Genomic DNA, 57,671 nt, shown 5'->3' with positions numbered 1-57,671 from the left:
GGCTGGTCGCTGCTGGGCGGCGGCATCCTGGATAACAACTACCGTGCCGTGTCTGCCGGTGTAGGGCGTGACCTGCTGGCGTTTGGGGCACTTTCTCTGGACGTGACAGAGTCCCGTGCGCACCTGTGGAACGAGACACTCAAGGGCAAATCCTACCGTCTTCAATACTCGAAAAACTTTGAGCAGTACGACAGCCAGGTGACCTTCGCCGGCTACCGGTTCTCCGAGAAAAACTACTTGAGCATGAGTGAGTACCTGGATGCCAAGCATTACGGGATGAACAACGAACTCGGTGGACGCGGCGTGTACGACCGTGACGACGAGTTCCATGAACACTGGCGGCCGATCGGCGGCAAGAAGGCGCTGTACACGGTAACGGTCAATAAACAGTTTCGTGACCTGGGGGCCACCGTCTACGCCAGCTACAACAAGCAAACCTATTGGAACCGTCCCGATACCCAGCGCTGGAACCTGTCCGCGTCCCGCTACTTCAATGTGGGCTCAGTCAGGAACATGAGCCTGTCCCTGAACCTCTACCGAACCCAGGACTACCAATACAAAGATAACGGCATGGCCGTGACGGTCAGTCTGCCGTTGGGCCCCACCGGCACCTTGTCGCTGGATGCCCAAAGGGCCGGAGGCGACAACAGCTTCTCGACGCGCTTCAACGACCGCATCGATGAGCGCAACAGCTACCAGCTCAGCGCAAGTGACAGCTCCGCCAGTGGCTATCTGAGCCATGTCGGCGACCTGGCGGATATCGACCTCAGTGCCACGCAACAAAGCAATAACCGAACCCTCAGTGCGGCCGTTCGTGGCGGTGCCACGCTCACGCCATACGGTGGGGCGCTGCACCGTACCAACAGTACCGGCGGCACCCGCCTGCTGGTCGACACCGCGGGTGTGCCCGATGTGCCGGTGCGGGGTTATGGCACACCGACCCGCAGTAACGCCTTCGGTAAAGCGGTCATCGCCGATATCAACAGCTATCAGCGCACCGCCGCCAGCGTTGACCTGGAGAACCTGCCGAACAACGTCGAAGCCACTCAATCGGTGACGCAACTGACACTCACCGAAGGCGCTATCGGTTATCGCTCCCTGGAGCTGGTTTCCGGCATGAAAGCCATGGCGGTCCTGCGCCTGCCGGACGGCAGTTCACCGCCCTTCGGTGCGACGGTGAAGAACCTCAAACAGCAGGACACCGGCGTGGTGAATGACGGCGGCGATGTGTACCTCAGTGGCATTCAGCCTGGCGAGCAAATGGTCGTCAGCTGGGGAGGAACCGAGCGCTGCATCCTCACGCTCCCTGTCACGTTGCCAACCGATGGCTTGAGCGATGCCCTGCAACTGCACTGCCAGATGGTAGCCACTGAACAACCTGTGCCCGAGCCAGCTGTGCTGACCGGCAAGCGTAACGATACGGAGAACGTAGCCTCATGAAACTGAACATGCGCCTCGCCGCCCTGCTGATACTGGGTTTGAGCCCGAGCGCCCACGCCGCTGTCGGCCTGGACCGTACCCGCGTGATTTTCGATGGCGGCAAAGAAGCCACCAGCGTGAACATCACCAACAACAATACCCAGTTGCCCTATCTGGCCCAGGGCTGGATCGAGGACGAGGCGGGCAACAAAATCACCTCGCCGCTGATCGTGCTGCCGCCGGTCCAGCGATTGGAGCCGGGCAAACAGAGCCAGGTGAAAATCCAGGCGTTGCCGGCGGCCAAGTCGCTGCCCCAGGATCGGGAGACGGTCTACTACTTCAACCTGCGGGAAATTCCGCCGCGCAGCGACAAGCCCAACACCTTGCAGATTGCGCTGCAAACCCGGATCAAGTTGTTTTACCGACCGTCCGCCATCGCTCCCAGCCAGCAGGACCTGTCCAACCCCTGGCAGGAAAAGCTGACCCTCAACCGTGACGGCGAGGCTTATTGGGTGATCAACCCAACGCCTTACTACGTCACCCTGGTGGATGCGCGCAGCAGCAAGGAGGGCAAGACCCTACCCGGCTTCGAGCCTGTGATGGTCCCACCCAAGGGCTCGCTGTCCCTGGGGCCGATTGCCAAGGCGCTCGGCACCACCCCCTACCTGGCCTACGTGAATGACTACGGCGGCCGCCCGCTGATGGCCTTTTCCTGCAGTGGTGACGTTTGCACCGTCAATGGGCAAGCGTCTGCGGCTAACCAGTAGTGCCAGCGATGGGAGAGCGTCATGAAGTTGCACAAAGTGAAATTCCTGGGCTGCCTGCTGCTGCTCGTGATGGCGCCGGCGCATGCGCTGGATGAGGGCGATATCGAGGGCATGGCGGGCATGCTGAACATCATCGGGTCCATGCATGAAATGCCGTGCAGCCTGGAGATGACCTCCCTGCATCAAACGATTGACCTGGGCGACATATCGGCCAGCCAGTTGCGCCGCCCCGGCGACCAGGCCACTTCCAGGCCCTTTCAACTGCGTTTCCAGGATTGTCAGCGCACCGCCGGGAGCATCGCCAGCGAGCGTACCGGCAACCTGACCTGGAGTGCTCATCAACCCGTGCTGTCGGTGGCGTTTATCGCCCCCGCGGATGCCGATGACCCACGGCTGGTCAAGGTGCAGGGCATCACCGGTATGGGCCTGCGCCTGACCGATGCTGAAGGGCGCGATGTGCAGTTGGGCTCGCGGGGTGAACCGTTGTTTTTGCCCTTGGGCGGCAACACGCAAACCTGGCATGTGCAGCCCACGCGCACCTCTGCGCCGCTGACCAGCGGGGCATTCCGGGCCGTGGTGGATTTCAGGCTCAATTATCAGTGAGGGCAGGACAGTGGCTAGGTTAATCATTTTTATCGGTGCGGGCCTGCTGTGGGCTGTCAGCCAGGGTGTGCAGGCCGACACCAACCTGACCATCCGCGCGGTCATCATCGCGCCCCCGCCGTGTGTCATTAACAGTGGAAGTACGCTCAATGTGCCATTTGGCAATGACCTGCTGACCTCGCGGGTGGATGGGGTCAATTACCGGCGGGACGTGCCTTACACCATCCGGTGCGATCCGCCTGTTTACAGCAATGCGATGACCCTGGAACTCAAGGGCGCAGGGGCCGCGTTTGATAGCGGCGTGCTTTTGACCGGCAAGCCGGACCTGGGGGTAAAGCTGTTCGCCAACGGGGCCGACTGGCCGGTGAATTCGACCGTGCGGTTTACCCACCCCAACTTTCCCGTCGTGCAGGCGGTGCCGGTCAAGCGCGCGGGCAGCACGTTGACGGGCGGCGCATTCAATGCCGCCGCCACCTTGGTGGTCGAGTATCAATGACGAGCGCAAATGAAGAGGAACGATCAATGACATGTTGGCCGCAGCGAGCGTTGCTCGCCCTGTGTTCCATCGGCCTGTGCAGTGGTGCGTCGGCCAACCTGACGTTCAGCGGCACGCTGAACGAGCCTCCACCCTGCACGATTGATTCTGGCAGCACGATTGAAGTCGATTTTGGCGACGTCGGGACAAAGCGCGTCGATGGGGTGAAATACCGCCAGGGGGTTGGCTACACCATCCGGTGCGGCGCCTCCACATTGCCGTGGCTGCTGAAGTTGAGCGTCAGAGGTACGGAAACGACGTTTGACAACGCGGCGCTGCAAACCACCGCGCCTGATCTGGGCATTCGGCTGTATCAGAACAACCTGCCGTTTCGCCTCAACACACCACTGGACATCAGCCTGGCGGCACCGCCGACCCTGGAAGTGGTTCCCGTCAAACGGCCGGGCGCGATTCTGACCGCCGCCAGGTTCACGGCGGTGGCCACGCTGTTGGCCGAATACGAGTAGGAGGCGAGGTTATGCGACATGTAACGGTTCACAAGGGGCTGGCAACTGCCGGGCTGGCCTTGCTGCTGACGTTCAGCCTGGTTTCCCCCGCGCAGGCGGCGGACAACCTGAGGTTCAAGGGCAATCTGGTGGAGCAGGCCTGCGATGTTCGCCCCGGTGACGAGGCAATGACGGTGGAACTCTGGGACCTCACCAGCAAGCACCTCTACATCAACAGGCGTTCAGTGGGTAAACGTTTCACGCTGCACCTGGATGACTGCAACACCACGATCAGCGACTCGGTGACGATCATGTTCGGCGGCGCGGAAAACCGCGCACTGCCCGGATTGTTCGCGCTCGACGGTGGCAGTGGTGCCTCAGGCATCGGGCTGGGGCTGGAGACGCTGAGCGATAAGCCGGTGCCCGTGAACAAAGTCGGCGACGAGCAGATGTTGACCCCTGGCAACAACGTCATCGAGCTCAAAGCCTATGTGCAGGGAGAGCCGGATGCCCTGCGCGATCAGACCATCGGGCATGGCGCCTACCGGGTGACTTCTGTGTTTACCCTGGATTATCCGTAAGAGAACACTATGAAACGACTATATGGAGCCATTGCGCTTCTCGCCCTGATTGGCGTAACGACGACCGCAAGAGCAGCGGACTGCCGCGTAAACGGCGGGCCGTGGCAGACGGTCAACCCCGGCGGGTCCTTCAACCTGCAAGTGCCGGTAACGGTCCGAGTAGGCTCGGACACCACCCGCATCCTCCTTGAAGGGGCGAACATCGAGTGCAGGTTCACCGCCTTTGGGGGGGCACCTTCGTTCGAGGACTACTGGTCAACCTCGACAGCAGTCGGCCCCGCCTGGACGCCTGGTCCAAAGTTCTCCGGCCTTGGCACCGGCTTGCGCATAAACGGTACGTTCTATAACACGCCGGTCCCGAGTAACGTTCGGATAGCAACCATCCCCAATAACGGGAGGGGCGTCCCGATCGCTGTAACGCCCTATATTCTGCTGCGCAACAATCCGGTGACCCCCGTCGACGTTCGAATTGGGGATGTTCTCGGGGTGTTACGTCTGAACCAGACAAACAACTACGATTCGGGTTGGACGCGGCTCATTCTGACGTACACCGCCGCCAACAACTTCTCGATCTCCCCCTCTACCTGCACGATCAACAATAACAACCCGATCGAGATCAACTTCAACGACGTTCACCAAAGGGCAATCGGCAGCGACCCCCTGACCACCTCCATTCGCACCATCCGCAGGCTCACCTACGCCTGCCCGGACCCCGGAATCACCACGCCGATCACCATCACTTACAAAGGCACCCCGTCCTCGTTCAACCCCAACCTGTTGACCATGAGCAACCCGAATGTGGGCACGGCCATGCTTTATGCGGGGTCTGCGGTGCGCGTGAACGGCTCATTCCTGACCCGCATTACCAACAGCAGCGGGAGCGACGACGTGACCTTTGCGCTGGTCTCGCGGCCGGGGTCCCTGCCGGCCGCCGGGCCCGTGAGCGGCAGCGGTGTGTTGGTGATGGGGGTGCCGTAATCCCGGCCAGCACCTGAGCCGAACACGAGTGTCGGTTTCCTCAACCGGGGCTGGCGGTGATTGCCGGCCCCGGCTTTTTCAGGGGTTATTCGTCTGAGTTCGGCTCCCGGTTGCGACGACCTTCATGGCGCTCCAGGGCCTCGCGGGTGAGTTGGCGCAGCCACTCTTTTTGCTGGTAGCCCAGGTCATTGAGCAGTTGCTCGTAGAGGGCGTCGGGCATCGGTTCTTCACCCACGGCGGTCTGCGCCTTGCCCAGTGTTTCCAGCAACTCGCGGGCGGTATCGCGCAGGGCTTGCTGTTCTTGCGCCGGCAGGCCGGGGGCCCATTTGGCCTGGTTTTCCTGGAGCGCTTCGAGGGCGAAGAAGCGTTCATCAAAGCGCAATTCGTTGAGCTGGTCTTCGCGTTGGTGGCTGTCGCGCAGGTAGTGTTCCCAATAAGGTTCCAGCAGCATCTGGTTGACCAGGCCGTCACCGTCTCCCAGGGCCAGCACGCTCCAGTAGGCGTGTTCGATTTGCACCGTGCTGACGTTGGCGGTTTCGCGGTACAGCATGTGGTCAGCCAGCCACGGCAGGTCCAGGCGCTCGGCGAGTGAGGTCTGGTAGGCCAGGTAGATATCCACCTCGTCGACCTCGCCGGGTACGCCGTCCACCATCTGGGAACGCAAGCGCTGGCCCAGGCCGCCCTGGGCCACGGGGTTGAGGCGCTGGCGGATGTCGCTGCGGATCACTTCGCCCAGGTGCTTGAGTCGAGCGGTACCCTTGCTCAAGGTCACCAGGCGCGCCTGGCGTTCAGCATCGTTGAGGCTGTAGCGCTGGGCTTCGCTGGCCAGCACTTCAATGCCCATCTCATTGAAAATCTGCGCGCCGCCGTCGGCGCACAAACCGGGGAAACTGCTGAGTTTGAACAAGTCTTCGCGCAGCTGGCTGTCGGCATGGGTGGCACGCAACAGCCGCCACACCCGCGTGGTCAAGGCCGGGCGATTGAGGGCGTAACGCACCTCATCTTCTTCGGCTTCGAAAAATGCCGGCGCCTCCAGAGACTTGAGTACTTCAAAAAATCCCTGGGAGCCATGCTCGCGCTCCACCGCGTCCCATACCTGTTGTTGTGCCAGGCGCCGGGGGCCTTCGGCTTCCGACAGCCAGAAACTGGCGTCGCCCCGGGGTTCGTAGGTGCGGTTGGGGTCGAGCCCGGCGGCCAGTCGATAGGCTTCATACCGCTGGCGATCCTGGTCGCTCAACAGGCGTCGGTCCAGGCGCGTGCGTGCGATCAGTTCGGCGGCGCTGGAGCCGGGGCGCGCCTCAGGCAGGTGGTCGATCAGCGTGCCGCTGAGGTCCAGCTCAAAGCCACTGCCCCTTGGGTGCAGGAACAGCCCGCTCGGCCAGGCGCGGATCTGGCTGCGGCTCAGATCCAGGATGCGCAGCTCGCGCATCAGGCTGACATTCGGCGTCAGGCTCAGCGGGTTATGGCTCAGGTTGAGCACCGTTAGCCGGCGCATTGCGCCCAAGGTGTTGACATCTGCCGGGCCGAGCACCAGTTGGTTGTTGCTCAGGCCCAGTTCGTACAACTGCAGCATCTGCTCCAGCGCCGGGGGCAGGCGGGTGAGGGTATTGTCATTGAGGTTCAGGCTGCGCAGTTTCGGGAAGTGGCTGAGCAGGTCGCTATGGGCCTGGCTGAAGCCTGTGTCCTGCAGGGTCAAGTGGGTCACGTGTTCAAAACTGGCGTTCAGCGGGGGCAATGTCTCGGGCAGCGGCTGGTGGCTCAAATCCAGGCGTGCGCCACTTTGGGTGTGGCCCCAGCCATCGACATGTTCGGCGAAGCGGTCGGTCCAGCACAGGTTCAGAGCGTCCCCCAGGCGCCGACGGCGGCTGCGCTCCCGACGTTCTTCGGCGCTGCCCTTGGGATGGCGGGTGGGGCCTCTGCGCCAGGTGTCGAGTTCCACATGCAGGCGCTGTTTTTCCAGGGTCAGGTTATTCAGGGTGGCGCGCAGTTGCTGTGGGCGAACGCCCTGGATCACGCGCTCGATTTTTTCCGGTGCCAGGCTGGGGAACAGCAGTTGCAACACTTCCCTGGCATGGCCGATATTTGTCTCTTGCGCGCCCGGGTTGAGCCGGGTCAGCGCCGGGCCGCCCAGCAGGGTCACCGTGTGGCGGTCGGCGACGCTGCGTTCCGGCGCCTGGGCCAGCGCCTTGCGCCGCTCGGCCAGGGGTTCGAGGCTGTCGATCAGCCATTGGCGCAACGCGCCGCCCTGGCCGGGTCGGTAGCCCAGCGGTGTGTTCGGCAGGGCGAGCAGGATGGCTTCGTACAGCGAACCCGGCGGGCTGCCGGTGACCTCATAGCCCAGGCCGGGGCGTTGCACCACGTGGCGCAGGGTGCCGGCCGTGGCGGGGCCGACGCTGCTGCGCAGCGTGCCGAGCGCGTCGCGAATTTCCAGGCGCACGTTGGCGAAGCTGTCCGTGTGCAGCTTGAGGGCGTTGAGCAGCATTTGCTCGGTATCCGGGGTGATGCGCGCGCTGTGATAAAGGCCTTCGAAGGCCAGTGTCGAACGCTCGGCCAGTGCCAGTTCGCGGGCCTGTTCCAGCAAGGCCAGGGACGGAGGTGACGGGTCGAGGCGTTGCAGGTCGGGCTCGCCGACGTGCTCCAGCAGGGTCTGTGCGGTATGTGAACCGAGCCCCGGCACGTGTTGGCGCAGCTGTTGCTGGCGCGGAGAGTCAGCCCGTTGCGCGCGCAGGTCCACAAAGTGGGTAATGGAAGACGTCTGGCTCAACACATAGTCCGCCAGGCGCTCGCGCAAGGCTTGAACACGCTGCTCGGGAGCAACCTCGGTGCCGAGCAATTGATCGATCTGCGCGCTGTCGAGAAACCCCAGTACCCGTTCCGGCAATTGCCCGGACATGACCTCGCCCAGGCTCAGGCGCAGGGTGTCGGCAGGCTTGGCATCGGCGTTGCCGTACTTGTGGGGTTCGCCGCTGAAATCGGATTTGGCGAACACCTCAATCGCCTTGTCGCTGGGCCAGCCCGCCAATTCGGTGACCATCTGTTCGAACCAGTCCGAGGACGGGTCCAGTGGCATGGCCTGGCCATTGCGGATTTTTTCGCTGGCGCGCCGGGGGTACTCATACAGTTCAAAGCGGCGCAGGGTTTCACTCAGCAAGGGCGGCGGCGGTTGGTTGCGTACATACATGCGGCGCAACACACCGTCGTCGGTGCCGCTGATGCGGCGGATGCGCTCCAGTTGCAGCTCGCTCAAGCCTTGCACCGATGGCCCCAGGCGGCGCATCAGGGTGCTGCTGGTCCACGTACGCGGCTGTTCGCCTTCATGCACCCAGGCACCCTGACCGTTGCCGGTGATACGCGGCTGGTAGGCCGAGGCGCGGCGCGGGTGCAGCACGCGATGCTCGCCGGTGTCGGGGCTGTGGCGCAGTACGTAGTGCTGATCGTCGAGGGGCAGAATCAGGCGCTGCTGGTGTTGATGCAGGCCCGACGGCAGAGGTTTGGCCTCGGGCGGCAGGCGTACATCGGCATGGGCGTAGGGGGCCAGGTCGGGGTTCCAGAGACGGGTCTGGCCGTCGGGCAGTTGCACCGGGCGCAGGCGCTCGACAAACGGCGACAGCCCGGTGCGAGCCACCTCACCCACGGCCCCGGCCCCGGCAAACACCCCGGCTTCGACCAGGCTGCGGGCCACGCCGATCAAGTGCCCGACTGCCTCGCGGCCACGGCCCTCGGCCCAGTCGACCACCCCTTCAAACACCTCATCGGCCAACTGGTAAGCGGTGTAAGCCAACATCACCTGGCCCAGCCCCGGCACGAAAGGCGTGGCCACCAACAGCGCGACATTGAGCAGGTCCGAAAGGATTTTTTCCAGGTTGTCCCACCACGCCCAACGCGCCAGGCGATCCACCTGGGCGGTGGACACGGCGATCTGCCGGGCATCGTTGAGCAACTTGTTCAACTTGACCCGGTACAGGTAATTCCACAGGTCGTTTTCGGCCTCCAGCGGGCCGCGATTGGGGTGGTCCTCGCGGATGTCCAGCGTGCTCATCACCAGCCTGGGCCGGGCCTTGAGCGCTGCCAGAAAGGCACCGCGCCGTTCGTGGTCGACGAACTGGCTGAAAAACTGCCGGTAGTCGGCCTCCTGCAACTGGCGGCTGAGTTCCTCGGCGCAGGCCTTGGGCGTGGGGTACTCCTTAAGCGGGTGCTGCGGGTCTTCCGGCACCCAGGCGAGCACCCGGCCTGCCGGCTGGCCGCCAAACAGCACGACACCCGTCAGTGGGCAATCCAGCAGGCTTGTGACGTAGCTATTGAGAGGCTGGCCGTCGAGGCTCGCATGGTGATAACCGCCAGCCAGCAGCAACAGGCTGTCATGGGCGTCCTGGGTGATGTCGCCGCGCAGCAGTGCCTGATGGGTGGCCACCGTCAGCGACGCCTTGAGGTTGGCGAGCACCGCCAGGCGCACATTCCGCGCGGTGACGGCATGGTGATAACCCACCACTTGATTGAGACGTGCCTGATACAGGGCACCGAGGTCCAGTTGGCGGCAGATACCCTTGAAGGCCACGGCGGTCAGCGACGTGTTGAGGGTATCGCGCTGACCCCGCGCGTCTTGCGGGCCAAGAAAAGCAAAATCGATAAACTCATCGCCAGCGGTAAAGTTGTGCAGGGCGGCGTCAAGCAACGACAGCGTGCGGCTCTGCTGGCCGTGTTTGACGCCGATCACCCACCAGGCTTTTTCGGCGTTGGCGTACGTGCGCAGAACGGTGTTGCGCACATCCATCTCGCCGTAGGCGGCGAGGGCTTTTTTCAACAAGGGTTCGGCGAAGGCGTAAACGTCGGTCAGGCCGTGGAATAACACGTCGAGGCGGTTCTGGGTCTGCCATTGCCGGGCAATGGCAGCCTTGAGCCGTTGATGCTGGCCGGGCGTGGCGTTGGGGTAGGGCGCAGGGTCGGTGAGGCCAACGGCGTGCAAGGCATCAATGCGCGCCAGGGTGGTGGTTTTGATCCACGGTGGCAGCGCATTTTCCATCAGTGTTGCGTGGTTTGAATCGAGCATGGGAAGGCCTGAATAGAACACAAGAAACCTTGAGTCTAGGGAGGAACGTCCCAAAAAAAGGCTGAGTAGTTAACACCCTAAGGCGCCTGGCATAGGGTGAGGCTTGCGGGTTGCAAATACGGGGTCAGCATCGGGGCCATGCCCTTGAGCACCTGCACCGGCAGTGCCGAGGTGAATTTGAAATCCTGGGCCGAGGTGCCTGGCACGAAGGCGGTGAGGGCGCCGAAGTGGTGGTCGCCGATGTAGAACACGAACGTCGCCGTACGATTGATCGCCTTGGAGCTGAGAATCCGCCCGCCGGCGCCGATGGCTTCGATCCGGTTGTCGCCGGTACCGGTCTTGCCGCCCATGGCCAACGGTGTACCGTCCGCCAGTTTGAAACTGCCGGACACGCGCCGTGCGGTGCCCGCGTCCACCACTTGGGACAGCGCGCCCTTGAGCGCCGTGGCGACCTCGGAAGGCATCACGCGCTTGCCGCGATTGGGGTCATTGACCAGTCGGGTTTCGTACGGGGTGTCGGCGGCAAAGCGCAGGCTGTCGATACGCAGGGTGGGCTGGCGCACCCCGTCGTTGAGGATAATCCCCACCAGTTCCGCCAGGGCCGCCGGGCGGTCGCCGGAGCTGCCGATGGCCGTGGCGAGCGACGGCACCAGGTGGTCGAAGGGGTAGCCGACTTTTTGCCAGCGCTGATGAATATCCAGGAACGCCTCGATCTCCAGCATGGTGCGGATGCGGCTGTCGCGGGCACTCTTGTGGCGGCTCTTGAACAGCCAGCTGTAAACCTCCTGGCGTTCATGTTCACTGGCGGCGGTGGCCTGGGTAAAGGTGGCGTCGGGGTGTTGCAACAGGTAGCCCATCAACCACAGGTCCAGGGGGTGAACCTTGGCGATATAGCCTTGGTCGGGCAGGTCATAGGCGCCGGGGCCATAGTTCTGGTAGAGCTTGTCGAGGCGCTCGTCGGTGAGTTTCTCAGGGCTTTTCACGCTGCTCAAATGGGCGCGGACAAAGCTGTTGAAACTGGCCTGGCTGGCATTGGGCAGCAGGTAGCGGTGCACGGCGGCCAGGCGAATGGCGGTGGGGTGCATGCCATCGAGAAACGTATCGAGGCGCGCCTGGGTATCTTTGTTGCGGTACTTTTTCCAGAACTTGAGCAGGAACGTAGTGCCCTCGCGGTCGGCAAACTGGGCCAGGTATTCCTGGCGGCGCGGGTCGTTGTCGTCCTTGAGCAACTCGGCGCTGTTGTTCGGACCCTGGTAGGTGGTGTAGCGCACCAGGTCACGCATCAGGCGAATGAACGGCAGGTTGATGGACTCACGCAGGGCTTCGATCAATGTGGGGGTGCGGCCGTTGTCCTGGCTGCGGAAGTTGTGGAAGTGGTGCATACCGCCGCCGGTGAAAAAGCCTTCGCTGGTGTTGGCCGAGTATTGGCGATTGAGGGCGGCGTCGAGCATGGCCGGCAGGTTGCGATCACTGTTCTGGATCAGGTAATCGAGGGCCCAGCGGGTGATGCGGTCCTGGTCGTCCACCGGAATCTTGCGCAATTGGGCAGCGGGCATCGCGCCGTATTTGTCGTGCAACTCGCTGACGATTTGCAGGTAGGTGGTCATCACCCGCAGCTTGGCGGTGGAGCCCAGTTCCAGCTTGCTGCCTTCGTTGATGTCGAACGGCTGGTCGGTGCTGTCGGTCTGCACCCGCACCCGCGCGCCGTCGGGGGTCATTTCGTAGAGGTTGAAACTGTAGCGCACCTGGGCGGTGTTGGCGGGCGTCAGCAACGTTGGGCCGAGCAGGCCGGTCTGCGCGGCGAAGGCCGGGTCGGCGAGGTGCTTGAGGTAGGCGCTGGCCTGGGCTTGCAGGTCCGACTGCAAGGTGCTGGTGGCAGACAGGTCGAGGCGGTCGAGGTCATACAGCGGCTGGTTGAGCAGGGCGGCCAGGCGAGTGCGGGCGACGGTAATGCCCTTGTTGGTTTCGATTGGCTGGATCGTTGGTTGCTGTTGCCAGTCACGGTAGGTGACTTTGCTGGCGAGGGCGGCGTTGGCCAGGGCCGGGTCGATCACGTTGTTCTGTGCGAGCAGGCGGATGTGGCTGTCGGTGAGGTCCGCCAGCTCCTTGTGCCCCTTGGACAAATAGTGAGACGGGCGGCGCTGGGCGATCATCAGTGACAGCACCTCGCGCAACGCCAGGCCTTTTTGCGGCAGTTGTTTGGGGTCGCTGCTGTTGAGCAGGGCGTTGGTCTGGTTGAAGTCAGCGCCGTACCACACGCGCAAGCCTTCGGCCATGCCGTGCACTTCGCCATGGCCGGGCACTGCCGACAGGGGCACGCTGTTGAGGTAGTCGCGCACGATGCCCTGGCGGGCGGGGAGGGTTTGCGGGCCGTCCTGGTATGCGCGCACGCTGGCGGAAATCATCTGGCGAATTTTCTCGCCACCGGACAGGGTCAGGCCGTCGGGCGAGTGGCGGTATTTCTCCAGTTGCGTCGCCAGGGTACTGCCGCCGGCTGTCTGGCCGGGCAGGTGCAAGAGTTTAGCCGCCTGGGACCAGGCCGCCTTGGCAAACCGCGGCCAATCCACGGCCGGGTTGAGTTGAGGGATTTTCGGGTCGAGCAGGTCGCGGTCTTCGATGAACAACAGGCTGCTGACCACCACCGGCGGGATCGCCGCAAAGCTTGGGTACAACTGTTGTGGATACGTGAACTGATACAGCGGCGCGGCCCGGCAATCGGTGATGGTCAGGCCGGCCTGCATCTTTTCCGGGTAGGGCACGAACAGGCCGCGCTGGGCGTAGGCCATCAGGTCGGGGGAGAAGCGCGCCTGTGCCTGGATCAGGTAGTCACGCTTGATCAGGCGCGGCAGGAACTCGCCAAGGGCGCTGTAGCCCAGGCGCTTGTCAAAAGGCCCGGCGCCTGGATAAACCCGTGCATCGCTGGGGCCCGAATGCATTTGGTAGGTGAGGGTTGAGGCGATGTCGGAGAAGGTTTTGGCCTGCAACCTTGAAGTGCGCATTTCCCGCAGGGCGGCAAAACCCAGGGCGATCAGCGCAATTAACAGCACCAACCAGAACAGACGCCACCACAACCGTCGGCGAGGGGGAGGGCTTTGTGGCAACGGCTGTTCATCCGGGCTATCGGTGGATACCGCAGCCTTGGTCGAAGCGTTTTGCCATAAAGCGCCCATAGTCGATTGATCCATTTACGCAGATTGATCGGACTTGGTTGAAGCTTAGACGGTGGTGGGCGAGTGGGAGGGGAATTGTGAGCGTGATGTTGTTTTTGTGGCCAGGGAGCTTGTTGTGGCCAGGGAGCTTGCTGTGGTGAGGGAGCTTGCTGTGGCCAGGGAGCTTGCTGTGGTGAGGGAGCTTGTTGTGGCCAGGGAGCTTGCTGTGGCGAGGGAGCTTGCTCCCGCTGGAGTGCGAAGCACTCCCAAAGAGTCCGCCCCGGTCTAACTGAAAAAACGCATGCCCAGGCTTTGGGTCTGCTACGCAGCCCAGCGGGAGCAAGCTCCCTCGCCACAATGGTTTCCATTTCTGGTTATAGCCAGCAGGCATCCCACAAAGAGTAATCGCCGGCGCGTTCAACCAGTCCCGCTCTGATGGGGTTGGCGATGATGTACCGAGCCAAGTGACGCAAGTCTTCACCGTCCCGGATTCCCCTGTCGTGATAGCCGTTCTGCCAAAAAGCGCCTGTACGGTTCCTCGCCCGGTTGATCGTGTGCGTGCTGCGGGACTTAATCGCCTGCATCAGTTGGGGCAGGCTGCGTTGCTCAAGCTGGACTAGCCAATGAAAGTGGTCGGGCATGATGACCCAGGCGATGGAGTTCCCCCATTTTTGCTCTTGTGCGCGCCTGAACTCTGTTACCAACAGGCGACCCAGACGAAAGTCGGCAAACAGGGGCTGACGATTGTGCACGACCGCCGTCACCAGATAAGCCCTGCCGGGCTCGCTGAATCTGCCGGTCCGCAGGCGATGGGATTGAGGGCGTGCTGGCATTCCATTGCAGTCCTTGTTGCTCCAGATGAATTGACGCTAGCAGCCTGATAGAGGCTTTGATCCCAGAATTGTTGAGTACACATTTCCGTGCCTGGAAACTCACTGTGGTGAGGGAGCTTGCTGTGGTGAGGGGGCTTGCTGTGGCGAGGGAGCTTGCTCCCGCTGGAGTGCGAAGCACTCCCAAAGAACGCCCCCCGGTCTGATTGATAAACCGCATGCCCAGGCTTTGGGTCTGCTACGCAGCCCAGCGGGAGCAAGCTCCCTCGCCACAGCAATCTCCCTCGCCACAAAGTGCCGAGCTAGAGCCTCCCCCGCCGGTAAATCCGCCAAAGGTCGGGGCATGACGTTGCACCATTACCGTGCAATACTCGCGGCCGTTTGTTGGCGAAGGTTCCTACGCTGGCCAGGTAATGCTCCTCCGCAAAAGGCGTGTTTACCGAGAGTTCCCGCTGAATCTTGCCGTTTATAGAGTGAAAACCCCTGGGTTTAGCTTTTTATACTGCACCCCCGCTGATCTGGCCTGGCCAGACCGTTTTACCCAAAAGGTGAACCGGAAACGGTACGCCCTGGCAGACCCGCCACGACGCTCCGGACTCGGTGGCTCATATCCAATAACAAGACGAGGTTGTATCCCTATGCCCGCTGGCAATCACCTGCCCCAAGGCGAGACCGCTCAGGGCGGTCCGCTGAAACGCGAACTTGGCGAACGGCATATTCGCCTGATGGCCCTCGGCGCCTGTATCGGTGTCGGCCTGTTCCTCGGTTCGGCCAAGGCCATTGAAATGGCCGGCCCGGCAATCATGCTGTCCTACATCATCGGCGGCCTGGCGATCCTGGTGATCATGCGCGCCCTCGGCGAGATGGCTGTGCACAACCCGGTGGCCGGCTCCTTCAGCCGCTACGCCCAGGATTACCTCGGCCCGCTGGCGGGCTTTCTCACGGGCTGGAACTACTGGTTCCTGTGGCTGGTAACCTGTGTCGCAGAAATCACCGCCGTCGCCGTGTACATGGGCGTGTGGTTCCCCGATGTGCCACGCTGGATCTGGGCCCTCGGCGCGCTGGTCAGCATGGGCACCATCAACCTGATCGCGGTCAAGGCGTTCGGTGAGTTTGAGTTCTGGTTCGCGCTGATCAAGATCGTCACCATCATTGCCATGGTGATCGGCGGCGTCGGCATCATTGCCTTCGGTTTCGGCAACGATGGCGTGGCCCTGGGGATTTCCAACCTGTGGAGCCACGGCGGCTTTATGCCCAACGGCGTACAGGGCGTGTTGATGTCCTTGCAAATGGTGATGTTCGCCTACCTGGGCGTGGAGATGATCGGCCTCACCGCCGGTGAAGCGAAGAACCCGCAGAAGACTATCCCGAGTGCCATCGGCTCGGTGTTCTGGCGCATCCTGCTGTTCTACGTCGGTGCGTTGTTCGTGATCCTGTCGATCTACCCGTGGAACGAAATCGGCACCCAGGGCAGCCCGTTCGTGATGACCTTCGAGCGTCTTGGCATCAAGACCGCCGCCGGCATCATCAACTTCGTGGTGATCACTGCGGCGCTGTCGTCGTGCAACGGCGGGATCTTCAGCACCGGGCGCATGCTCTACAGCCTGGCGCAGAACGGCCAGGCCCCGGCCACGTTCGGTACGACGTCGAGCAACGGCGTGCCACGCAAGGCGCTGCTGCTGTCGATCTTCGTCTTGTTGTTGGGCGTGTTGCTCAACTATATGGTCCCGGAAAAAGTCTTCGTCTGGGTCACCTCCATCGCCACCTTTGGTGCGATCTGGACCTGGCTGATGATCCTCCTGGCCCAGCTCAAGTTCCGCAAGAGCCTGACCCAGGCCGAACGTGACGGCCTCAAATACCGCATGTGGCTGTACCCGGTCAGTTCCTATCTGGCGCTGGCGTTCCTGGTGTTGGTGGTGGGCTTGATGGCGTACTTCCCGGATACCCGCGTGGCGCTGTATGTCGGCCCGGCGTTCCTGGTGGTGCTGACCGTCTTGTTCTACGTGTTCAAGTTGCAGCCCACCCAAGCTGCGGCACGCACCGCCAGCTGATTGTTCTGCGCTCAACAAAAAGCCCCTTTCGGGGCTTTTTGTTTTTCAGGCGATGGCGATGCGTGCCGGTTGGGTGAGCCGCTTGTTCAAATCCAGCCAGGCCCCCAGCAACGCCATCAGCCCTGCGCCTGCCAGTGCGGTGAAGATTTGCATGGCGAAGGCATCGCCGGTGATCGCATTGATCATGTCCGCCAGGGGCGCCAGCAGCACCCCCAGGCAGAACACTTCCAGGGAGTAACGCCCCATGCGGCAGGTTTGTTGTGCCAGCCAGTTTTGCGTCCAGGCGCGGCCGGGCAACAGTTTGGCGATGACATAGGCCAGGGCCAGGAAGTGCAGCAGACGCACCGGCGACAGGTCGGTCTTGCTGATGGGGTACAGCAGGTCACTGAGTGCCGATGGCATCAGCGCATCGTGGATTTCCGGCCAGCGCCACGAGAGCGTGAGAACCCCCGCCACCAGCGCGTACACCGCCGCAGCCACGAACAGCGGCTGACGCAACAGCCCACGGGTTTCTGCGGGACGTGGCTGCTGCGCATGAATCGCCGCCGCACCGCCCAGCACAAACAGCAACTGCCAGGTCACCGGATTGAAGTACCACACGCCGTCGGCAATCGCCGACAGGTTCCAGCCCAGGTGCGGGGCCAGCAGGTACACCGCCAGCGAAACAGCCACCACTGCCCAGGTCTTGCGCAGCAGCAACGGCAGCACCAGCGGCAAGCAACCCAGCAGCACGATGTACAGCGGCAGCGGGTCCATCAGGTTGGGCTTGAAGCGCAACAGCAACTCATCCACCAACGCTTGCTGGGGATGGGTGACGAAGTGCGTCAGGCCCATCTCTTCAACCAGGTCGCGGGTTTCCACATGGCTGTTGGCGAAGAACACGATGCCCATCAGCATCGCCAGCAAGAAGATATGCACCACGTACAGCACCCAGGTGCGTCGCCAGATTTTTACGCAGGCGATCAAGTAACCGTCGCGCTGCAGGACCTTGCCGTAGGCCAGCACCGCCGCATAACCGGCCAAAAAGACGAAGACTTCCGCCGCGTCGCTGAAACCGACGTTGCGCAGGGTGATCTGGCCCAGGGGGTTGTGGGGCACGTGATCCCAGAAAATGAAGATCAACGCCAGGCCCCGAAAAAAATCGATGCGCGGGTCGCGTCCGTTCAGCATGGCAGCGGGCTCTTGAACAAAGGGTTTAGTAATGACAAGCGGACGACGGCTTTTGCCGAGCCGTACGTCGGGCGGGGCGCAGGTTGGCGGTATTTGTAAGCAATTGCAAAGCCGAGTTTTTTGCTGAATGTCTCATCGCTTCGTTTAAACGTCGATGATCACCAGCGTGCCGTGGCTACCGGCAAGTACCGCATGGGCGATGCCGGCTTCCACCAGGTACATCTGACCGGCGACGACGTCGATGGCCTGCTCGCCGATGGACAGGCGCAAAAGGCCGTCGATCACCAACAGCCCTTCGTTGTAGTCGTGGGTTTCTTCTTCATAAGCCTGCGCGTCCATGCGCAGCACCTTGATCCGCGCCGGGCCGACCTGGCCCAGGCGGGTGGATTTCCAGGTGTCCGGCAGTGGTGCGGCGATGGCGGCAAAGTCCAGTAACGGCATGGTAAAGCTCCTTGTTTCTACGATGCCGTTCGGTGGTCCGGTTCAGCGGGGTTTTTCAGCGGGGTTTATCAGGCAGCGGCGATTTCATTCGGCTCAAAACTATCGGCCCGCGCCATCTGCCACATGCGCGAATAAAACTCGCCGTTCACTTCGCCGGTGAGTAATTCCCCTGGCTTGAGGAACACATGCAACTGCGAGAACAACTTGATCTCGGTGGCCGACATACGTCGCACCAAATGCTTGGCCGACAGTTGCGACGGGTGATCGAGACCGGCGGCGGCGAGCATTTCGGCCAGGGCCTTGAGGGTGTTGCGGTGGAAGTTGAACACGCGCTGGGCCTTGTCCGGCACCACCAGTGCCCGTTGGCGCAGCGGGTCTTGGGTGGCCACGCCGGTGGGGCATTTGTTGGTGTGGCAGCTTTGCGACTGGATGCAGCCAATGGCGAACATGAAGCCCCGCGCCGAGTTGGCCCAGTCGGCACCGATGGCCAGGACGCTGGCGATGTCGAACGCGCTGACGATCTTGCCGCTGGCGCCGAGTTTGATCTTGTCCCGCAGGTTCAAGCCCACCAGGGTGTTGTGCACGAACAACAAGCCTTCACGCAGCGGCACGCCGATATGGTCGGTGAACTCCACCGGCGCGGCGCCGGTGCCGCCTTCCTTGCCGTCCACCACGATAAAGTCCGGGAGGATACCGGTTTCGAGCATGGCCTTGGCGATGCCCATGAATTCCCACGGGTGGCCCAGGCAGAACTTGAAACCCACCGGCTTGCCGCCCGACAGCTCACGCAACTGGGCGATGAAGTGCATCATTTCGATGGGGGTGGAAAACGCACTGTGGCGCGACGGCGAGATGCAGTCTTCGCCCATCATGATGCCGCGAGTCTCGGCGATTTCCTTGGTCACCTTGTGCTTGGGCAGGATCCCGCCGTGGCCTGGTTTGGCGCCTTGGCTCATCTTGATTTCGATCATCCGCACTTGCGGGTTCTGCGCCTGTACGGCGAAGCGCTCCGGGTCGAAAAGGCCGGCGCTGGTCCGGCAGCCGAAGTAGCCGCTGCCCAGTTCCCAGGTCAGGTCGCCGCCGTTTTCCCGGTGATAGGGGCTGATGCTGCCTTCGCCGGTGTCATGGGCGAAATTGCCGAGCTTGGCCCCCTGGTTGAGGGCGCGAATCGCGTTGGCGCTCAACGAGCCGAAACTCATGGCCGAGATGTTGAACACCGAGGCCGAGTACGGCTGCTTGCACTGCGGGCCACCGACCATCACGCGAAACGCGCTGGGGTCACTCAACGGTGCAGGGCGCATGGAGTGGCCGATAAATTCAAAGCCGGACTGGTACACGTCAATCAGCGTACCGAAGGGTTTGTCGGCGCTTTCGTTCTTGGCGCGGGAATAGACCAGCGAGCGCTGGGCCCGGGAAAAGGGCAGGGCGTCGCTGTCGGATTCCAGCAGGTATTGGCGGATTTCCGGACGGATGCCTTCCACCAGGTAACGGATATTGCCCAGGATCGGATAGTTGCGGCGCACCGCGTGGGGGCTTTGCAGCAGGTCGAAAATGCCGATCAGGCTGAGGATGCCGGTGACTGTCGCGATTGGCCACACCCATTCGTGTTCGATAAACGGCATGCTGGCGAGGGTGAAAATGACGCAGGCGGCAAAGAACGCGTAACGGCTTAGTAACGACAGGCTCATACGGTTTTCCTTAGGTTCCACTCATCAGTAATACGATTTTCAGGCGTTTTGCGCCTGCAGAAAAATCGAGAACAGCTCCGACTGGGATTTGATCCCCAGCTTGCTGTACATGTGTTTCTTATGGACTTTCACGGTTTCAACAGAGATTTCCAGCTTACGAGCGATTTCCTTGCTGGAGCAACCACTGAGCATCAAACGGCCCACATCCAGCTCCCGCGCGGTGAGTTGCGCGCCCCAGCCATCGTTGTGGATCGGCGCCTGCGGGGCGCTCACCTGGTTGAGTTCATGGGGCAGGCGTTGGCGCAGCAAGCCCAGCACCCAGGGCTGAATCAGCGACAGCAGGGCAATCTGCTGCGGGTCAAAGCGCTGTTTGGAGCCCAGGGACAGGCATAAGGTTCGCCCGTCCGGTTGCTGGCAGTTGAACTGGATTTCATCGGCCACCACGTTCAGCCGGAAGTAGCGCTGGTAGTACTCGGTCAGCTCGAAATGCTCCGGGGCCACTTCGGCCAGGCGAAACAGCCCGGTGCGCGAGTGTTCGCGGCTGGCGATGTAGAAGGGGTCGAGCAGGTACAAGCCGTTGAGGTAATCCTGGAACAGATGGTCCGGCTCACCGTCCTGGCCCGGGCATTCGGCGAACACCAGGGGCTTGTGCGCGCTGCTGAACAGCAACACCACCCAACTGTCGAACGGCACATATGGGTCCAGCAACCGGACCAGCTGCGTCCAGAAATTCGGCTGGTCCAGGGCGTCTATCATCTGCCCCACCGAACGGTGCCAGGCGATGTCTTCCAGCGACAATGTCATGCATCTACCCCCATAGGGTTAACCCGGCTGCGTAATTTCCCGAGTGTTCGCGGCTGCGCATACTGCGCCACAGATAAAGAACAAGGAATCACCATGAAGGTCGAATTTGCCCAGTTGGCAGGCCGCGATAACGCCACAGCTTACAACCTTGAGCGCGCTTTGGCGGCGATTGCTGCGTGTGCGGCGGATACCCAATTGGTCGTATTCCCGGAAACTCACCTGATGGGCTTCCCGACCGCCGACACCGTGGCCGAGGTGGCCGAGCCGGTGGAGGGCCCGACCGTCCAGGCGATTATCCAGGCGGCGCGCACGCACAATATCGCCGTTGTCATCGGCATGGCCGAGAACGACGCCGGCCAGCTCTACAACACCACCTTGATGGTCACCCCGGACGGCATCGCCCTGCGTTATCGCAAGACCCACCTGTGGGCCTCGGACCGCGGCGTGTTCACCCCCGGCGACCGCTACGCCACCTGCGTGTGGAACGGCGTGCGCGTGGGCCTGCTGATCTGCTACGACATCGAATTCCCGGAAACCGCCCGCGCCCTGGCGCAGTTGGGCGCTGAAGTGTTGATCGTCACCAACGGCAACATGGACCCGTACGGCCCCACCCACCGCACCGCGATCATGGCCCGCGCCCAGGAAAACCAGGCGTTTGCGCTGATGGTCAACCGGGTGGAAGAGGGCGACGACGGCCTGATGTTTGCCGGTGGCAGTGCGCTGGTGGATCCGTTTGGCAGCTTGCTGTTCGAAGCCGGGCGCGCGGAAGGGCAGTTCAGGGTTGAACTGGACCTGGGGCAACTGGCGGCGGCGCGACAGGATTATCGCTACCTGGATGACCAGCGCTTGAAATTGCCGGGGGAGGTGATTGAGCGCAAAGACGGAACGCGGGAGTTGCTGATCCCCAAACCCTGACCCCGATTCTTGTGGCACGGATGCTGTTGTGGCGAGGGAGCTTGCTCCCGCTGGGGCGCGAAGCGGCCCTAAGATTTTGGGACCGCTGCGCAGCCCAGCGGGAGCAAGCTCCCTCGCCACAAAAGGGGTAGTCACCACAACGTGGCACCCGTTCAAAAAGCGGCTTCAACCATAAAAACTATTGTTCCTGCTGCACCGACTTCAGTCCTGCCATAACTCTAATAATTGCGCGGAGAATCGCTCATGGCTCGTTTGCAACGCACCCTGTCGCTAGGGTCGGTGGTGCTGTTTGGCATCGCCTATATGACACCGATCATTGTCCTGGGCACCTTCGGCATCCTGGCGCAATCCACCGCCGGGATGGTCCCGGCCGCTTACCTGGCCGCGCTGGTGGCGATGTTCTTCACCGCCATGAGCTACGGCCGCATGGCCTCGGCGTTCCCGGTGGCCGGTTCCGCCTACAGCTACGTGCGCAAGGCCATCAGCCCCAAGCTCGGGTTTATCGCCGGTTGGGCGGTGTTGCTCGACTACCTGTTCCTGCCCATGGCCATCTGGCTGATCGGCGCGGCCTACCTGCATTCGGCCTTTCCGGCTGTGCCCCAATGGGTCTGGGTACTGGCGTTTATCGGGGTCACCAGCGTGATCAACATCATCGGCCTGAAACTCGCCAACGGCATCAACGCCTTGCTGATGCTGGTGCAGTTCCTGGTGCTGGTCGCCTTCGTCGCGCTGTGCATCCACTACATCGGCGGTGACGCCAGCAAGCCGCTGTGGACCATCACCCCGTTCTTCAACGGCGAGATGCACATGCCGTTGATCATGAGCGGCGCGGCGATCGCCTGCTATTCGTTCCTGGGCTTTGATGCGGTCAGCACCCTGACCGAAGAAACCCGTGACCCGCGCCGCACCATTCCCCGGGCGATCATGCTGATCACCCTGATCGGCGGACTGATCTTTGTCGGGGTGTCGTACTTCGTGCAGATTGCTCACCCATCGTTTGAATTTACCGACGTGGATTCCGCCGCCTACGAGATCGCCCGCAACATTGGCGGCGACCTGTTTGTGTCGATCTTCCTGATCGGCCTGATCGTCGGCCAGTTCGCGTCGGGGCTTTCGGCCCAGGCCAGTGGTTCGCGGTTGCTGTTTGCAATGGGGCGCGACGGGGTGTTGCCCAAGTCGTTCTTCGGTACTTTGCATGCGCGCTTCGGTACGCCGGTCAACAGCATCCTGCTGTGCGCGGTGGTGGCGTTACTGGCGTTGAGACTGGACGTCACCACCTCGACCTCGTTCATCAACTTCGGCGCGTTCCTGGCTTTCAGCCTGGTGAACCTGTCGGTGATCTTCCACTACTGGATCGGCGCGAAGCAGCGCGGGTTGCGGGAGCTGGTGTTGTTCCTGGTGTTCCCGACCATCGGCCTGGTGGCGGATTTGTGGTTGATGGTCAGCCTCGATCACCTGGCGATCTACCTGGGCCTGAGTTGGTTGGCGATTGGCCTGGTGTACCTGGGTTTCCTGACGCGGGGCTTCTCGCAACAGCCGCCGGAAATGGACTTTCAGGAAGCCGCATAGAAGCTCGGGGTCTATTCTTATTGCAATCGGTTCTCGTTTGGGTGCATCATTTGTGTTACTGTATAACACTTGATGTTCACCCAGACGCCCCGGAGGCCTTATGAAACCTGGTATCCACCCCGACTACCGCACTGTCTTGTTCCATGACACCGCCGCCGACGTTTTCTTCTTGATCGGTTCCACCGTGGAAACCGACCGTACGCAAAAACACAGCGACGGCAACACCTACCCTTACGTGCTCCTCGACGTGTCCAGCGCCTCGCACCCGGTGTACACCGGCCAGCAGCGCAAGACCCAGTCCGAAGGCCGCATCGCCGGCTTCAACAAGCGGTTTGCGTCGTTTGGTTCGAGCCCGAAGAACGCCGAAGCCTGAGCCTGTCCCCTGTAGAGGTTTGCCTTTACAGGGGATCTGTCGTCTGGCGAATCGGCAACACCACCCGAAACGTCGTGCCTTTGCCCACTTCGCTGTTCACTGAAATGGTGCCGTGATGCTTCTTCACAATGCCATACGACAGCGACAGCCCCAGGCCTGTCCCTTCGCCCACCGGCTTGGTGGTGAAGAACGGGTCGAAGATCTTCTGCACGGTCTCCGGCGCGATCCCGCAGCCGGTGTCCGCCACTTCCAGCCAGACCTGGTCGCCCTCCACGCCATTGCTGAGGGTGATGGTGCCGCGTTCCGGGCCCATGGCCTGGGCGGCGTTGATCACCAGGTTCATCACCACCTGATTGAGCTGCGAGGCCAGGCATTCAATGTCCGGCAGCACCTGGAAATGCTTGACCACATCGGCCTTGTACTTGAGTTCGCTGGCGACGATATTCAGGGTAGAGTCGATACCCTGTTGCAGGTTTGCCCACTGCCATTTCTCGTCGTTGTCGACCCGCGAGAAATCCTTCAGGTCCTTGACGATCCGGGCCACGCGACCAATGCCGTCCTTGGATTCGTGGATCAGAATCGGAATGTCTTCCTTGAGAAACTCCAGGTCCATGGCGTTGCGCAGGCGTTGCAATTGCGCCAGGCATTCGCCGGGCGCAAGGGCTTCTTCGGCCTGCTGGTAGGCGTCGAGCATCTGCTGCAACTGTTTGAAGTAGCCGTCCAGGGTGCTCAGGTTGGAGGAGATGAACCCCACCGGGTTGTTGATTTCATGGGCCACGCCCGCCGCGAGCTGGCCCAGGGACGCGAGTTTTTCCGACTGCACCAACTGGCTTTCCAGTTGCTTGCGCTCATCGATCTCCAACTGCAGCGCTTGGCTGGCCAAGGTCAATGCCTGGGTACGCTGCTCCACCAGATGTTCCAGGTGACTGGTTTGCAGGGACGCACGCCGGGCCATGTCCCATTTGGCGGCCAGGGTGTTAGCCATCTGTTGGACTTCGATGTTGTCGAAGGGCTTTTTCAGGATCAGCAGGCGGTCATGGCCCTGCAGCCGAAACAGCAGTTCTTCCCAGGAGTAATCGGAGTAGGCGGTGCACACCACCACTTGCAGTTGGGGGGCGACTTTCCATAATTCTTCGATGGTTTGCGCGCCGTCCCAGCCCTGGGGCATGCGCATGTCGACAAAGGCCAAAGCGTAGGGACGCTCCTGTTGCATGGCCTGGCACAGCAACTGCAATCCTTCCTGGCCGCCGTAGGCCGAATCCAGCTCAAAGGCCAGGGCCTGGGGTGTGGCGCTGTCGCCGAAGAGCGCGGTTTCCATCTCATCCAGTTGTTGGTTCGCGTCCACGGGCGGCATCAAAATCTTGCGAAAGTCCTCGTGAATCGACGGGGTGTCGTCGATCAATAAGATTCGCCGGTTCGGTGGTTTATTCATGCTCAGGTCCGTACGGGATCAAGGGGGATGAGCAAGGTGAACAACGCACCTTTGCCCGGCCCATCGCTGTGGGCAGTCAGGCGGCCCTTCATTTCCAGGGCCGCCAGGGCGCAGCTGTGCAGGCCAAAGCCGTGGCCTTCCTTGCGGGTGGTAAAACCGTGGGTGAAGATTCGCGTCATGTTTTCTGCGGGTATGCCTTCGCCTTCGTCCTTGACGCTGATCTGCAAGGTGCCGTCGTTCAGCGGCAGCACCGTCAGGGTCATTTGCCGGGTGCGGTCGGTGAGGTTGGACATGGCGTACTTGGCGTTGCTGATCAGGTTGACCAGGATCAGCAGCAACCGATGCTTGTCGGCCATGATCTCGGGGACGTCGTGGTAGTGCTTGACCACGGTCACATGGTGGCGGCTCAAGGCCCCGGAATTCATGCGCAGCGCATCCTCCATCAAGGCGCTGATATGCACCGGCTCCAGCAGTGTGGATGCGCCGGCGTAGGACTGCTGGGTGGAAACAATGTCCTTGATGTGGTCGACGCTTTTGCTCAGTTGCGCCAGTTCCTCGGTGAGGCTCTGCTGTTCAGTGGCGATGGCCTCGACCAACTGGTTCAGGTAATCGGGCAACAACTTGCCTTTTTCATTCTCGGTGAGAAAGGTCCCCAGGTCGCGGCGGTGCTCGTTGATCAACTGCATGGCCTTGCCCAGCCCCAGCGCCTTGCTGGTGCGCAGCTTGCGCGTCACCAGCTCGGCGGAGATGTTCACGCTGTTGAGTACGTTGCCGACGTTGTGCAGCACGTTGGTCGCAATTTCCGCCATGCCGGCCTGGCGGGCGCTGTCCATGAGTTCACCTTGGGCGTCCTTGAGTTCCCGGGTACGTTCCTCGACGCGTTGCTCAAGGTTTTCGTTGACCACATGCAAGGCCCGGTTGACCCGGTTGATCTCGGCGAAACTGCGCAACAGGCGAATCGCCAGGTACAGCAGCAGCGCCACCAACAAGGTCGAAAACACCAGCAGGTAGCGATGGTATTTCTGGTCGAGCAAGTCGGCGGCCGCCTGGTCCTGGTTGAGCTGGTTGGTCAGGTCGTCCAGGCGTTCGGCCAGCGGCACGGCGGCGATGCGTTCGAGCAGGTCGTTGACCACGGGCTGTTCCCGCAGGATCAGCGAAAGGTGCTTGCTGAGAATATCCACCGGCACCTGGAACGACTCGGGCAGGCTCAGTTTGTTGATCGCCAGTTTGTTCAGGCCCACCAGAATGTCGGCGGCCTTGTCGTCGCTGGTCACCTGGGCGAATTCGAGGCTGCTCAGGAGTACGTCGTAGGTGTCGGTGGCGATGCTTTGCTGAAGCAGCTTGTCGCCGTCGGTGAGTGCCAGGAACTGCGCCTGGATATCGTCTTCGGCGGTAGGCAGGAAGGCCAGGGAATTGCGCAGTACCGCATTGTGGGACTTGAACCGCTCCACCAGCCGGGCCTTTTCCTGGATCGCCTGGCGATAGGCGTCCTGGCTGGATTGCCAGCGGGCCGGGTCTTCGTGAGTGTTCTGCGATTCGCGGCGCTCAAGCTGGGCCCACAGCTCGTTTATCTCTTTGAGGGGGGCGACCAAGGGATCGTAGTTGTGGGTCAGGGCAATCCTGGCCTTGAGCACTTCGCTGTCCCATTGTGAGTTCAGTTGCTTGATTTCGCGGATCAGGTCGCGGGATTCGGAGTAGGTGGTCTGCTCGCTCGATGACTTGAGGTACAGGAATACCAGGATCGAGGCGAGTATCAGGGTCATGGCGCTGAGCATGAGCTGGGTGGCGCGGCGGGAGAGCTTCATAGGGGCTTGCCTGCCCATTCGCCGGTCAGGGTTTTCAGAAACAGCACGATCAGGGTCTTGTCTTCCGCGGAGGGAATGCGCCCCAACTGGTACTTGAACATCACGTCGACGGCTTCTTCGAGGGTCTTGGCCGAGGCGTCGTGAAAGTACGGGGCGGTGACTGCCACGTTGCGCAGGCTGGGCACCTTGAACACGTTGCGGTCTTCCTCGTCCTTGGTCAGCAGGTAGCGTCCCAGGTCGGCTTCGGTGGGGTTGCCACGGGCTTTGAAGTAGTCGTCCATGACGCCGAATTTCTGGTACATGTTGCCGCCGATATTGGCGCCCTGATGGCAGGCGATGCAGCCGTACTCCTTGAAGCGCTGGTAGCCGTATTTTTCTTCAAGGGTGAGGATGTCGGTGTTGCCCTGCAGGTATTGGTCGAAGCGCGAATTGGGAGTGAGCAGCGTTCGTTCATAGGTCGCCAGGGCATTTTGCACCGTGGCAGGCGTAATGCCGTCGGGGTAGACCTGTTGGAAGGTGGCCTGATAGTAGGGCAGGGCCGACAAGGTCCGGATCACGGTTTTCCAGTCGTTGCCCATTTCCAAGGAGCTGGTGACCACTTGTTCGACCTGCGCTTCAAGAGTGTCGACCCGTGCGTTCCAGAATTGTTTGAAGTTCAGGCTGGCGTTGAACACGGTCGGGGTGTTGAGCGCCACGGGCTTGCCGTCGAACCCCAGGGAAAACGGCTGATTGTCGACGCCGCCGGTTTGCAGGTCATGGCAGCTGGCGCAGGACTTGGTGTTGTTGACCGACAGTTGTGTTTCGTTGAACAACTGGCGCCCCAGCTCCACCGTTGCCGGATCCAGTTGCGGTATCGGCGGCAGCGGCTTGAGCGGTTCGTCCAGGGGCGCGGCCATCACGGGCAGGCAGGTCGCCAGCCAAAACAGGATGGCGAGCCCGGGCACCCATGAAGACCGGTGAACATTGCGTGGCGTGGCGTCGCTCAAGCGATGATTCCTTGGGGAAGAAGGTTATTGGCTAGGCATCAGGGTGCGTGGTCCGGCTTGCATGAACTGGGCGAATTCATCGGCTGCCACAGCCTTGCTGAACAGAAAACCCTGGCCTTCTTCACACTGGTGAGCCCTGAGGAAGTCCAGTTGCTCAACCGTCTCCACGCCCTCGGCAATGATGTTCAGGTCCAGGCTTTTACCCAGGCTGATAATCGCGCTGATCAGTTGTGCGTCCTGGGTGTTTTTACTCAAGCCACGAACGAACGATTGATCGATTTTCAGCACATCAATGGGAAAGCGCCGCAGGTAGCTGAGGCTGGAATAGCCGGTGCCGAAATCATCCACGGCCAGGCGCACCCCCATGGTCTTGATCGCCCGTAAGGTAACCAGGGTCTCCTCGACGTTTTGCATCAGCACACTTTCGGTAATCTCCAGCTCCAGCAAGCCCGGCGTGAGGTGGGTGCGCTCGAGGATGGCTGCCAGGTTGGCGACAAAATCCCGCTGGCGAAAATCGATGGCCGAGATGTTCACTGAAATACAGATCGGCGCCATGCCGGCTGCCTGCCAGGCTTTCGCTTGCTCGCAGGCCTGGCCCAGCACCCATTGGCTCAGGAGCACGATCAGGCCGCTGTCCTCGGCCACTGGGATAAAGGCCGACGGGTAGACCCAGCCGTGATCGGGCTGGTACCAGCGAATCAAGGCCTCCGCGCCGACAATTCGGCCGCTGTTCAAGTCCAGTTTCGGTTGGTAGTGCAACACAAACTCGTTGCGTTGCAGGGCCAGCCGAATCGCGGTCTCCAGGCTGTGTTGTTCCTGGGCGTGGCGGTTCATGTCATCGATGAAAAAGCTGAAGTCATTCGGGCCGTGATCCTTGGCGGCGTGCATGGCGGTTTCGGCTTTCTTGATCAATTCCACAGCGCTGAAACTGTCATTGGGGTAAATGCTGATGCCCAGGCTGGCGGTGACGCTCAGGTCGTGGCCGGCCACGTAGCGGATGTGGCTGACCACCTTCAGGACTTTCTCGGCGATGTGCTGGGTTTGCTGGGGATGATGAACGTCGTTGAGGATCAGCACGAACTCGTCGGAGCCGTAGCGAAACACCGAGTCCGACTCGCGCACTGTCGCCACCAGGCTTTGGCTGACTTGCTTGAGCACTTCATCGCCCACTGGGTGGCCCAGGGCGTTATTGATGCGCTTGAAGCGGTCCAGGCCGATAAACATCACCGCCAACTGGGTGTCATGGCGCCGGCAGGCGGCGATGGCCTGGGTCAGCCGGTCTCCCAGCAGCGTGCTGTTGGGCAGGTCGGTGAGGGCGTCGTATTGCAACAGGTGCGAAACCTTGAGCAGTTCCTGCACCCGTTCCTCCACCGTACGCTCCAGGCCCATCAGCTTGAGGGCGGCATCCTGTGCGAGCTGCCATTTCCAGGTCAGGGCACTGGCCATCTGGCGGATTTCGAGGTTGTCGAAAGGCTTTTTCAGGATCAGCAGTTGGTCGTCGTATTTGAGGCGCGCTTCGATGGCTTCGAAGGAATAATCGGAATAGGCCGTGCACAAGGCGATTTGCAGGTGAGGGTCGACAGCCCACAGTTGCTCGATGGTCTCCAGCCCGTCCCAGCCTGGCGGCATGCGCATGTCGATAAAGACCAGGGCGTAGGGGGTGTTGGCAGCCAAGGCCTTGGTCACCAGGGCCAGCGCTTCCTCGCCTTGATAGGCCGAGTCCAGCAGGAACGTCTGGCGCACGGCCGGGGCGGTGCCGAACAGGGTCTCTTCGATGCTGTCCAGGGATTGGCCGCCATTGGCGTCGGCTTCGAGGATCTTGCGGAAGTCTTCGTGGATCGAGGCGGTGTCGTCGACGATCAGGATTCGCCGATTGGCCCGTGCAGAGCGCGGGTTCATGAGCGGTTCCAGGGGGCGCTCAACTGCATATTCTGGCGCATGTGGCTTCCTTACCTTGAGTGCATCGGTAAACAGGGACGGTCATGGGCTTCTTGCCACAAGCATAGTTGGCTCCCTTGAATAAGTCGGCCAGTTGGCGTCAAATCAACGCCAGTTACCCCCGCATTCATCTAGCGCTCAATGCTCCTGCAAGTACAGCGATTGATGACGACGGGCGCGCAATGGTGCAATTTTGTGTCATTGAGAGGAGGTGTCGCCATGGACGAGCAACTAGCAACGACTGCCCCCTACACCCCCACGATTTTGCTGGTCGACGACGAAGAGTCGATTCTCAACAGCCTGCGCCGTTTGCTGCGCGGCCAACCCTACGACGTGCTGCTGGCCGGCAGTGGCGCCCAGGCCCTGGAAATCATGGCCGCGCGGCCCATCGACCTGGTCATGACCGACGCCCGCATGCCGGCCATGGACGGCGCGATGCTGCTGGCCGAGACCCACCGGCTGTACCCCGCTACCACGCGCATCCTGCTGACCGGCTACGCCGACATGAGCATGATGATCAAGGCGATCAACGAAGGGCAGATCCACCGCTACATCAGCAAACCCTGGAATGACGAGGAAATGCTCCTGACCTTGCGCCAGTCCCTCGAGCACCAGCATTCCGAGCGCGAGCGGCTGCGCCTTGAGCAGTTGACCCGGGAGCAGAACGACCAGTTGAAAGTCCTTAATGCCACCCTGGAAAAACGCGTGGTGGCGCGCACTTCCGAGCTGCAGCAGACCGCCGACATGCTCGACCTGGCCTACGATGAGCTCAAGCGCAGCTACGTCACTGGTACCGAGGTGTTTTCGCTGCTGGCCAACCTGCGGCTACCCAAGGAAAAACAGACCAACCGCCAACTGATCGAACTGATCCGCGTGTACTGCAAGTTCCAGCCCATGGATGAAGCCAGCGCGCGCGACCTGACCATGGCCGCTGCGCTCTACAACATCGGCAAGTTAAGCTGGAGCGACAGCATGATGATCTCTCCCAGCGACCTGCTGCACAGCACCGACCGTGAGCGTTACCGGGCGTATCCGACCCAGAGCGAATCGTTGCTGATGACCCTGGAACCGATGAAAGACGCGGCACGCTTGATCCGCCATCACCAGGAACGCTGGGACGGCAGCGGCTTTCCCGACCACCTCAAGGGCGACGCAATTCCGCTGGGCTCGCGGCTGTTGAAACTGGCGGTGGATTTCATCGAACTGCAACGCGGCTTGATCCTTGAGCGGCAGATGAACAGCGACGAAGCGCTGCTTTACATCCGCAAATACGCCGGGCGCCTTTACGACCCGGAGATGGTGGAAGACTTCATCCAGGCCTGCGCGGCGTTTCTCAGTGACGTGACCCTGGGCGATCCGTCGGTCAAGGTCCTGACCACCCGCGAACTCGCCGAAGGCATGGTGCTGGCGCGCAACCTCAACGCCGACAACGGCATGCTGCTGCTCAACGCCGGCAAGGTGTTGAACCTGCCGCTGGTGGACAAGCTGATTGCGTTCGAAGCCATGGAAGGGGCGAAGTACAGCGTCTTCATCAAGGCGCCGGATGAGGCGCTGCTTTCGGGCTGAGGCCGGTTCATGGGATCCTTGCGCCTTTGTATTCAAGGCGACCTTCCCATGACCTCCACCATTCGCATCGCCGCCGCCCTGCTGATCGGCAGCGACGGCCAGACCCTTTTGGTACGCAAGCGCGGCACCCAGGCCTTCATGCAGCCAGGCGGCAAGATCGACGCCGGTGAGCAACCTGCCGAGGCCCTCGCCCGTGAGCTGCACGAAGAACTGGGCCTGCGGATTGACCCGGCGGCGGCTGTTTACCTGGGGCAGTTCTCGGCGCCGGCGGCGAATGAGCCGGGGTTTGTGGTGCAGGCCGAGCTGTTCCAGGTGCACATCGACGTGGCGGTGACACCGGCTGCCGAGATTGAAGAGGTGCGCTGGATCGACCCGGCCGGCGACGGCGGTTTGCAGCTTGCGCCGCTGACTCGGGATTTGATTCTGCCGTTCTATCGCTCGTCGCTGATCCCTGCCTGACCTTGTGGCGAGGGAGCTTGCTCCCGCTGGGGCGCGAAGTGGCCCCAAGATTTCTGGGTCTGCTGCGCAGCCCAGCGGGAGCAAGCTCCCTCGCCACAGGTACCCGCTATTTATCAGCGTACGGCGCTGACCCCGTCCAGGGTCGAAAACGAGGTGTCCTTGGCCGTCAGCAGAAAATCACGCATGTACGGCGCGTCCAGCATGTCGGCGCGAATCCCGGCGTACAGCGTGGCAAACAGGCCTTTTTCCCCCAGCCGCTTGGCTTTCACATAGCCCCGGGAGCTGTATTCATGCAGCGCCCAGTGGGGCATGCCGCACACGCCGCGACCGCTGGCCACCAACTGCATCATCATCACCGTCAGTTCCGAGGTACGCACCTGGGCGGGTTCCACGTCGGCGGGTTCCAGGAAGCGGGTGAAGATGTCCAGGCGATCCCGTTCCACCGGGTAGGTGATCAGGGTTTCGCTGATCAGGTCTTCGGGCACGATGTAAGGCTTGTTCGCCAGCGGGTGCTGGTTGGCCACCGCGAGCATGGCTTCGTAGGTGAACAACGGCACATAAGTGATGCCCGGCAGTTCCAGCGGGTCGGAGGTCACCACCAGGTCCAGGTCGCCACGGGCCAGGGCCGGCAACGGCGCGAAGGCGAAGCCGGAGGCCAGGTCCAGTTCCACTTCGGGCCAGGCGTCGCGGAATTGGTCGATGGTGGGCATCAGCCACTGGAAACAGCTGTGGCATTCGATGGCCATGTGCAAACGCCCGGCCGTGCCGCCGGCCAGGCGTGCGATGTCGCGTTCGGCACCGCGCAGCAAGGGCAAGGTGGCATCCGCCAGTTGCAGCAGGCGCAGGCCGGCACTGGTGAAGCGCAGTGGCTTGGTCTTGCGCACAAATAGCTGCATGCCCAGGCGTTCTTCAAGCTCCTTGAACTGGTGGGAGAGCGCTGATTGCGTCAGGTGCAGGCGCTCAGCGGCCTCCACCAGGCTGTCGGCTTCGCGCAAGGCGTGCAGGGTCTTGAGATGGCGGATTTCGAGCACGGGGTCTCCATGAATATAACTGGTGACAAATTCGGATTGGTTGAGTTTGTCTCATGTTGTTATGCCTGTCGACCGTCGTGCTCAAGTCCCGCCGCCTTCACACCCCGGCAAAGTGCCGGGTGGCCAGCGGTCGCCCGATATTGCCGCGCCAGATCGGATCCACCGTGGCCCCGGCTTGCGCCTGGGCGACTTGCCATTGCAGGCCCAGGTTGCGCTGCTCGGGGATCTTCAAGTGGGCCTTGATGAACTCGTCGAACTGCGCCCCGGCCTTTTCGTAATGAAAATGCGCATACCACAGGGGGACGGGCGGCGTTTGTGTCAGGTCCTGAACCACGTATTCCTGAAGAAAATCCGCCCGTCCTTTCTTGCCTTCATTGAGGTTGCGAGCCGGTTCACCCTTGCGAATATCCACCACCCGTTGTTCGCGAAGGTAGTCCAGATAACCTTCGGTGGGGGTTTTGCTGGCGAGGGTCTGGCGGATGCGCAGGTTGCGGCCCTTGATGGTCAGTTCCGCGGCCTTGGCACGCAGTAGGCGCACGAGTTTTTCGGTGGGGTCCAGGCGTTCCAGGCGATTGGCCCGCAAGTTCAACTCGGCCGCTTCGCTGACCAGCAGGTGCTCCAGGTCCACCGGCAGCATTTTTTGCTCGATATAGGCGATGACGCGGCTTTCGTACTGCGCGACGTTGTCCAGGCGAGCCCTGGCTTCGCTCGCCACGAACTGCTTGACGTTGGATTCCGGCGGCGCGGGCTCCGAGGCGGCACTGTCCTTGAGCCGGGACTTGCCGCCGGGACCCTTGATCCAGGTCTCGGTCGGCCCTCTGGCGTTCTCCACCCGGTAGGTGGTGGCCTGGGTTTGCGGGTCGATGCTTTCGGTACCCACCAGGGAAATATTGTCCTCGGTATCGAATACTCGCCGCACAGGTTGCCCGGCTGCTGGGCGGCTTGCTGGCGACTCCTTGATGGCGCGGCGGGCCAGTTCGATCATCTGGTCAATGTCGACGAAAAACGCGCTGAGTTGCGCCTGATCGAAATGCTGCGGGTAACCGAGATTCCAGGCGCGGATGGTCAGCCGGAATTGTTCATAGGCCTGTATGCAGTCCTCCAGCACCTTGCGCCGCTGTGTGATGTTGGCACTGGCGTTGGGCAGTTCAAAATGCGAGGCCTGGGCCCGGCTGACCTTGGCATAGCTGTCCCGGGCCTGGGCCCGCAGGTACCACCAGGACAGCTCGGTCACTTCGGGGTATACCTCAAGGGTGTCGAAGCGGTGCGCCAACCTCAGGTGCATGCGGTAGCTGTCGTTGAGCACGCGTCGGAACTGTTCCAGCATCGGGCTCAGCCGGCCACGGTGGGCGGTGTCAGTCACTTTTTCGAACCAGCGGTTGAAGTGCGAAAAGTCGGCATCAATGAGGTCCAGGTCGCGCAGAATCTCGCTGCTGATCCTTTTACGTTGCCGCAGGATGTTCAACACGGCGGGAACAAGCTCCGGGGTGTCGAAGACCTCGGGGGCGATGGTGGTCATGTTGTGGGGGCGAAGCTCCAGGACCTGCGCCTCGATGCGCCTGAAATGGTAGCGCGCCCTGTTCAGGGTGGTCAGCGTCAGGCGCGCGGCATTGCGGCTCATGTCCTCTCTGATCGCGCGCTGGCGGTTGCCGCTGGTGAAGGGCGCGAACTCGGTCAGTTCCTGATACTGGCGGCTGTACAGTTCGATGTCCTGTTCGAAGGATCTGCGGATCGCCGGATCTGATGGGTTGGCCCGGGCCATCAGTTCTTCGGTTCGGTTAATGGAGCTCGCAATCAAGTCTTCGCGGCTGTTGATAGTGTTGGCCAGCGCCTGTCGGCGGCGCAGGGCGCGGTCGGTCCACCAGCGCGGCAAGTAATCACGAATCGACTGGGGCCACATCGGATCAAGCACTTCGGCCATATGCCCGAGCACGCTGCCGCCACCCGCCAGGCCACCCTTGAATGCGCTGCCGTAGACGCCGTAGTGGGTGTCCCATTCACCGTTTTCATCCAGGGCAATCGGCTGCTTGTAGGTTTTGCTGCGGGTCGGGCTCAGGCGCCAGTCCAGGGGATCGCCGGCCAGCTCAACTTGGTAGATGCGCCCGCGCCGCACGATGAAGTCGCCTTCGGTATGCCGGTACACGTTGCGATAGAACCCGTGGGTTTGAGGTTGCAGCCCGGCCAGCGAGATCACCCCTTCATATTCATAACCGGCGAAACGCTGTGCCGCCCGTCGAGCCTGGGTGACCGAGGACAGGTGCAGGCTGGCGGCGCTGCTGGCCAGATGGCGCAATTGACGCTGGCGGGTGGCGGCGCGGACGTTGACTGGCAGGGCGAGGGTGCCCGGCAGAATGTCCATGGCGCAGTCGATCAGCGACAACAGCACCGCTTCGACCTCGGCCAGGCCATGGCCGACGTTCCCGCGCAAGAAGGCGGCAGTCGCCAGGTTGGCACTGGACCAGGCGTCATACAACGCGACGACCGAGCCCACGAAAGGCACCAGCCCCAGGGCGATTTTCAAGTAGTTGAAGATCAGCCCGGCGCGCAACGCATTCTGCTCCAGCAACAAGGCCGCGTTGGAGCGCGAGGTCGCGCGATGCGCTTCTATGACCCGTCCCATATGGGCGTTCAGCAAATGGGCGGCCAGCGACGTGGTGGCCGGCCAGGGGGTTCCGACGGCAAAGATCGGATCAAAATTCCGTTGCTGGGCCTGGGCGATCCGGGCGAGGTGGGCGGCGGTGTCGCCTTTGATGGCCAAGCCTGCCAGGTAGGCGCTCATGCCGCTGCCCAGGCTGAGGTCGTAGAGTGCCTTGCGGGCCAGTTCCAGGCTCGGGTAACGCCGCAGGTCCTGGTTATCCGGGCTGTTCGGCAGGTACAGCAGGGTCAGGCCGGAGACTTGTTCCTGAATAAAGGTGACCCCCGACAGGGTGGTCGGACCGAAGTCGGTATCTTCCCCGCCCGCGCTCAGCGTGGCCGGCAGCAGCACGATTTTCTTGCCCTCCACCTGCCAGGCTCCCGCGTTGTCGGCGTCGATGGCGATGTTCAGCAGCCGCAGATCGTTGTCGTCGAATCGCCCCAGGGCCCGGGCGCGTTTGCCTTGCAACATGAGCATCAGGCGCAGGGGCTCGGTCAGGCATTCGCGCCGGTGCTGGTTGGTGAAAGGCGCCGCCGCGGGATCACCGAGGAAGGTACGGGTGATCAAGCTTTCGTAAGCCCCGGCAAGGTCGAGTTCCTTGACCAGGGTTTTCAGGTATTCCAGGGACAGGCCGGTGGTCAGCCGGGTGGTTTCAAGGGCGTCGGGGCCGGTGACATCGAGCTTCATGTAGGTCAGGCGCTGGGCCAGCGTCGGGTCGATGTTTTGCTGGGCCAGTTGCAACAACGACAGCGTGCTGCGGCGTGAACTGGGCACCGTCACATACTTGAACGGTGTACCCGGGCCCGCATACTCGGACAGGTATTCGCGCTCCTGGCTGACCGCGTCAGGCAGGTCCAACTGCACCGACCAGGCGTGTTCAAGTTGGAAGTCTTCGCGCAGGCGCTGATCCAGGCGGCGCTGGCCGAAATCATCGAAGGGCTCAAGCTCACGCTCAAGCAATTGCTGCGAGCGATGCAGGGCGCTGATCTGCGCTTGAACCAGGCGTTTGAGCGCCAGGCGTTCATTCGCCGGCAACTGGCTCAACTCCCCAGGCAGTGCCCCGGCCAGGGTGGCGCTGCGTTGTTGCTCGAGCAGCTGTCCGTAGGCCAGCTCACGCGCCGGGTTCACTGGGGTTTGCAGGGTGAACAGGGTTTGTTCCTTAAGCTTGTCCAGGCCTTCGGCGCGCTCCTGGGCGAACGGTGGCACCGGGAAAAGCGAGATCAGCGCATACGCCTTTTGTTCGCTGGCGTACAGCTGCTGTTGCAACGAGTATTCAATCGGGTCGCCGGTCAGCAGCGACAGTTGCAGGGTGACGTCCTGCGCTTCGCTCGACAGCTTGAACAGGGCGTGTTCCAGGGCTTGGCGGGATTCGAAGCGCTGCAGGCCCCCCGCGTTGCCGGGCCAGTAGAGCAACAGGCTGTGTGGGGCCGAAGCGCTCAAGGCACTGGTCTGGGTGATGAGCAGCAGGCCCGTCAGCTCCTCTGGGCCTTCCTTTGGGGCACGGCCGGAGAGTATCAGGCGGGTAACTGCGACAGCCGGGCGGCGTTCCGGGGCCGCAGGGTGCTCCGCGACAGCCAGGAGCAGGCGATGTTCTTCATCGCTGATCTGTTGGAGCGCGTGCTGGATGGCGCCCTCGGCGCGCAGGGCGGCGATCCGCGCCTGATAGAGCGCGTCATAGTGCGGATTGGGTTTTTGCCGCAGCTCAAGTTGATCGAAGGCGGCTTTTTTTGCCAGCAGGCCGCTGGCGGCATCATTGCCGGCTTGCTCTGCGTCTTTCAGCGCTTGCATCAAACCCTTCAACTGCGCCAGCCGGGCTGGTTGCTCAGGGCCATCGCCCAGGAAGCGTTCCAGTGCGCTGCGTTGTTGCTTGATCGCGGCCCAGCGCTGGTCCAGGGCAATGTCGGCGCTGAGGTGGCCGAAGGGCAGGGCAGGAGGCAGGTCGTCAGCGTCCGGGCCGGGCGTACCTGCCGGTTGAGGCGGTGCGATGAGTATCGGGATTTCCCGGCGCTGGCTGTCCAGGCGGTCGGCATCATCCAGGGCGTGTCTGGCGAAACGAGCCAGGTCGCTGCCATTGCGATGGCGGTTGCGCAGGCTTTCCAGTTGAGCCGCGTGCAAGTGCGACAGCAGGTCCAGAATGCCGTGCTCCAGCGCTTCAGTGCGCGAGCTGTATTCGACGGTGACCGCGTCCGCCGCGACATCCGGCGGTACCAGTTGCTGATCCGCCGCGACCAGCCACCGCTCCATGTCGCTGCGTTGGCTGAACACCATCACGCCGGGTTGCCGGCAGGGCAGGTACAGGGTTTGAGTCAGCAACGGCTCCTGGCGCACGGTGATGACCCAGGCGCCAGGCAGTTTGACCTTGCTCTGGTCGGGCAGCCGCAACGCCAGCTGGCAGGTCTCGACGGGGCGTACGCCATTGGGGGCAGTGATCGGGTTGAGGACTGTCTGCAACGATATCAGTTGTTGGGCACTCAGCTTTCCCTGGGCGTAGGTCAATTGCCCACAGGCTTCGAAATGCTGGCAGTACAGGTGTGCAGCCCGCTCGCGACGGGACAACGGCGTGCCCGGTGCCCGGGTATTCCAGTAGTTCTCCCAGCGCACACTGAGCAATTTCCTCAGGTCCAGTGCCTGGAGCCGCTTGAGTACTTGCACGGGCGTGAGGGCTGACAGGCTGTGGGACGCCAGGCCGACCACGGTGCTGCGGGCATCCAGGGTGGGGGAGATGTCTGGAAACTGGCAGATAAATCCCCAGGCATCCACCAGGCTGACGAAGTGCTCGTCGTGATCTTCAGTCTTGAGAAAACCCAGGCCGACCGGTGCGGCGCCCAGTTGCCAATGCTCTATGAGCAGTTGTTCGATGGAGTCGCGTACGCCCGGCGCCTGGGCGATAAGTGCATGCAGCTCCTGCTGGCTTTCGCGCGAGCGCGCGGAGGCTTGCAGGGACAGGCTTTGGTCCTGGAGGCGGGCCTGGCCTGGAAGCGACGGCGAGGCGAAGTCGCTCAGGGTGGCAGGTAAGGGAAGTAGGGTCAGGTCACTCATGATGGTGTGTTCATGCTCTGGTAAGACCGGGCTTGCCGGTGAATGCACCATTAAAGAGGCGGGGCCGGGGCGTGAGGTGATAGATAGATACGCTGATGACCGTTGGGCGCCCTTCATCAAACTGTCACTGAACTGTGGCAGCGCGCTTGTACAAACTTCATCAGACTCGCGCTCTACTGGGGTTCTGTGTTTCGGTGTTTTTCATGCGCATGTTTTTTTTCATGGCCGCTCTGTTATTCGGCCTGCCGTCCTTTGCGGCTTCTCGATGTGATGTGAATGTTCCGACTGAACGGGTCGATGTGGAACAGGTGAGCCTGGCCTACCAGAGCATTGGTCGCGCCTCCGACCCGGCCTTGCTGCTGGTGATGGGCCTGGGCGGGCAGTTGATTCACTGGCCGGACGAAGTGGTGGTGGCCCTGTGTGAGCAGGGCTTTCGGGTGATTCGTTATGACAACCGTGATGTCGGGCTGTCCACCTGGCGCCAGGCACCGGCCAGTGCCAACCTGACGTTCGAAGTGCTGCGCTACAAACTTGGCCTTCCAGTAGCGGCGCCCTACACCCTGACCGACATGGCGGACGACGCACTGGGCCTGATGGACGGCTTGCACATCCAGCAATTCCACGTCTTGGGCGCAAGCATGGGCGGCATGATCGCCCAGCACCTGGCGGCCATGGCGCCGCAACGGGTGGAAAGCCTGACCCTGATCATGACCAGCTCCGGCGCCGAAGGCCTGCCGGCACCGAGTGCGGCGTTGGTACAACTGTTGTCGCGCCGCAGCGCGCCCAATCGTGAAGTGGCCCTGGAACAACAGGCCGACCTGCTGGCGGCGCTGGGCAGTCCTTATGTGAAGGATGATCGCAAGGTGCTGTTGCAGCAGGCGGCGCAGTCTTACGACCGGGCGTTCAACCCTGACGGTGTGAAGCGCCAGATCATGGCGATCCTTGCCGAACCGAGCCGCGTGCCGTTGCTCAATCAACTGCGGGTGCCGACCCTGGTGGTGCATGGCACGGCCGATCCGTTGTTGCCGGTGATGCACGGGGTTCACCTGGCGGCACATATCCAGGGCAGCCAGTTACGGCTGATCCCGGGGCTGGCCCATCGCTTCCAGGAGGCGTTCAAGGCGCCGTTGCTGGCGGCGGTCTTGCCCTATTTGCAAGAGCATCGGCAGGATGCGGCGCATTGGGCGCAGATCGACACGGTGGTGCCCGCGAAGGTTTTGTAAGGGCTTGACGGGGTGTATCGTGGGACCTTTCCGGCGTTTAATGCCAGCGAGGTTGCCTAGTCATGAGTACTCCCCTGAAAATCGATTTCGTCAGCGACGTGTCGTGTCCCTGGTGCATCATCGGCCTGCGTGGCTTGACCGAGGCCCTGGACCAGCTGGGTCCGGAGGTGCAGGCCGAGATTCATTTCCAGCCTTTCGAGCTGAACCCGAACATGGCTGCTGAAGGCCAGAACATTACCGAGCACATCACTGAAAAGTACGGCTCCACGGCTGAGCAGTCCCAGGCTAACCGGGCGCGGATTCGTGATATGGGCGCGCAGTTGGGGTTTGCGTTTCGCACCGATGGGCAGAGCCGTATCTACAACACGTTTGATGCGCATCGTCTGTTGCATTGGGCGGGGCTTGAGGGGTTGCAGTACAACCTCAAGGAAGCGCTGTTCAAGGCGTACTTTACGGATCAGCAGGACCCGTCGGATCACCGGACGTTGGCGGGGATTGCCGAGGGTGTTGGGCTGGATCGTGTACGGGCGGAGGAAATTCTGGCTTCGGATGAATATGCCGCCGAGGTGCGGGAGCAGGAGCAGTTGTGGGTGTCTCGTGGGGTGACTTCTGTGCCTACGATCGTGTTCAACGATCAGTATGCGGTGAGTGGCGGGCAGCCGGCTGAGGCGTTTGTCGGGGCGATTCGGCAGATTATCAGTGAGGCCAAGGGCTGAACGGCAGTCAGATCAAAAGCAAAAGCACAGCGGCCTACCGACCGGCTTGAGTGTTAAAAGCAAAGGCAAAGGCCAGAGCGAAAGCAAATCTGCTTTTCTGTGGGAGCTGGCTTGCCTGCGATGCAGACACCTCGGTGCATCAGGTGTACCCAGTTGATGCTATCGCAGGCAAGCCAGCTCCCACATTTGGACCGTGCCCGCTTTAGCTTTTGATTTTGCTGTTGCTTCACCACACTCAAGCCGGCCGGTAGGCCGCTGTGCTTTTGATCTGCTTTTGATCTTGATCTTAGGCGCCCCGTTAAACCACGCTGGCCGAACGCAGGCTTTGGAGCGTGGGTAACCTGGCAGGACGCCAGGTTAGCCGTCCTGGGCCATGGATGGCCCATGACGGCGGCCCACGGTCCAAAGCCGGAGTGAGGGCACACCGAGCCTAGGCGAGGTGCCGAGTGGTGGGGCAAGAGCGTTTTGCTTACTTTTGCGCTTTTCAAAAGTGAGCCGCTGTAAGAGCGGAACCGTCAGCAGCCCTTACCGCAGCAACGGATATGCCCCTTCCCCCAGCTCAATCAAACTTATAGCTGATCGCAGTCTGCACCTGCCCCTGATTCACATCCCCGGTCTCCTTGACGATACTGCTATTGGCCGCCGACCCCACCAAGTGAATCCAGCTGGCACTGGTCAACAGCGACCACTTCGCATCCAGGGGAAACTCAAAACTCTGGGTCAACGTCAGGTTCTGAAACCCGGCACTGGCGTTATACGGCCGAAACCCCGAAGCCGCCGCCTCATTGGCATCCACCCCAAAAAACGTCTGTGCCTGCCGAGCATCGGCGAAATGCGCCATCAAGCCCGTGCTGCCAATAATCCCGCCACCCAACGGATACCCCAACTCGCCGCCGAGCTTACCCACCACGCCACTTTGATCATGCCCACCGCCCACGGCCTGACCCACCTGTGCATACACCCGCCAGAACTCGGCCGGAGCGTACTGAATGAAGCCCCCGACCTCCGCCATATCCGGAACGTCCCGCAAACCCCGCAACGAACCGTTCGCCGTCCGCCCCGGCAAGTAGTTGATATAAGGCCCGGCAGTAAAGCCCTGGGTATTGAGGGCGCTCCAGGTCAACCCATCGTCGCTACCCAGGCTGACACTTCCCCAATCCAGGTCGAAATAAGGAATCGGCTGCGTTTCGTAGCGGCTGCCCGTTGGATCATGGGGTTGATAGCTGACGCCCACGCCCGCTTCACCGGTAATCCCGTCCGCCAGCGCGGTGCTCGAAACACCCCACAGTCCAAATAAACCGGCAAATACAGCAAAAGTAACCCTGAACATGAAGCCCTATCCTTTTGTGAACATGCGCGCATGAACGCGCAAACGCCCTGCCTTAGGCAAGCACTCATCTAGGTTGTAGCAAGCTACAAAAATTGTAGCCGGTTTCGACACAACGACACGTCGATACCCGCCAAACCCTTTGAAAACGGGGGATGGTGGCACTTGGCACACTCCATGCTCTATCCCCTGCAAGCGCAACAGCGCGTTCCTACTTAATAGGTAAATGCAGATGATCCAATGGCATATCGTGTGTGACTTCGACGGGACCATCACTCCCACCGACGTCATCGACAACGTCCTCCAACGCTTCGCCGGCCCAGAGTGGGAAACCATCGAGCAGGAATGGCTGGATGGGCACATCGGTTCGCGCGAATGCCTGAGCCGTCAATTGGCGCTGATCAAGGCGACCCCGGCCGAGTTGCTGGCGTATTTCGACAGTGTCGAGATCGACCCGGACTTCCCGGATTTCGTCGACCACGTCATGGGCCTGGGCGCCTCCATTGAAGTGGTCAGTGATGGCATTGAGCAAGGCATCGCGCGGATTCTGTCGCGCAACTACGTGACCTTGTTGCCGATCCTCGCCAACCGCCTGCGCCAGGTCGACCAGAACAGCTGGCGCATCGACTTCCCGTATTCCAGCGACGCCTGCCGCGCCGCTTCCGGCAACTGCAAGTGCAAGTCCACGCCGCGCAACAAGCGCGTGCTGGTGATCGGCGACGGCAAGTCCGACATGTGCGTGGCCTCCACCGCTGACTTCGTCTTCGCCAAAGCCAGCCTGGCCGACTACTGCGAAACCAACAACATCCCTTACGCGCGGTTCGACACCTTCGCCGAACTGCCGGCATTGCTGGCCAAGCTGCCTCAGGGCATCGCCGCCAACGCCAATGCTTTCAGCACCTCTTCCGACAATCAGGAACTCTTCCACCATGTCTGATATCCGCATCGCTACCGCAGAAGACCAGGTTCTTCTGGATAAAGAAGCCAAGTACTGCTCCTACGGCGATACCGTTCACTACATCGACCCGCCACGTATTTTCAGCCGTTGCGAAGGCTCCTACGTGTGGGACACCGAAGACCAGGCTTACCTCGACCTGCAAATGTGGTACTCGGCCGTTAACTTCGGTTACGCCAACCCGCGCCTGAACAACGCGCTGAAACAGCAGATCGACACCCTGCCGCAAATCGCCAGCCAGTACCTGCACAAAGGCAAGATCGAGCTGTCGGAAATGATCGCAGTCGACGCCAAGAAGAAATTCGGCCTCGACGGTCGCGTGCACTTCAACGTGGGCGGTTCGCAGTCCATCGAAGACTCCCTGAAGGTTGTGCGTAACGCCACCAACGGCAAGAGCCTGATGTTCGCCTTCGAAGGCGGCTACCACGGCCGTACCCTCGGCGCTTCGTCGATCACCTCGAGCTACCGCTACCGTCGTCGCTACGGCCACTTCGGCGAGCGCGCCAACTTCATCCCGTTCCCGTACCACTTCCGTGGCCCGAAAGGCATGACCAAGGAAGAATACGGCAGCCACTGCGTGCAGCAGTTCGCCCGTCTGTTCGAAACTGAATACAACGGCGTGTGGGACCCGAAAGTCGGCCAGAGCGAATACGCGGCCTTCTACGTCGAGCCGATCCAGGGCACCGGCGGCTACGTGATCCCGCCGATGAACTTCTACAGCGAGCTCAAGCAGGTCCTCGACCAGCACGGCATCCTGATGGTCGTCGACGAAATCCAGATGGGCTTCTGGCGTACCGGCAAGCTGTGGTCGATCGAACACTTCGACGTCAAGCCGGACGTGATCGTCTTCGGCAAGGCACTGACCAACGGCCTGAACCCGCTGGGTGGCATCTGGGCCAAGGAAGAGTTGATCAACCCTAAGATCTTCCCGCCAGGCTCCACCCACTCCACCTTCGCGTCCAACCCGTTGGGCACCGCGGTAGGCCTGGAAATGTTCAAGATGACCAGCGAAGTCGACTACGGCGCGATGGTCATGGCCAAGGGCAAATACTTCCTGGCCGGTCTGCAAGAGCTGCAGAAGCGCTTCCCGATCATCGGCGACGTCGATGGCCTGGGCCTGGCCCTGCGCTGCGAAATCTGCGGCCCGGACGGCTTCACTCCGGACAAGGCGACCCTGGACTACATGGTCGAGGAAGGCATGAAGGGCGACATGGTGGTTGACGGTCAGAAACTCGGCCTGATCCTCGACGTGGGCGGCTACTACAAAAACGTGATCACCCTGGCTCCATCGCTGGAAATCAGCTACCCGGAAATCGACCTGGGCCTGAAGCTGCTCGAGCAACTGCTTGTGCGAGCGACCAAACGGTGATTAGCCACGAGATCGACCTCGGTGAAGGTGATGCCGGCTTCGTTCTCGGTAGCGGTCCGGTCGGGATCCTGTTGATCCACGGCCTGACGGGCACCCCGACGGAACTCCGTCGGGTGGCCCAGGGTTTGGCCAAGGCCGGGAACTACACGGTGTACGTGCCGACCCTGGCCGGGCACTGCGGGGACAACAGCGACCTGCAAGCCACCGGCTGGCAGGACTGGTACGAAGGCGTGCGCAAGACGTTCGTCGGCGTGAAACAGCGCCACGAGCAGGTGTTTGTCGGCGGTCTGTCGATGGGCGCGGTGATGTCGATGTACGTGGCGTCGCAGTTCCCGGGCCAGGTCGACGGCTTGCTGATGTACTCCACCACCTTGAAGTACGACGGCTGGAGCATCAACAAACTGGCGTTCCTGACGCCGTTGCTGATGAAGATTCCGTTTGGCGTACACATTTGCAGCTTTGAGGAAAAACCTCCCTACGGCATCAAGAACGAGCGCCTGCGGGCTATCGTTGAGCGGCAGATGAAGGAAGGGGAGAGCAGCCAGGCGGGTCTCTTGACCATGGAAGGCATCACCGTGCGCGAGTTGCACCGGATGAATGCCGTGGTGAAGAAGCTCATGCCGTCGATCAAGACCCCGGCGTTGGTCCTGCATTCCATCGAGGATGACATCACCAGCCGCTGGAACGCCGATTACGTGGAACGCCACCTCGGCGGCCCCGTGACCAAGATCCTGCTGGACAACTGCTACCACATGATCACCGTCGACCTGCAATACCGCCGGGTGATTGAGTTGAGTGCCGAGTTTATCGGGCAACACGCACATGCCATTGAGGCACCTGAAGATTATCGACAGTTGGCTTGAACCCTAAGGATCAGACGTGATTACCGCCCAAGCCTTTTCGACCATTCGGGCCATCGAACGCAGTGCCTGGAACGACTGTTTTCCCGATGCCCTGGAGGATTGGGACTATTACGTGGTCGTGGAAAATGCCGCTATCGATGATTTTCAGTGGCGCTATCTTGCGGTGTTTGACGATGCAACGTTGGTAGCGGTCGCGCCGGCGTTCATCACGCGTTATCGCCTCGACACGACAGTGTCGGGCGTAGGTAAGCGCTTTACCGAGCGCCTGGAGCGACTGTGGCCGGGTGTTTTGAAGTTGGGCCTGTATGCCATCGGTTCGCCGGTGGCAGAACAGTGCAATGCGGGTATCGCCAGCCACGTTCCCGAATCAGGGCGCGAGGCGTTGCTTGCGCAATTGCTCGCTGCCGCGCGCCAGGATGCCGATGCATTGGGTGTTGGGCTGGTGGCGGTCAAGGACGCACCGACCAAGGATGAAGCCTGGTCAAACAGCTGCCTTGGCGCGGGCTTCCAGAGCATGCCCAGCCTGCCAACGGCTTTATTGCCGATCCCTTTTGGTTCAGTGGACGCCTACCTGGGTTCCCTGGACAAAGCCACCCGCAAGGACTTGCGCCGCAAACTGCGTGCGCCAAGCCCTCGTGTTGAGTGGCGACGTAATATCGACGACGTACTGCCGCGTATCATGGCGTTGTATGAGGCCACCCTGGAACGCTCCGACCTGCAGTTCGAGCGACTGCCGGCAGGCTATTTCACCGGTATCCTTGAACAGCTGCAAGAACGTGCGGTCTGTGTGCTTTATTGGGTGGACGAGCAACTGGTAGCGTTCAACCTTATCCTGCTCAACCAGGATCGCCTGATTGACAAGTTTTTCGGCGAAGACAGTGATTACAGCCGCGAATACAACCTGGCTGTGCGCAGTTGGCTAACCAATGTCGAGTACTGCATTCGCAACAATATTGCGTTATATGAATGCGGTCAGGCCGGCTATGCCAGCAAGCTGCTGCTGGGCTGCGAGTTCCAGGGCAACAGCATGTTTTTCCGCCACCGTAACTGGCTGGTCAACCGTGCGCTGTTTGTAGCGAAAGTGTTTCTCCGACCGGATCGATCCGACCCTGCCATGGCTGCTGCGATAAGCGAAACCTGATGATCAACAAGACCCGCCCAAAAGCCCGCCCCTTTGCCATTTCGCGTTGGAGCGTCCAGCGCAAGCTGGTGTTGGCGTTCTGGCTGGTCACCGTGATTCCGACGATGATCGCGGCGGAGCTTGCCGCGACGACGTTGTCGCAGATCTTCGACAGCAACGTGCGTATCTGGCTGCAGGAGTCGACCAAGATCGTCAAGGACGAGATCGGCGACATCCTCCACGACAACGCCCGGGTCGCCCAGCTGTTCCTGCGCTACACCAAGCCGCCGTCGTCGCGCCAGGCCGCCAAGCACGACAAGCTGACCGCTGACATTGCCGCCGCCACCGACATCGACGTGGTCGCGTTGATCCGCAGCAGTGACCACAAGATCGTGTTCACCACCGCCGCCGACGACATCGTCAAGCAAATCAACCTGGCGAGTAATGCGGTGTTGCAGACAGTCCAGGTGGCGGGTGTGACCACCGGCGTGGTGGTGTCCACCTTTGAGACCAGCGAGGACGGTGTCGACTATCAGCTGCTGGTGGCCACGTACCTGGACAGCAGTTTCCTGACCAGCGTGGCCGATGTGCATTCCCTCGACCTGCGCCTGTACCTGGCCAATCCCAACGGCTTCTCGGAGATTTTCGCCACCCAGCGCTTCGTTGATCACCCCAGCCGGATTCCTTCGAGTATCGAAGCCGCGCTGCGCAGTACCAAGCAGCCCAGCGAACAGTTCACCAGTAACTACAGCGGTTTGTACTGGCCGATCTTCAATGATGCCGGCGAGCTGCAAGGGGTGATCTTCAGTGGCTTGCTGCGGCACACCAGCCTGGTGGGCCTGGTGAACCAGAGCAATCTGTTCGTGTTGATCTTCCTGCTCAGCTCGGCGTTGTCCCTCGGTGCCGGCATGTTGGTGTCCCAGCGCCTGACCCGGCCGTTGCGGGAACTGTCCGAAGGCGTCAGTGCGGTGATCTCGGGCAACTATCAGCACCGTGTGGCAGTCAGCGGCGGCGACGAACTGGCGCAACTGAGCAGCACCTTCAACCACATGACCGAGCGCCTCGGTGAGTTGCATCACCTGGAAGCGCAGCTGCGCCGCCGTGACCGTTTGCACGCCCTGGGGGAAGTGGCCATGGGCCTGGCCCACGAAATTCGCAACCCGCTGGGCATTATCAAGACCGCCACCCAGTTGCTGCACCGCCGCGCCGATTTGCCGGAAACCGACAAGCGCCACCTCGAATACGTGATCAGTGAGGTCAGCCGGATCAACGACCTGATCACCGAATTCCTCGACTTCGCCAAACCCAGTGCGCCGTTGCGCACGGTGCAAGCGGCACGGCCGGTGGTGGAGGACATCCTGGGCTTCTGCGGGCCAGAGTTGTCGACCCATAACATCGACGCCCATATCGAAGACCAGGCCCCCGGCGCGACGATCTACGCCGATGCCAAGCAACTCAAGCAGGCGTGCCTCAACCTGATTCTCAACGCCATCGATGCCATGCCCGAAGGCGGCCGCCTGACCCTGGGCATCCGCAGTGTGAGTGGCAACACGGTGATCAGCATCGCCGATACCGGCGAGGGCATTCCGTCGGACATGATCGAGCGGATCTTCACGCCATTCGTCACCACCAAGGCCTCGGGTACCGGCTTGGGTCTGGCCAAAGTCTTCTCGATCATGGAAAGTCATGACGGCAGCATCGAATGTGTCAGCGAGAAAGATGCCGGCGCCACCTTCAGCCTGTACATTCCGGCTCAGGGTGCAGACGACGGCGATGATGAGGATGGTGATGACGCATAACGTATTGGTAGTCGATGACGAACCCAAGCTCTGTGACTTGCTGTCGTCGGCCTTGAGCCAGAGCGGGATCCAGGTGTTTACCGCCGGTAACGGCCTGCACGCGCTCAAGGTGCTGGAGCAGGAAGACATCGACCTGGTGATCAGCGACTGGCGCATGCCCGGCATGGACGGGCCGGCGCTGCTGGCGGAAATCAAGGTGCGTTACCCCCACCTGCCGGTGATCGTGATGACCGCCTACAGCACCGTGAAAAACGCGGTGCAGTCGATGCGCAACGGCGCCTACGACTACATCGCCAAGCCGTTCGACATCGACGAGCTGGACATCACCGTGGCCAAGGCCCTGCAGTTTCGCGACATCATGCGCGACAACGCACGCATGCGTGCCGAGCTGGATGAGCAGGCGCAGTTCGACAGCCTGGTGGGCGATAGCCCGGCGTTTCGCCGCGTGCTGCACGCCGTGGACTCGGTGCGCGACAGCAACGCTACGGTGCTGCTGACCGGCGAAAGCGGCACCGGCAAAGAGATGGTCGCCCGTGCCATCCACAAACACGGCAATCGTGCCGACAAGCCGTTTGTGGCGGTCAATTGCGCGGCGATTCCCGAAGGCTTGCTGGAAAGCGAGATGTTCGGCCACCGCAAGGGCGCTTTCACCGGCGCCGTGGCGGACCGGGTCGGGCGCTTCCAGCAGGCGGACAAGGGCACACTGTTTCTGGATGAAGTGGGTGACATGCCGTTGGCGTTGCAGGCGAAAATCCTGCGGGCCTTACAGGAGCGGGTGATCGAGCCGGTGGGCGACCCGCGGGAGCGCAAGGTGGACGTGCGGGTGATCGCCGCCACCAACAAGAATTTGCTGGATGCGGTGGCGAACAAAGAGTTTCGTGAAGACCTTTACTACCGCCTCAATGTGTTCCCGATTCCGCTGCCGGCCCTGCGTGAGCGAGTGGAAGACATCGCGCCGCTGGCTCGGCACTTTGCCCAGACCTTGAGTGCTACGGCGGGTAAACGCATCACCGGTTTCAGCCCTGAGGCATTGCAGGCCATGGCGGCGTATTCCTGGCCGGGCAATATTCGAGAGCTGCAGAACTGCGTGGAGCGGGCAACCATCGTTGCGGCGACGCCGGTGATCGAGGACATTGATTTGCCGGCGTATCTGTTTGCTTCGATGCCAGCTGAAGACGGGGTGGGTGCGATCCTCAGCAACGGGTCGGGTGTGCCGCACGACCTGGATGCGGCGCTGGCGGAGGTGGAGAAGGCTTACATCATGGCGGCGTTGCAGGAGAGCAACGGGGTGCAGGCTGCGGCGGCGCAGAAGATCGGGATTTCCGAGCGCAGTTTTTGGTATCGGTTGAAGAAGCTGGGGATTCAGGTGGACAAGATTGTTCGCTGAGAGTGGTGACACAATCTTCAAGGCAACACCGATCAAATGTGGGAGCGGGCTTGCTCGCGAAAGCGGTGGTTCAGTCAGCACATATATTGACTGGCACGCCGTCTTCGCGAGCAAGCCCGCTCCCACATTTTCGACTGAGGTGTGTCAGGCGTGAATTCTGACCCACACACTCACTAACACCGTAGCCGCCATCAGCCACGCCACCGCCGCCACCGCCAGCGAAGCTTCCAGGCGCATCCGGTCGACCATCACATACAACGTCGCCAGGTACACAAAGTACGGAATGATCGACCACATCCCGAACACGATGGTGGTCTTCAGATCCTCCACCGAGCGGCCCTTGCCGACGATGTAATGCGCAATCAACGCGAACGTGGGAAACAGCGGCACCAACCCTGCAATGTAATAATTTTTGGTCTTGGCCAGCGCCGCCAGAATCAGCACTACCCCTGCGCCCAATGCCGCCTTCAGCAATAAATCCACAATGCGCTCCTAGTGGCTCAGCCCGTATTTCTTGACCTTGTCGAACAGCGTGGTCTTGGCCATCCCCAGTTCCTGGCTGGCCTGGGTCAGATTGCCACCGCTGCGCTGCAACGCGTCATTGAGCAGGTTGCGCTCGAAGGCTTCCACTGCCTCGGTGAAGGCCAGACCGTGGTTGCCGCTGCTGGCGCCGCTCTTTTTAAAGGCCGGCAAACCCAGGGCAAACCGCTCGGCGACGTTGCGCAGTTCACGCACGTTGCCCGGCCAGTCATGGCTCATCAGGCTGGACAGGGTCTGGTTGTCGAGGTCCGGCGCGGTGCGGTCGAAACGCAACGACGACTGCTGCAGGAAGTGTTCGAACAATTGCAGGATGTCTTCCCGGCGTTCCCGCAAGGGCGGCAGTTCCAGGGTTACCACGTTGAGGCGGTAGTACAGGTCGCTGCGGAATTGGTTGGCGCGGCTCAGGTCGTCGAGGTCGGACTTGGTGGCGGCGATCACCCGGCAATCCACGGCCACGCTCTGGTTCGAGCCCAGGCGTTCCAGGGTGCGTTCCTGCAATACCCGCAGCAGTTTGATCTGCAGGTTCATCGGCATGCTTTCCACTTCGTCGAGGAACAGCGTGCCCTCGTGGGCGTGTTCGATCTTGCCGATGCGGCGCTTGCCCGCGCCGGTAAACGCGTTGGCTTCGTGGCCGAAGATTTCGCTTTCGAACAGGTTCTCCGGCAGGCCACCGCAGTTCAAGGCAACGAACTGGTGGGAATGACGTCGGCTGAAATCATGCAGGCAACGGGCGACCAGTTCCTTGCCGGTGCCGGTCTCGCCTTCGATCAGCACGTTGGCCGAAGTGTCGGCGACGTTGGCGATCAACTCCCGCAGGTTTTGCATGGCCGGGGAGCGGCCGATGATTCGGCCTTCGAGGGAGTCGCGCTCGGCCAGTTGCCGACGCAGCGACCAGACTTCCCGGGCCAGCCCGCGTTGCTCCAGGGCGCGACGGGCAACGTCCACCAGACGCTCGGGCGAGAAGGGTTTTTCCATGAAGTCATAGGCGCCGTTGCGCATCGCGCCCACGGCCATGGAAATATCGCCATGGCCGGTGATCAGCACCACCGGCAGGCTTTTATCCAAGGCTTTGAGGCGAGTCAGCAGCTCCAGGCCGTCAATGCCCGGCAGGCGAATATCGCTGATGACGATGCCGGCGAAGTTTTCGCCGACACGGGTCAGGGCTTCTTCGGCACTGGCCACGCCCACGCTGGGAATGTCTTCCAGGGCCAGGGCTTGCTGGCAGCCGAGCAGTACATGGGGGTCGTCTTCGACGATCAGGACGGTCAGGTCGGTGTTTTTTTCTGCGTTCATTTCGACTCGACTTGTTGAGGGCTCGCCAGCGGCAAACTCAGGACAAAGGCAGTACCACCGCTGGCCGGGTGCTCGACGGCAAGGTTGCCGCCGGTGGCGGCCGCGAGGCTGGCCGACAGCGTCAGGCCCAGGCCCAGGCCTTGTTCGCCGGGTTTGGTGGTAAAGAACGGTTCGAACAAATGCTTGCGGGCTTCGGGATCAATACCGTGGCCGTTATCGCGCACCTGCAGGCGGTATTTGCCGTCGACGATGTCGCCTTCCAGCCACAGCTCGGGGGCCGGTTGCGCCTGCATGGCGTCCAGGGCGTTGCCGATCAGGTTGACCAGGATCTGCTCCAGGCGCGTCTGGTCGATCTGCAATTGCGCGCTGGTGAAGTGGCGGTGCACCGTCAGTGGCAAGGTTTCCAGGCGACTGCCGAGGATCTGGAACGTAGCGTCCACCGCCTTGCCCAGGTTGGCTTCGCCCTGATCATCACCGCGCCGGGCAAAGGAGCGCAGGCTGGCGGTGATGCGGCCCATGCGGTCGATCAGTTCGTTGATGGTCTTGAGGTTGGCACTGGCGGTGTCCAGCGCCCCACGCTCAAGGAAACGCACGGTGTTGCCCGACAGGGTGCGCAAGGCGGCCAGTGGCTGGTTCAATTCGTGGGCGATGCTGGTGGACATCTGGCCGATGGCCGCGAGTTTGCCGGCCTGCACCAGTTCGTCCTGGGCCCGGCGCAGGGTTTCCTCGGCCTGGCGCCGCTCGCGAATCTGGCTCTTGAGCCGCTCGTTGCTGGCCCGCAGGTCGGTGGTGCGTTCGGCAATCCGTCGTTCCAGCTGGTTATTGGCTTCCTGCAGGGCTTCCCGGGCGGCGAGGCGGGTGGCAATCACCTTGCGCCGCTCGTTCCAGGCAATCAGCAGAAATGCCACCAGTGCAAAGGCCACTGCCACCAGGATTCCCTGGTTGATGGCGGCCCGGCGCAGATCGTTCAGCGGGGTGAGCAGGGTGAAATTCCAGGGGGTGTCGTTCAGTGGACGGGTCTGTGCCAGGTAGCTGACCTCATGCTCGTCTGCCACCACTTCGCTGTTGGCCGGGAAGGTTAATTTCTCGGTGCCTTCATTGAGACGCTCGCGGGCCAGTGGTTCCAGCTCGTTGAGCGTCGCCCAGTAATATTGCAGGCTGTGGGCGAGGCGGTCCTTGGTGTCATCGCTCAGTGGTCGCACGGACTTGAGGCGACGGGCCGGGTCGCTGGAGAGAATGATGATGCCGTTCTCGTCACTGACGAAGGCCTCCAGGCGCGCCCGCTGCCAGCGCTCTTCCAGCGCTTCCAGGCGGACCTTGACCACGGCAACGCCGATGATCTTGCCGTGCTCTTCCAGGCCATGGGCCAGGTAATAGCCGGGTTCGCCGTTGGTGCTGCCGATGCCGTAGAACCGGCCGGGCTGGCCGCGCACGGCATTCTGGAAATAGGCACGGAATGACAGGTCTTCACCCTGGTAACTGTCGGCGTCGCGCCAGTTACTGGTCGCCAGCACGCGGCCGGTGGTGTCCATCACGTAAATCGCCCGGCTGCGACTGCGCCGGTTCAGGCCTTCGAGGTAGTCGTTGACGGTTTTGCGGGTTTCTTGATTCGGGTCGGCCAACAGCTTGGAGACGCTGGATTCCAGCTCCAGGAGACTGGGCAGGTAGGTGTATTTGCTGAGCTCGCTCTCGACGGTGCGAGCGTGCAATTCCAGCTGGCGTTCGCCGGTATCGCTGAGGGTGCGGATCCCATAGAACTCACTGATCCAGAAGCCGATGTAACCCAGTCCGATCATCAGGGCGATGATCAGCGGCGGCAGGAACAACTGGCGAATCAGACGAGGCTTCACGGCAAGTGATGGCGGCGCGGCGCGAAAGAGGTTGGGGTCGCATTTCATCACAGATGCCTTGGGTCAACCAGAGCTGCCAGCTTGCGCGGTCCCGTGTGGGAGCAGGCTTGTGTGGGAGCCGGGCTTGTCCGCGATGCAGGCGCCTCGATGTGTCAGTCACACCGAGGTGATGCAATCGCAGGCAAGCCAGCTCCCACACAAGCCTGCTCCCACATAAACCCGGTTTTCACTGGGGAGCAGTGGTGCTTTTAGTGCTGCAGGATTTTCTCAAGGAAGTGCTGCGCACGCTCGGAGCGGGCGCTGATGTCGCCGAAGAATTCCTCTTTCGGGCAGTCTTCGATGATCTTGCCGGCGTCCATGAAGATCACCCGGTCGGCTACCTTGCGGGCGAAACCCATTTCGTGGGTCACGCACATCATGGTCATGCCTTCCTGGGCCAACTGCACCATCACGTCGAGTACTTCGTTGACCATTTCCGGGTCGAGGGCCGAGGTGGGTTCGTCGAACAGCATGACGATCGGGTCCATCGCCAGCGCACGGGCAATCGCCACACGCTGCTGCTGGCCGCCGGAAAGCTGGCCCGGGTGCTTGTGGGCGTGAGCCGACAGGCCGACGCGCTCCAGCAGTTGCAGGCCCTTCTGGGTGGCTTCTTCCTTGCTGCGGCCCAGCACCTTGATCTGCGCGATGGTCAGGTTTTCGGTGATGGTCAGGTGCGGAAACAGCTCGAAGTGCTGGAACACCATGCCGACGCGCGAGCGCAGTTTCGGCAGGTTGGTCTTCGGGTCGGCGATGGAGGTGCCGTCGACGACCACGTCGCCTTTCTGGAACGGCTCCAGGGCGTTGACGCACTTGATCAGGGTGGATTTGCCCGAGCCGGACGGCCCGCACACCACGATCACTTCGCCTTTTTTAACCTCGGTGCTGCAATCGGTCAGCACCTGGAAGTCGCCATACCACTTGTTGATATTCTTGATAGAGATCATACGGCAAACCTTTTTTGCAGACGCTTGACCAGCAGCGAGGCGGAAAAGCTGATGATGAAGTAGACGACACCGGCGAAGATCAGGAACTCATTGGAGCGGCCGATGATGTCGCCGTTGGAGCGGGCGGAGTTGAGGAAATCCACCAGGCCCACGGTGTAGACCAGCGAGGTGTCCTGGAACAGGATGATCGACTGTTGCAGCAGCAACGGGGTCATCTTGCGGAACGCCTGGGGCAGGATGATCAGGCGCATGGTCTGGCCGTAGGTCATGCCCATGGCCTGCGCGGCGGCCATCTGGCCCTTGGGGATCGACTGCACGCCGGCCCGCACGATTTCGCAGAAGTACGCCGCCTCGAACATCATGAAGGCCACGACGCAGGAGGTGAACGCACCGATCGGCGTGTCTTCGCCGGTGATCCAGCGCAGCACGAACGGTACCGCCAGGTAGAACCAGGTGATCACCAACAGCAGCGGGATCGAGCGGAAGTAGTTCACATAGGCGCCGGCCAGGCGCGACAGCAGCTTGTTGGAAGACAAGCGCATCAGCGCGAGGATGGTGCCGATGATGATGCCGCCGACCACGCCCATGACCATCAACTGCAAGGTCATGACCATACCGTTCCACAGGCCCGGGATGGCGGGGATGATGCCACTGAAATCGAAGTCCATTATTTACCCCCCACGGAGATCAGGCCGGGCACGGCGACTTTCTTCTCGACCACGCGCATCAGCAGCATCAGGCTCATGTTCAGGGTGAAGTAGATCAGCGTGGCCAGGGTGAAGGCCTCAAACAGGTTGGCCGAGAACTCGGCGGTCTGTTTGGTTTGCGCCAGCAACTCCATCAGGCCGATCAAGGACGCCACGGAGGAGTTCTTGAAGACGTTGAGGAATTCCGAGGTAAGCGGCGGAATGATGATCCGGTAGGCCTGGGGCAGCAGCACGTTCCAGTAGATCTGCGGCAGCTTGAAGCCCATGGCGCGCGCGGCGGATTCCTGGCCCCGTGGCAACGCCTGGATGCCGGTGCGCACTTGCTCGCATACACGGGCGGCGGTGAACAGGCCCAGGCACACGACAACGCTCAGGTAGGCCGAGGTGGTCGGGTTGAGGTCTTGTTTGTACCAGTCTTGCAGGTTCTGCGGCAGCATGTCGGGTATCAGGAAATACCAGATGAACAGCTGAACCAGCAGCGGCACGTTACGAAACAGTTCCACGTAGCAGGTCGCGATGCCCGATACGATGCGGTTTGGCACGGTGCGCATGACGCCGAGTACGGAGCCCAGCAGCAAGGCGATAATCCATGCCACGACGGCGATGGCGATGGTCCAGCCCAATCCGGAGATGTACCAGTCGAGATAAGTCTCGCTGCCAACGCCGGTGGACTTGAAGAATACGCCCCAGTCCCAGTTGTAATTCATTAGGGTCTCCCCTCGAGATCGATCGATGTACAAGCACCCGCTTGGGGAAGATCCTTTCCCGCCCGACGGTGAACGCCAGGCACACGCGATCGGCTCGAAAACCGCCAGGTCGAGTGTTCCAAAATTAAAGCCAGCAGGTAGTAACAGACGCCTGAGGGAGGTTTGGCCCCCTCAGGACATAAGCTTAGTCAGGTATCAGATTTTTACGTCAGGCGCTGGCTTGTCGCTTGGGTTGGCGATCAGATCCTTCACCTTGTCGCTCATCGGGAAGTTGAGGTTCAGGCCTTTTGGTGGAATCGGGCTCTCGAACCACTTGCTGTAGATCTTGTTGATCTCGCCGGATTTGTACAGGCCGACGATGGCGTCATCCACGGCCTTCTTGAAGGCTGGGTCGTCTTTGCGAACCATGCACGCGTAGGCTTCGAAGGACTGTGGAGTACCGGTGATGACCCAGTCGTCCGGCTTCTTGGCCTTGGCTTCTTCACCGGCCAGCAGGGCGTCATCCATCATGAAGGCGACGGCGCGGCCGCTTTCCAGCATCTGGAAGGATTCACCGTGGTCCTTGGCGGAGATGACGTTCATGCCCATCTGCTTGTCGGCGTTCATCGCCTTGATGATGCGCTCGGACGTGGTGCCGGCGGTGGTCACGACGTTCTTGCCTTTCAGGTCAGCGAAATCGCTGTAGGACGGCTTGCCATCCTTGTCTTTCTTGACCAGCAGACGGGTACCGATTTCGAAGATATTGACGGTGAAGTCGACCTGCTGGGCGCGTTCGGCGTTGTTGGTGGTGGAGCCGCACTCGATATCCGCGGTGCCGTTCTGGATCAGCGGGATACGGGTTTGCGAGGTGACCAGGTTGTACTTGGTCTTCAGGTCGGGTTTGTTCAGGTCTTTTTTCAGGGCTTCAACGATAGCCAGCTGAATGTCGTGGGAGTAGCCCACGGGTTTGCCCGAACCATCCGCGATATAGGAAAACGGAATGGAGCTGTCGCGGTGAGCGAGAGTGATCGTGCCGGAGTCGTTGATTTTCTTCAGTGTGCCGGTGAGTTCGGCGGCGAAAACTGGAGTGCTGATCAGAGCAGCAGCGATAGCTGCGCCCAAGATATGGGGAACGATGCGCATCAATACTTCCTCGACATTTGTTTTTTTTATGAGACCGGTTGGTACGGCCACGTTTTTATATAAACAGTGCTGCGAATGCCCATGACGGCTCCTGAGGCGCCTCAGGCAATCGCCTACGAGTGTAGAGCATGAGTCGTGCCAGACCAGTAATAAAAGGTTAACTATATGATTTATATCGAGATTAACTTTTTGTGACGAGGTTTTTGCGCTGCTCTGGTCCGGCAAACCGAATCGGTCGGGGTACGGTGTTCGGAAAACCGAATGGCAGGTTGAGCCTGTATCGCCCATGAAAAAGCCCCGGGCGCGTGGCTCCCGGGGCTTTTTGGTGTGGCTCGGTCAGAACGTATAGTCCGCCGAGACAACCGCTGCGCGGCCATCGCCGGGCACCGCCCAACCGTTGTTACGGATGCGGGTCAGGTACTCCTTGTCGAACAGGTTGTTGATGTTCAACTGAAGGTTCAGCTGTTTGTTGACCTTGTAGCCGAGCATCGCACGTTGCACCGCATAGCCGGGCGAAGTCGGTGCCCCGGCGGCGCTGACCAGGTACTGCTTGGTTTGCGCCGTGATGCCGTAGCCCACCTGGAAGTCGTAAGGCAGGTCGTACACTGTCCAGAGGCTGGCCGCATGTTTGGGGGTGAAGGTCAGCGGCTCACCTTTCTGCACGTCGAGGCCGGTGGTCGCCAGGGTGTAATCGCTGGCGCTGCGCAGCACACGGGTGTTCAGGTAGGTGTAGTTGGCGAAGACCTTCCAGCGGTCAGTCAGCTGGCCGCTCAGGCCCAGGGCCACACCATCGGCACGTGCCTTGCCGTCGAGGGTTTGCGTGCCACTGAGGTTGCTCGGGTCGTTGTCGGCGACTTTGTAGTTTGTACGGTCATTGCGGAAGATCGCGCCCGTCAGCGACAGGGCATTGTCGAGCAGGTCCCATTTGGTGCCGATCTCATAGCTGACGGCGGTTTCCGGGTCGACGTCGCAGTTGTTGGTGGCGATGCTTGAGCTTTTGGCCGGGGTGTAGCAACCCCCGTTGACGCTGGCTTGGGACGGGGTCTTGCTGTTGCCGTAGGCAATATAGAAGCTGCCGTTTTCCACTGGTTTGTAGACCAGCGCCAGGCGGTAGGACGTCAGGTCATCGGCCTGGCCGTAGCGAGTGCCGGGCGTTTCCACGCCGGTGCTGGAGTAGGCGTTGGTCACCGAGCTGCCGGCGTTGTGCTCGTAACGCAGGCCGCCGTTGATTTCCCACTGCGGGTTGAGCTTGAGCGTGTCGAAGGCATAGGCGGCGCGGTTGTTCAGCGCGCCGTCAATGTGGGCGGCCCGGGTGAAGTTGACCGGGCCGGTCCATTCGGAGTTCGGATCGCTGTAGCTGACCGGTGGCGGGACGATCGTGCTGCCGTTGCTGTTGGTCAACCATTTCCCGGTATCCGCCTCGTATTCTTCGCGGCTGATAGCGATACCGGTC

At 61.5% G+C, this 57,671-nt stretch carries 43 protein-coding genes (2 of these 43 cut by a window edge); 21 read left to right on the top strand and 22 right to left on the bottom strand.

Features of this window, described 5'->3' with window-relative positions; genetic code table 11:
• The 7 genes in view from LIY45_RS06205 to LIY45_RS06175 are tightly spaced (at most 26 nt apart) and all read left to right on the top strand, a layout consistent with a single transcriptional unit that may run on beyond the window.
• Nucleotides 1-1,440: the 3' portion of an outer membrane usher protein gene (locus tag LIY45_RS06205; protein ID WP_226475685.1), read on the top strand. The gene continues 1,170 nt to the left of window position 1, outside the view; 1,440 of the gene's 2,610 nt are visible here — the last part of the coding sequence; the start codon falls outside the window, past its left edge; its stop codon occupies nucleotides 1,438-1,440.
• Nucleotides 1,437-2,186 (top strand): fimbria/pilus periplasmic chaperone, encoded by a 750-nt coding sequence (locus LIY45_RS06200; protein ID WP_226475684.1) that lies wholly within the window; start codon nucleotides 1,437-1,439, stop codon nucleotides 2,184-2,186. The genes LIY45_RS06205 and LIY45_RS06200 overlap by 4 nt, the downstream gene beginning before the upstream one ends.
• 21 nt (nucleotides 2,187-2,207) lie before the next feature.
• Nucleotides 2,208-2,789 carry a fimbrial protein gene (locus LIY45_RS06195; protein ID WP_226475683.1) on the top strand — a complete coding sequence of 194 codons (582 nt, stop codon included), beginning with the start codon at nucleotides 2,208-2,210 and terminating at the stop codon, nucleotides 2,787-2,789.
• Between the two features lie 10 nt (nucleotides 2,790-2,799).
• On the top strand, nucleotides 2,800-3,285 hold the full coding sequence (locus LIY45_RS06190; RefSeq protein WP_017480076.1) for a fimbrial protein: 486 nt from the start codon (nucleotides 2,800-2,802) through the stop codon (nucleotides 3,283-3,285).
• Nucleotides 3,286-3,311: 26 nt separating this feature from the next.
• On the top strand, nucleotides 3,312-3,791 hold the full coding sequence (locus tag LIY45_RS06185) for a fimbrial protein (RefSeq protein ID WP_226475682.1): 480 nt from the start codon (nucleotides 3,312-3,314) through the stop codon (nucleotides 3,789-3,791).
• 11 nt (nucleotides 3,792-3,802) lie between these two features.
• Nucleotides 3,803-4,351, top strand: a complete 549-nt coding sequence (locus LIY45_RS06180) for a fimbrial protein (RefSeq protein WP_017480078.1) — start codon at nucleotides 3,803-3,805, stop codon at nucleotides 4,349-4,351.
• 9 nt (nucleotides 4,352-4,360) lie between these two features.
• The gene (locus tag LIY45_RS06175) at nucleotides 4,361-5,329 is read left to right on the top strand and encodes a fimbrial protein (RefSeq protein WP_226475681.1); all 969 of its coding nucleotides are present in this window, start codon (nucleotides 4,361-4,363) and stop codon (nucleotides 5,327-5,329) included.
• 85 nt (nucleotides 5,330-5,414) lie between these two features.
• On the opposite strand, the gene LIY45_RS06170 is transcribed toward LIY45_RS06175, so the two are convergent.
• The 3 genes from LIY45_RS06170 to LIY45_RS06160 all read right to left on the bottom strand — a co-directional run bounded on the left by LIY45_RS06170 (nucleotide 5,415) and on the right by LIY45_RS06160 (nucleotide 14,358).
• Nucleotides 5,415-10,376, bottom strand: coding sequence for a DUF6543 domain-containing protein (locus tag LIY45_RS06170; RefSeq protein ID WP_226475680.1), 4,962 nt, complete (start codon nucleotides 10,374-10,376; stop codon nucleotides 5,415-5,417).
• Nucleotides 10,377-10,453: 77 nt separating this feature from the next.
• A complete protein-coding gene (locus LIY45_RS06165) occupies nucleotides 10,454-13,546 on the bottom strand; it encodes a transglycosylase domain-containing protein (protein ID WP_226475679.1) in 3,093 nt (1,030 codons plus the stop codon).
• 353 nt (nucleotides 13,547-13,899) lie between these two features.
• Entirely contained in the window at nucleotides 13,900-14,358 is a 459-nt protein-coding gene (locus tag LIY45_RS06160; protein WP_226475678.1) for a transposase, read from the bottom strand.
• A 635-nt stretch (nucleotides 14,359-14,993) separates the two neighbouring features.
• Here LIY45_RS06160 and LIY45_RS06155 point away from each other — a divergent pair.
• Nucleotides 14,994-16,406 carry an amino acid permease gene (locus LIY45_RS06155; protein ID WP_017480082.1) on the top strand — a complete coding sequence of 471 codons (1,413 nt, stop codon included), beginning with the start codon at nucleotides 14,994-14,996 and terminating at the stop codon, nucleotides 16,404-16,406.
• Between the two features lie 45 nt (nucleotides 16,407-16,451).
• On the opposite strand, the gene LIY45_RS06150 is transcribed toward LIY45_RS06155, so the two are convergent.
• The 4 genes from LIY45_RS06150 to LIY45_RS06135 all read right to left on the bottom strand — a co-directional run bounded on the left by LIY45_RS06150 (nucleotide 16,452) and on the right by LIY45_RS06135 (nucleotide 20,509).
• Nucleotides 16,452-17,576: an OpgC domain-containing protein gene (locus tag LIY45_RS06150; RefSeq protein WP_226475677.1), complete on the bottom strand. Its 1,125-nt coding sequence runs from the start codon at nucleotides 17,574-17,576 to the stop codon at nucleotides 16,452-16,454.
• 144 nt (nucleotides 17,577-17,720) lie between these two features.
• Nucleotides 17,721-18,017: a cupin domain-containing protein gene (locus LIY45_RS06145; protein ID WP_226475676.1), complete on the bottom strand. Its 297-nt coding sequence runs from the start codon at nucleotides 18,015-18,017 to the stop codon at nucleotides 17,721-17,723.
• 68 nt (nucleotides 18,018-18,085) lie between these two features.
• A complete protein-coding gene (locus LIY45_RS06140; protein WP_063027376.1) occupies nucleotides 18,086-19,705 on the bottom strand; it encodes an FMN-binding glutamate synthase family protein in 1,620 nt (539 codons plus the stop codon).
• Between the two features lie 39 nt (nucleotides 19,706-19,744).
• The gene (locus LIY45_RS06135) at nucleotides 19,745-20,509 is read right to left on the bottom strand and encodes a LuxR C-terminal-related transcriptional regulator (protein ID WP_226475675.1); all 765 of its coding nucleotides are present in this window, start codon (nucleotides 20,507-20,509) and stop codon (nucleotides 19,745-19,747) included.
• A 93-nt stretch (nucleotides 20,510-20,602) separates the two neighbouring features.
• Between LIY45_RS06135 and LIY45_RS06130 the strand changes: the two genes are divergently transcribed.
• The 3 genes from LIY45_RS06130 to LIY45_RS06120 all read left to right on the top strand — a co-directional run bounded on the left by LIY45_RS06130 (nucleotide 20,603) and on the right by LIY45_RS06120 (nucleotide 23,366).
• Nucleotides 20,603-21,424 (top strand): carbon-nitrogen hydrolase family protein, encoded by an 822-nt coding sequence (locus LIY45_RS06130; RefSeq protein WP_226475674.1) that lies wholly within the window; start codon nucleotides 20,603-20,605, stop codon nucleotides 21,422-21,424.
• A 243-nt stretch (nucleotides 21,425-21,667) separates the two neighbouring features.
• Nucleotides 21,668-22,993, top strand: a complete 1,326-nt coding sequence (locus tag LIY45_RS06125) for an APC family permease (protein ID WP_226475673.1) — start codon at nucleotides 21,668-21,670, stop codon at nucleotides 22,991-22,993.
• Between the two features lie 100 nt (nucleotides 22,994-23,093).
• Nucleotides 23,094-23,366, top strand: a complete 273-nt coding sequence (locus LIY45_RS06120; RefSeq protein WP_017480090.1) for a type B 50S ribosomal protein L31 — start codon at nucleotides 23,094-23,096, stop codon at nucleotides 23,364-23,366.
• Nucleotides 23,367-23,391: 25 nt separating this feature from the next.
• On the opposite strand, the gene LIY45_RS06115 is transcribed toward LIY45_RS06120, so the two are convergent.
• From LIY45_RS06115 to LIY45_RS06100, 4 genes are all read right to left on the bottom strand, one after another.
• Entirely contained in the window at nucleotides 23,392-24,798 is a 1,407-nt protein-coding gene (locus tag LIY45_RS06115) for an ATP-binding protein (protein ID WP_026078300.1), read from the bottom strand.
• A gap of 2 nt (nucleotides 24,799-24,800) precedes the next feature.
• Nucleotides 24,801-26,603: a DAHL domain-containing protein gene (locus tag LIY45_RS06110; RefSeq protein ID WP_226475672.1), complete on the bottom strand. Its 1,803-nt coding sequence runs from the start codon at nucleotides 26,601-26,603 to the stop codon at nucleotides 24,801-24,803.
• Entirely contained in the window at nucleotides 26,600-27,547 is a 948-nt protein-coding gene (locus LIY45_RS06105; protein WP_226475727.1) for a cytochrome c peroxidase, read from the bottom strand. Before LIY45_RS06105 ends, LIY45_RS06110 begins: the two co-directional genes overlap by 4 nt.
• Nucleotides 27,548-27,613: 66 nt before the next feature.
• The gene (locus LIY45_RS06100) at nucleotides 27,614-29,488 is read right to left on the bottom strand and encodes a GGDEF and EAL domain-containing protein (protein WP_226475671.1); all 1,875 of its coding nucleotides are present in this window, start codon (nucleotides 29,486-29,488) and stop codon (nucleotides 27,614-27,616) included.
• Nucleotides 29,489-29,746: 258 nt separating this feature from the next.
• On the opposite strand from LIY45_RS06100, the gene LIY45_RS06095 reads away from it, so the two are divergent.
• Nucleotides 29,747-31,093: an HD domain-containing phosphohydrolase gene (locus tag LIY45_RS06095; RefSeq protein ID WP_226475670.1), complete on the top strand. Its 1,347-nt coding sequence runs from the start codon at nucleotides 29,747-29,749 to the stop codon at nucleotides 31,091-31,093.
• 48 nt (nucleotides 31,094-31,141) lie between these two features.
• A complete protein-coding gene (locus tag LIY45_RS06090; RefSeq protein WP_226475669.1) occupies nucleotides 31,142-31,552 on the top strand; it encodes an NUDIX domain-containing protein in 411 nt (136 codons plus the stop codon).
• 113 nt (nucleotides 31,553-31,665) lie between these two features.
• Here LIY45_RS06090 and metR read toward each other — a convergent pair whose 3' ends face one another.
• Nucleotides 31,666-32,583 carry a transcriptional regulator MetR gene (gene metR / locus LIY45_RS06085; RefSeq protein WP_017480097.1) on the bottom strand — a complete coding sequence of 306 codons (918 nt, stop codon included), beginning with the start codon at nucleotides 32,581-32,583 and terminating at the stop codon, nucleotides 31,666-31,668.
• 97 nt (nucleotides 32,584-32,680) lie between these two features.
• Entirely contained in the window at nucleotides 32,681-38,257 is a 5,577-nt protein-coding gene (locus tag LIY45_RS06080) for a DUF6543 domain-containing protein (protein ID WP_226475668.1), read from the bottom strand.
• Nucleotides 38,258-38,460: 203 nt separating this feature from the next.
• Between LIY45_RS06080 and LIY45_RS06075 the strand changes: the two genes are divergently transcribed.
• Nucleotides 38,461-39,480 (top strand): alpha/beta hydrolase, encoded by a 1,020-nt coding sequence (locus LIY45_RS06075; RefSeq protein ID WP_226475667.1) that lies wholly within the window; start codon nucleotides 38,461-38,463, stop codon nucleotides 39,478-39,480.
• Between the two features lie 62 nt (nucleotides 39,481-39,542).
• Nucleotides 39,543-40,196 carry a DsbA family oxidoreductase gene (locus LIY45_RS06070; RefSeq protein WP_226475666.1) on the top strand — a complete coding sequence of 218 codons (654 nt, stop codon included), beginning with the start codon at nucleotides 39,543-39,545 and terminating at the stop codon, nucleotides 40,194-40,196.
• 559 nt (nucleotides 40,197-40,755) lie between these two features.
• On the opposite strand, the gene LIY45_RS06065 is transcribed toward LIY45_RS06070, so the two are convergent.
• On the bottom strand, nucleotides 40,756-41,526 hold the full coding sequence (locus tag LIY45_RS06065; protein WP_226475665.1) for a MipA/OmpV family protein: 771 nt from the start codon (nucleotides 41,524-41,526) through the stop codon (nucleotides 40,756-40,758).
• 229 nt (nucleotides 41,527-41,755) lie between these two features.
• Here LIY45_RS06065 and LIY45_RS06060 point away from each other — a divergent pair, with 229 nt between their 5' ends.
• From LIY45_RS06060 to LIY45_RS06035, 6 genes are read left to right on the top strand one after another with little or no spacing between them, the layout of a single operon-like run.
• The gene (locus LIY45_RS06060) at nucleotides 41,756-42,460 is read left to right on the top strand and encodes an MtnX-like HAD-IB family phosphatase (RefSeq protein ID WP_026078301.1); all 705 of its coding nucleotides are present in this window, start codon (nucleotides 41,756-41,758) and stop codon (nucleotides 42,458-42,460) included.
• Nucleotides 42,453-43,847 (top strand): aminotransferase class III-fold pyridoxal phosphate-dependent enzyme, encoded by a 1,395-nt coding sequence (locus tag LIY45_RS06055; RefSeq protein WP_003216473.1) that lies wholly within the window; start codon nucleotides 42,453-42,455, stop codon nucleotides 43,845-43,847. Before LIY45_RS06060 ends, LIY45_RS06055 begins: the two co-directional genes overlap by 8 nt.
• A complete protein-coding gene (locus tag LIY45_RS06050; RefSeq protein ID WP_226475664.1) occupies nucleotides 43,844-44,710 on the top strand; it encodes an alpha/beta fold hydrolase in 867 nt (288 codons plus the stop codon). Before LIY45_RS06055 ends, LIY45_RS06050 begins: the two co-directional genes overlap by 4 nt.
• 16 nt (nucleotides 44,711-44,726) lie before the next feature.
• Nucleotides 44,727-45,851 carry a GNAT family N-acetyltransferase gene (locus tag LIY45_RS06045; protein ID WP_226475663.1) on the top strand — a complete coding sequence of 375 codons (1,125 nt, stop codon included), beginning with the start codon at nucleotides 44,727-44,729 and terminating at the stop codon, nucleotides 45,849-45,851.
• Nucleotides 45,851-47,629: a HAMP domain-containing sensor histidine kinase gene (locus LIY45_RS06040; protein WP_226475662.1), complete on the top strand. Its 1,779-nt coding sequence runs from the start codon at nucleotides 45,851-45,853 to the stop codon at nucleotides 47,627-47,629. Before LIY45_RS06045 ends, LIY45_RS06040 begins: the two co-directional genes overlap by 1 nt.
• Nucleotides 47,619-49,016 carry a sigma-54 dependent transcriptional regulator gene (locus tag LIY45_RS06035; RefSeq protein WP_226475661.1) on the top strand — a complete coding sequence of 466 codons (1,398 nt, stop codon included), beginning with the start codon at nucleotides 47,619-47,621 and terminating at the stop codon, nucleotides 49,014-49,016. The genes LIY45_RS06040 and LIY45_RS06035 overlap by 11 nt, the downstream gene beginning before the upstream one ends.
• 144 nt (nucleotides 49,017-49,160) lie before the next feature.
• Here the strand turns inward: LIY45_RS06035 and LIY45_RS06030 are convergent, their stop codons facing one another.
• The 8 genes from LIY45_RS06030 to LIY45_RS05995 all read right to left on the bottom strand — a co-directional run.
• On the bottom strand, nucleotides 49,161-49,490 hold the full coding sequence (locus LIY45_RS06030; RefSeq protein WP_177325549.1) for a GlpM family protein: 330 nt from the start codon (nucleotides 49,488-49,490) through the stop codon (nucleotides 49,161-49,163).
• Between the two features lie 18 nt (nucleotides 49,491-49,508).
• Nucleotides 49,509-50,849 (bottom strand): sigma-54 dependent transcriptional regulator, encoded by a 1,341-nt coding sequence (locus tag LIY45_RS06025; protein WP_017480108.1) that lies wholly within the window; start codon nucleotides 50,847-50,849, stop codon nucleotides 49,509-49,511.
• Nucleotides 50,846-52,747: a sensor histidine kinase gene (locus LIY45_RS06020; RefSeq protein WP_226475660.1), complete on the bottom strand. Its 1,902-nt coding sequence runs from the start codon at nucleotides 52,745-52,747 to the stop codon at nucleotides 50,846-50,848. Before LIY45_RS06020 ends, LIY45_RS06025 begins: the two co-directional genes overlap by 4 nt.
• 200 nt (nucleotides 52,748-52,947) lie before the next feature.
• Complete coding sequence (locus tag LIY45_RS06015) at nucleotides 52,948-53,682, bottom strand: amino acid ABC transporter ATP-binding protein (protein ID WP_003231449.1); 735 nt, start codon at nucleotides 53,680-53,682, stop codon at nucleotides 52,948-52,950.
• Nucleotides 53,679-54,350 carry an ABC transporter permease subunit gene (locus tag LIY45_RS06010; RefSeq protein WP_017480111.1) on the bottom strand — a complete coding sequence of 224 codons (672 nt, stop codon included), beginning with the start codon at nucleotides 54,348-54,350 and terminating at the stop codon, nucleotides 53,679-53,681. The genes LIY45_RS06015 and LIY45_RS06010 overlap by 4 nt, the downstream gene beginning before the upstream one ends.
• Nucleotides 54,350-55,096, bottom strand: a complete 747-nt coding sequence (locus tag LIY45_RS06005) for an amino acid ABC transporter permease (RefSeq protein WP_017480112.1) — start codon at nucleotides 55,094-55,096, stop codon at nucleotides 54,350-54,352. The genes LIY45_RS06010 and LIY45_RS06005 overlap by 1 nt, the downstream gene beginning before the upstream one ends.
• Nucleotides 55,097-55,291: 195 nt before the next feature.
• Nucleotides 55,292-56,218: a glutamate/aspartate ABC transporter substrate-binding protein gene (locus LIY45_RS06000; RefSeq protein ID WP_063027416.1), complete on the bottom strand. Its 927-nt coding sequence runs from the start codon at nucleotides 56,216-56,218 to the stop codon at nucleotides 55,292-55,294.
• Nucleotides 56,219-56,554: 336 nt separating this feature from the next.
• A protein-coding gene (locus tag LIY45_RS05995; RefSeq protein ID WP_226475659.1) for a TonB-dependent siderophore receptor crosses the window boundary here: on the bottom strand, nucleotides 56,555-57,671 show its final stretch. The gene runs 1,139 nt beyond the window's last position; only the last 1,117 of its 2,256 coding nucleotides appear in the window; the start codon falls outside the window, past its right edge; its stop codon occupies nucleotides 56,555-56,557.

Source organism: Pseudomonas sp. MWU16-30323 (assembly GCF_020515595.1).
Taxonomy (GTDB): Bacteria; Pseudomonadota; Gammaproteobacteria; order Pseudomonadales; family Pseudomonadaceae; genus Aquipseudomonas; species Aquipseudomonas yamanorum.
Note: the sequence above shows the minus strand (reverse complement) of the source record. Positions and strands in the feature narration are given on the sequence as shown.

Coding starts and splice junctions, on each gene's coding strand:
- LIY45_RS06145 (WP_226475676.1), bottom strand. CDS start 18,017: ATGCCGTTACTGGACTTTGCCGCCATCGCCGCACCACTGCCGGACACC.
- LIY45_RS06180 (WP_017480078.1), top strand. CDS start 3,803: ATGCGACATGTAACGGTTCACAAGGGGCTGGCAACTGCCGGGCTGGCC.
- LIY45_RS06070 (WP_226475666.1), top strand. CDS start 39,543: ATGAGTACTCCCCTGAAAATCGATTTCGTCAGCGACGTGTCGTGTCCC.
- LIY45_RS06160 (WP_226475678.1), bottom strand. CDS start 14,358: ATGCCAGCACGCCCTCAATCCCATCGCCTGCGGACCGGCAGATTCAGC.
- LIY45_RS06075 (WP_226475667.1), top strand. CDS start 38,461: ATGCGCATGTTTTTTTTCATGGCCGCTCTGTTATTCGGCCTGCCGTCC.
- LIY45_RS06100 (WP_226475671.1), bottom strand. CDS start 29,488: ATGAACCCGCGCTCTGCACGGGCCAATCGGCGAATCCTGATCGTCGAC.
- LIY45_RS06170 (WP_226475680.1), bottom strand. CDS start 10,376: ATGCTCGATTCAAACCACGCAACACTGATGGAAAATGCGCTGCCACCG.
- LIY45_RS06040 (WP_226475662.1), top strand. CDS start 45,851: ATGATCAACAAGACCCGCCCAAAAGCCCGCCCCTTTGCCATTTCGCGT.
- LIY45_RS06065 (WP_226475665.1), bottom strand. CDS start 41,526: ATGTTCAGGGTTACTTTTGCTGTATTTGCCGGTTTATTTGGACTGTGG.
- LIY45_RS06130 (WP_226475674.1), top strand. CDS start 20,603: ATGAAGGTCGAATTTGCCCAGTTGGCAGGCCGCGATAACGCCACAGCT.
- LIY45_RS06010 (WP_017480111.1), bottom strand. CDS start 54,350: ATGGACTTCGATTTCAGTGGCATCATCCCCGCCATCCCGGGCCTGTGG.
- LIY45_RS06175 (WP_226475681.1), top strand. CDS start 4,361: ATGAAACGACTATATGGAGCCATTGCGCTTCTCGCCCTGATTGGCGTA.
- LIY45_RS06080 (WP_226475668.1), bottom strand. CDS start 38,257: ATGAGTGACCTGACCCTACTTCCCTTACCTGCCACCCTGAGCGACTTC.
- LIY45_RS06095 (WP_226475670.1), top strand. CDS start 29,747: ATGGACGAGCAACTAGCAACGACTGCCCCCTACACCCCCACGATTTTG.
- LIY45_RS06150 (WP_226475677.1), bottom strand. CDS start 17,576: ATGCTGAACGGACGCGACCCGCGCATCGATTTTTTTCGGGGCCTGGCG.
- LIY45_RS06020 (WP_226475660.1), bottom strand. CDS start 52,747: ATGAAATGCGACCCCAACCTCTTTCGCGCCGCGCCGCCATCACTTGCC.
- LIY45_RS06055 (WP_003216473.1), top strand. CDS start 42,453: ATGTCTGATATCCGCATCGCTACCGCAGAAGACCAGGTTCTTCTGGAT.
- LIY45_RS06035 (WP_226475661.1), top strand. CDS start 47,619: ATGACGCATAACGTATTGGTAGTCGATGACGAACCCAAGCTCTGTGAC.
- LIY45_RS06155 (WP_017480082.1), top strand. CDS start 14,994: ATGCCCGCTGGCAATCACCTGCCCCAAGGCGAGACCGCTCAGGGCGGT.
- LIY45_RS06025 (WP_017480108.1), bottom strand. CDS start 50,849: ATGAACGCAGAAAAAAACACCGACCTGACCGTCCTGATCGTCGAAGAC.
- LIY45_RS06005 (WP_017480112.1), bottom strand. CDS start 55,096: ATGAATTACAACTGGGACTGGGGCGTATTCTTCAAGTCCACCGGCGTT.
- LIY45_RS06125 (WP_226475673.1), top strand. CDS start 21,668: ATGGCTCGTTTGCAACGCACCCTGTCGCTAGGGTCGGTGGTGCTGTTT.
- LIY45_RS06090 (WP_226475669.1), top strand. CDS start 31,142: ATGACCTCCACCATTCGCATCGCCGCCGCCCTGCTGATCGGCAGCGAC.
- LIY45_RS06120 (WP_017480090.1), top strand. CDS start 23,094: ATGAAACCTGGTATCCACCCCGACTACCGCACTGTCTTGTTCCATGAC.
- LIY45_RS06200 (WP_226475684.1), top strand. CDS start 1,437: ATGAAACTGAACATGCGCCTCGCCGCCCTGCTGATACTGGGTTTGAGC.
- LIY45_RS06140 (WP_063027376.1), bottom strand. CDS start 19,705: ATGAGCCTGTCGTTACTAAGCCGTTACGCGTTCTTTGCCGCCTGCGTC.
- LIY45_RS06000 (WP_063027416.1), bottom strand. CDS start 56,218: ATGCGCATCGTTCCCCATATCTTGGGCGCAGCTATCGCTGCTGCTCTG.
- LIY45_RS06060 (WP_026078301.1), top strand. CDS start 41,756: ATGATCCAATGGCATATCGTGTGTGACTTCGACGGGACCATCACTCCC.
- LIY45_RS06185 (WP_226475682.1), top strand. CDS start 3,312: ATGACATGTTGGCCGCAGCGAGCGTTGCTCGCCCTGTGTTCCATCGGC.
- LIY45_RS06115 (WP_026078300.1), bottom strand. CDS start 24,798: ATGAATAAACCACCGAACCGGCGAATCTTATTGATCGACGACACCCCG.
- LIY45_RS06015 (WP_003231449.1), bottom strand. CDS start 53,682: ATGATCTCTATCAAGAATATCAACAAGTGGTATGGCGACTTCCAGGTG.
- LIY45_RS06110 (WP_226475672.1), bottom strand. CDS start 26,603: ATGAAGCTCTCCCGCCGCGCCACCCAGCTCATGCTCAGCGCCATGACC.
- LIY45_RS06195 (WP_226475683.1), top strand. CDS start 2,208: ATGAAGTTGCACAAAGTGAAATTCCTGGGCTGCCTGCTGCTGCTCGTG.
- LIY45_RS06165 (WP_226475679.1), bottom strand. CDS start 13,546: ATGGGCGCTTTATGGCAAAACGCTTCGACCAAGGCTGCGGTATCCACC.
- LIY45_RS06135 (WP_226475675.1), bottom strand. CDS start 20,509: ATGACATTGTCGCTGGAAGACATCGCCTGGCACCGTTCGGTGGGGCAG.